A 56,165-nucleotide genomic window follows, 5' to 3' on the forward strand; every position below is an offset into this window, starting at 1 on the left:
GTCGACGGCGATCTGGGCGTCTTGTGTCTCGGCTCGCGCGATCATGCGGCGCAGGCGTTCGGGACGCATCGTGTCGTCGGAATCGAGCACTGCGATCCAGCGACCTTGAGCGGCTTCCAGACCGGCATTGCGGGCACCACCAGGGCCACGGTTCTGGTCCAGCGCGATGACCTTGACCTGTTCCGGTGGAAAAGCGCGGGCGATCTCAATCGTGCGGTCGGTGGAGCGGTCATCGACGACGATGACCTCAACCGAGACGTCTTGTTGTGCGAGCGCGCTTTCGACGGCGCGGGCGATTGAGGCCTCGGCGTTGTAGGCGGCGATGACGAAACTGACGTCAGGCTGCATGAGGGCGCCCTCCAGTCGGTTCGTTGCCGTAGAGGCGGATCTCGCGAACGCCGAGCAGCCCGCTGATGGCGCCGATATGCATGATGCCGCGAAGCGCCTGGCGGTTGCGTTTGTGCGGGATGACGCCGAGCGCCGCAGCGCCAGCAAAACAATAGGCGGCCTTGGCTGCGGCCAGCCCGATCTGCACGGGCCTTCTTGCCGATTTTTGGCTTGCGAGCAGCCTGCCATGGGTCTGGCCCGAGCGGAAGCGGCGCTTGACCAGCCATTGCAGCCGAGCCCGGTCCGCTGTCACGGGTTCAAGCACCAGCGCGTCCTCGGCATAGGCGATGCGTCCGCCGGCCGCGTGAAGCTGCGAGAAATATTCGGTGTCTTCGCCACCGGTCTTGCCGAGCGACAGGTTGAAACGTCGTCCCTCGACATGAGGCGAAGCGCGGCGCAGCAGCACATTGCCACTGTAGCCGGTGTGGATCTGACCATCGACCCAGACAGGATTGGTCGAGTGGAAATCGCCGCGTCGCATCCAGCCGGGAGCCGTCGACGCATAGACCGATCGCACCGGTCCAAGCACGGCATCGGCACCGGTGGTTTCGGCCATTTCGATCAGTGCCGCGAGCCAGCCGGTCGTCACGGTCGAATCATCGTCGACGAAGGCGAGGAAGTCACTGTCGGCGGCATCGAGGCAGGCGTTGCGTGCCAGCGAGATGTTGGACGCCGGGCAATGGATGTAGATCAGATCGAAAGGCAGGGATGGCGCCAGAGAGCCAGCGAGTTCGCGTGCGCTGGGCGCTGTATCGTTGTCGGCAACGACGACGCGCGCCAGGACGTTGTCCGGCAGCTCAAGCGAGGCGAGCGAGCGCAAGGTTTCCGCCAGGTATGGCCTGCGGTAGGTGCACACGCAGACATCGACCCGGATCTTCGGCGACGGAGAGTGGTTCCCGGTCATGATGTCGCCGCCCCGCGTTTCCATGAGCGCAGAAGCTGCAGCCAGAAACCCATCGACCAGGCGAGATGCATGATCATGGCGCAGACGCTGGCAAGCAACCCGTAAGGATTGCGCTGACCGACGGCCATCCAGGCGCCGTAGCCGAGACAGGCGATGATCCAGAGACCCGCCGGCACGAGGGCGGACAGGCTGAGAAATGCCAGCGAAGCGCCGACGACGACCGGGAAGACCAGAAGTGGAATCGCCTGCCTCAGCTTCGGCCAGGTGCGGTGTTTGAGGATGTTGCGGGCGCGGCCGCGGCCGTAGCCGAGATACTGGCGAAACAGCGCGGGTGCCGAGGCGCGCGGATAATAGGTCATGAATGTCCTGTCGGTCATCCAGATCCGGTAGCCAGCGGCGCGCAGCCGGTAATCGAGCTCGGCGTCTTCGTTGTGGCTGAAGCTCTCGTCATAGCCACCGACGGCGCGGAATGCCTCGACGCGCATCAGCGCGTGGTGGCCGTGATCGGTCCAATGGCCCGGCGCGCCCTCGCGGTGCGGCGAGCCGCCATTGCCCAGTTTCGAATTCTGCGCGACCGCGGTTGCCTTCTGGAACAGGCCGAAGCCCTGCGTCGCCATCGAGACGACGACCGAATCGGCGCCGGTGGCCGACGCCTCCTCAATCAGGCGGTCGCAATAATCTGCCGGGTAGCCACCATGGGCGTCGATGCGGATGAAGAAATCAACTTCATCGCCATATGTGGCGACCGCCTGGTTGACCGCGGCGCTCTGCAGGCGTCGCGGATTGTCCAGAAGCACGATACGCGGGTTCCGGTCGGCGATCGCGCGAACGATATCGCGCGTGTCATCGGTGCTGCCGCCATCGGCGACGACAATGCGCAGATCGTTCCGCTCGGCGGGTTCGGAAAGTTCGGTCAGCAGCGCGCCGATATGCCTGGCTTCGTTCAGGCAGGGAATCACCACCATGCAGCGGAGGCCCTTCTTGCCGAGGGCCTGGATCTCTTCGCCTGTGGGGACTGCGGTGTCGAGAGCCGTCATGCCGCGACCTCCAGCAGGACATCCTGCGGTTCCTTGCCGGCAAGCCGGCCCAGCCGCGTTACCAGCGAGCGGCAATCATCCGGCACACAGATCCAGGTGCCGAGGTCCTGTGCGGTGATCTTGCCTCGACGCTCGCGGTAAGTGTCGGGATCGATGTCGCCCAGCAATGACGAGAGGTTCTCGACGGATGGTTCGTCAAGCAGCAGGCCGATGTGGCGATCGCCAAGGAAACGTGCCGTCTCGGTTCCCTTCATCGCAATCGGAACCGCGCCGAAACGGCAGCCTTCGTAGAGCCTGTTCGGCAGAAGCCAGCTCGAATTCAGGCCTTCCTCGAAAAAGTCGATGGCCCAGCAGAAATGCACTTCGCCGTAGATAGCGGCGAGATCGTCCGGGTTGCGATAAGCGCCCAGGAACGAGAGGTAAGGTTCGGAGCGCACGAAACCGTCGAAGTCATCGAACTCGACGCGGGCGGGTCGGCCACGCAGCACGACCTCGAAACGTCCCTGCATGCGGCGTGTGAAGTCTGCCAGCAGCTTCAGCGATTTGGCGCAGCGCAATGCGCCGAACCAGCCGATCTTCCAGGGTTGGCCATCTGCCGGCGGGGCCGGCAGTTTCGCTGGCAGAGCGGGTTTGCCGCTCAGGTCGAGGATCTTGTTCTGCAGCAGCACGGCTGGCACCCGCGTCTGGCCGAAAGCCTCGAAGTAGTCGCGAACGAAAGCGGGAGAACTGGTCAGCAGCAATTGCGCGTCGCGGCTGAACAGCCGTTCGGCGCCACGCAGCGTGCGGCCGACGGCGCCGGCGTCGAGCAGGAAGCGATGGATATCCAGGCACTCGTAGACGATCGGTGCGGACCCACCGAAAATGCTGCGCGCCCGGTTGGCCAGGGCCAGCATCTCGAGGTTGCGGCCGATGATGACATCCGGCTTCACGATGCCGGCGAGCCTGGCGCCAAGCGAGAAGGCTGCCTTGGCGATTGCTGCGACGCGCTGACCGAAGGCGCGGTCGGCGGTGACGCCGAGATCGATCGGCAACAGGTCATCGAAATCGGGCACCGTCTCGGCGCGGCGGAACCCGGCGAGCGTCACGGTGGCACCGCCGACCTGCAGCATCGTCACGCGCCGGCGTACCGCCGGGTCGCAAAGATCGTGGACCAGGTAAAGAATGTTCAGCATGCCGGACCGTCAGCTCGGGCGATTTCGGAGAATTGTTGCTTCGACTTTGAACCAGCGATCGCGCGTCGCGGACGGTTGGCCACCAGATGCGACAATTCTTCGAAATCGCACTGGCTGTCGCTGCGCCTCAAGGCGCGGATGAAGGGCCGCGCTCACTGCGTGCTCTTGTTCAGTTTGCAGACGATCGATTCCGGAAACTGGCAGGCGTCGCCGAGAGCGGTATAGGCGACACGATCCACCTCCGCCGTGATCTGTTGCTGAGGGCTGGCGAACGCGCCCATCCAGGACTTCAGCGTGTCGCTACCCCAGAGGCTGAGATAGATCTTGGAAGGGTGGCTGGGCAGCTTGGCGGGATCGGTGGCTTCCTCCACCAGCTTGCCGTCGACATACCAGGCGATACGGTCCTGCTGCCAGACGAAGGCATAGTCGTGGAATTCCTTGTCGGCGCCGCCGGGCACATCGACCAGCCTGGCCGAACCGACGCTCTTGCCGTTAACGTACTGGTTGACCTGGACCTTGGAAGGATCCTTGCCGAGCACTTCGAAATCGATCTCGTCGTGCGGCTGTTTGTGGACCGGACCGATGAACGAGAAAAAGCCGGTGTTGAGGCCGGAGCCCGCTGCGGCCTTCATGCGCACTTCGAAGGTGCCGTAGCCGAATCGCTTGTTGGTCTGCACCTCGCCGCAAACATTGTTGCGGCCTTTGCTTGGTTCCGCCTGGAAGCCAAGCTTCAAGGTGCCGTCCGACACGCTGACCTGCTTGGCCGACCAAGTGCAGTTCTGATGATCACCATTCGACCAACCATCGGAAACATACCAGCGCTTCTTGTCGAGCCTGTCGAAGGTCTCGATGAAAGATTTTCCCGTGGCTTTAGGTTCTTTTTGATCTTCGGCGTGCCCGGAACCCATACCCACGATGGATATGGACAATACGGACGCTACTGCGACAAAACAATTTAAGCCGGCTCGCGCCGGTATTCTCAGACTTGCAGCCATACCGCTTGCTACTTTCGTTTTGGGTCGCTCGCCTGCGCTGCGGACCCGCGTCAATTTCGGGCGAATGTTGCAATGCACATAAATTAGATTAGCGGATCACAATGTGACGTCAGCCCACATTCCTGTCGGCTGTGCGGTAACTTTTTGTGAGCGTCGGTTAAGCCAGCTGCTCGCGGGGAGCAGGCGCTGGCGTCGCGATCTCTTCATTTTCATAGGGAAACAGCTCGGCCTGCCCACGCAGGCTGGTAACAAAATCGATCTGTTTCTCGAGAGCCGCGATACGAGCCGAATAGCGGATCATCACGTCGGTAAGGTCGCTGATGGTCGATGACATCGAGGTGTCCTGTTCATCCTCGAGAGCCTGCTGCGAGAAGGCAGCCTGAGCGGCGATGCTTTCGTAGCGATCGCGCAGGCCGTCCCGCTCGCGCTCGATCTCCTTGCGCAATCCGTCGACCAGGCCAAGCATCCGGGCAGCACGGGTCGCATCCGTCTCGCGGTCGCGCCGGAGGCTTCTGACCCGGAACTGTTTGCGTGTATTGAATCCGAATAAGGCCATGGCCGGTCCCTTCTCCTGCCGTTCGTAACCTTACCCACCCACCGGGTGATATTACTCTGCCGCGGCCAGCCCCGTCGAGGCATGCCATTGCCAGGCAGTACGGACGATGGAACCGAGGTCGTGCCTGGGGTTCCAGCCAAGCACCGACCTTGCCCTCGCATTGTCGGCAACCAGAACAGGAGCGTCACCAGGCCGGCGACCTTCGCGGCGAATCGGGAAGGATGTGCCGGCTGCCGCCGCAATCGCCGTCAGCAATTCCTGCACCGTTGTGCCGGTACCGGTGCCGAGGTTGAGGGCAACGCTTTCGCCGCCGCCGAGCAGATATTCGACGGCACGGCCATGCGCATCGGCGAGATCGGAAACGTGGATGAAATCGCGCACGCAGGTGCCGTCACGCGTGTCGTAGTCGGTGCCGAACACGTTGAAGCCGTCGCGGCGGCCGAGCGCGGCATCGATGGCAAGCGGCACCGCATGCGTTTCAGGAAAATGCCGTTCGCCGATTCGCCCTTCGGGATCCGCGCCTGCCGCATTGAAATAACGCAGGACGACCGAGCGGAAGCCCTGGTGACGGTCGAGATCGGCCAGCATCTGCTCAACGATCAGCTTGGAACGACCATAAGGGTTGATCGGGTTCTGCGGGTGCGTTTCCCGCATGGGCACGTCGACCGGCAGGCCGTAGGTGGCGCAGGTCGACGAGAAGACCAGCTTGTCGATGCCGGCCTGCTGGGCCGCGAGAATCAGCGAAAGCGTGCCGGCGACATTGTTGTCGTAGAAGGCGGCCGGCGCCTTCACCGATTCGCCGACCTCGATCAGGGCGGCGAAATGCACGATCGCAGCCGGGCGGTAGGCCTCGATCACCGCTGCAAGCCTGTCGCGGTCGCGGATATCGCCGCGCTCCAGCGGGCCCCATTTCACGAATTCTGCGTGGCCGTTGCTCAGATTGTCATAAACCACCGGCGTGAAGCCACGCCCGGCCAGGTCCAGGCAGGTGTGGGATCCGATGTATCCGGCGCCGCCGACGACGAGAATGTTGGTCACAGGGATCGATCCTTTTCGGTTGCTGCGTTGGGTCCGCAGGGCCTCGCCGAGGAGGCGACAAATTTCAGCCCGAATGTGCTGGTCTTGGAGGGCTCGCTCCGGCCGACATCTTTTGTCACGCTTTTCAGGTTACAAGCAGCCGGCATGGGACGGGCACCGTTTGTTTGAACGAGCGGGCCGTGCGTCAGCGAGCTCTGGACGGGGGGCACCGACCGGAATCATCGGAACCACTTGCGCGGGTTCCTAACCTCCTGAAGGCGCGAAAAAATGACGAAATGCACAGTCATCATTCCCTACTACCAGCGAGAGCCAGGAATCCTGGCCCGTGCGCTGCGATCCGTGTTCGCGCAGACGCATGCGGATTTCGACGTGATCGTCGTTGACGATGCCTCTCCATTGCCGGCCGAAAACGATCTCGAAAATTTCGACGCCGCTGAGCGGGCGCGAATAACCGTTGTAAAACAACCGAATGCCGGACCCGGCGGGGCGCGCAATACAGGTCTCGACCGGATCGGCGCCGACACTGCCTATGCAGCTTTCCTCGATTCCGATGACGAGTGGACCCCCGATCACCTGAAGAATGCCGTGGCGGGCCTATCACTTTTTGAGGCGGATTGTTACTGGGCCTCGATCAAGGGTGGCGATGCCTTCTATTACCACTTCGGCGTGGCCGACCTCGCCGCGGTGACACAGGTGGTCCGCCTTTCCGAGCAGCCGCCTCTCGTCGAGGTTCCCGCGCTCGGCGCGACCATGCTGAAGAACTGGAGCTTCATGCACCTGTCATGCATGGTCATCGGCGAGCCGCTGTTCCGCAAGGTTCGCTTCGATGCCTCGCTGCGGCTGGCCGCCGAGGATGTGCTGTTCTTCTATGACTGCGTCAGAAGTGCTCGCCGTACCGTGCTTTCCGAGAGTTTCGGCGCGGTGCGCGGCGAAGGCATCAACATCTTCCACGGCCTGGACAGCGATTCGCCGCAGTTCCTGAAGCAGCAATTCAACACGTGGGTGGCGCTCGACCAGCTGGAAAACCGGTTCCAGCATGTCGCCGAGGACCGGGCGTCGATCGAAAGCTACAAGCAGACGGCACGCAACCAGGCGCTTTGGGGACAGGCGCGGCTGGTGAAGGCGCGCAAGGCGCCGCAATTGAGACAGCTGGCGGCCTGGGCCTGGCGCGATCCGAAACTTCTGCGCAGCGCCGTCAATCTCGCCGTTTCCAAGATTGCGAAGTAGGACCTTGTGATGCAACCATTCTACTGGGAATCCGCACACGGCAATTTTGGCGACGATCTCAACCTGTGGCTCTGGGACTTCCTGTTGCCGGGATTTCGGGACGTTCACGCCGATGTGCTTCTGGTTGGCGTCGGCACCGTGCTCAACCAGGTGCTGCTGCCGGCCGATGTGAAGAAACTCGTCATCGGCAGCGGTTTCGGCTACGGCTCGCCGCCGGACCTTTCCAACAGGGACGAGTGGGATGTCCGCGCGGTGCGTGGACCCCTTACAGCGCAGAAGCTCGGACTGGCGCCGGAACTGGGCATCATCGATCCAGCCGTGATGGTGGCCGAGATGCCGGAATTCCGCGATTTGCCAAGAACCGGCGGCGCGATCTTCGTTCCGCATTGGGAGTCGACGGTCGGCGGCATCTGGCCTGTAGTCTGCCAGGCAGCCGGATTGGGCTATGTCGATCCTTGCGGCGAAGCCAGGTCGGTGATCCGGGCGATTGCCCAGGCTGATCTGGTGGTCGCCGAATCCATGCACGCCGCAATCCTGGCCGATGCCTTCCGAGTGCCGTGGGTCGCGGTGACGACGTCCCGCTCGATCAATTCGTTCAAGTGGCGCGATTGGGCCACGTCGCTCGGCGTCGAATACAGGCCGCGACAGATTCCGATCTCGTCACGGGCCGAAGCGGTCAGCAAGGGAGCGCGGTTCTGGGGCTTCGGTTTCGAAGCGCCGGCAGCGGCAGCGAATGACACGAGCGGGCCCGACCACGTCGAAGAGCGTTCGCACGGTTCCGATACGAACGCCCTGGTGATGACGCGCAACGACCCGCAGCCGTCGATGCTGCGTTCCGTGGCCAAGCAGGTGCTGGCGGCGCCGTCGACGCTGGCATTGTGGCAGGCGCGCAAGGCGCGGCCGCAGCTCAGCAGCGATGCGGTGCTGTCGGAAAGGAAGGACCGCTTCCGCGACGTGCTTGCCGAGGTGCGGCGCGACTATCTCTGAGCGCCACTGCGCGCCGGCAGCAGATAGCGCAGCGCTGCCGGTTCGTCGCTGACGGGCCTCTGCCGTGCCCGCCGCGCTTCGAGCTTGTCGCCGAGGATGCCGCCCATGATCGCCGGCAGCGCGACAGGCCGTAGCAAGGCATGGATGCCGGCCCGTGCCAGGCCGCGCGAAGCCTTGACGTCGAGGAAATGGCGCAGCTCGTAGCGGCCCCGGACATGGCGTTCGTGACGGCTCAGCACGGTTCGCGCCGTCGCCGGCAATGGATTGGACAGCATGGCCAGGTCTGCTTCGTAGAGCCGCTTCAGGTCGTCTGTCCGGTGTCTGCCGCTCAGCGAATCGGGGCGTACGACGGCACCGTAGCCGCAGCCGTGAACGACCTTGTAGCGCGCACCCTTCAGCAGTGCGCGCGCATAAAGATCATAGTCTTCCCCCAGCCGCAGGCGCTCGTCGTAGCGCAGGCCATGCGCGTCCAGGAAGGCGCGGCGCATGACGGGCTTGAGGAATCCGATCTCGCCGCGCGAAGCACCGCGTCGCGAGATGTTGCCCTCGACGAAACCTTCGAGGTCGAGGAAGCGCGGGGCCGGCTCGAAATGCGGCACCTCGGGTTCCGGGCCATGTGCGCCACGGCTGTCGATGAAAACGATGTTGTCGGCGACAAAGTCCCAATCCTCACCGTCGATCAAGGCATCGAACCGGCCTTCCAGGAAGAAATCGTCGGCATCCAATATGGCAATCAGAGGCGCCTTGGAGTGTTCGATGGCGCGGTTGCGGGCATAGGCCGGTCCGTGGTTGCGCTCGAGGCGGAGGATATGCAGGCGGCCGCTGGCATCGTCGGCCTCGAGGCTGGCCTGGGCGGTCGCGTCCTGCGAACCATCGTCGACGATGACGACTTCGGAAACCCGCTTCTCGCGCAGCGCCGAGACAACCGCTCGCCCGATCGTCGCTTCAGCGTTCTTGGCTGCGATGATGACGCAGACCGTGGCGGATGAAGTCATCTCCACACTCCAGTTGCGGCCGCTCGCTTGCAGCCGATGTGTCCCCATACCGATTTGTGGCGTGTTGCCACGGTCCCACGCCGTGGTCGCCTGTTCGCAGAAGCGCAAGGCGATTTGATGACAGTCGGTGCCTGGGGCTGGCTGGAGTTGCTCTACGGCAGAGGCGAGCGTCCGACGCCCGGCAGTTGCGCGGTCTCGCCTTTCGCCTGCAGATCCTTGGCGGAAACGGTGGCATTTTCACCGCGAGCGAGTGTCTCGCCGCGATTCCTGGTCTCGCCGGAGCGCCACACCATGAACAGAATGGCGATGAAATATCCAACCTGAATGATGACCGCACAAATCAGCGTCTGGATGAAAGTTGTCCAAGCGGACTGAGTAATCGCATAGCTTGCTACGGCGAATGCAACCAGCACAGCGATAAAACCACGAAGGAATAACAGAAAGGACATCTTATCCTTTCCTGTCGTTCTGATTTCGTGTCGCGTTGAAACGCTTGGGCAAAACCTGTCTCCCGCCGTGACGGGCGCTGGTCTTACACCTCAGCTGGCGAAATCAAGACTCGCCTTCTTCAAAGCTTGAAGCCCAGATTTCCCATTTGCCCGCACGTCCTCAAATATAGGAATTTCGGCAACACTACGCAACACGCCACCGGATCACTTCCTTGCTCATGGTTTACCTTGGGTTCGCTGGAGATATTATTGCAACACGTCCGCATATGCGGTTGCGCTTGCAAAAGCCGAAGTGATGCTGTCCGCGTTATTTTAGCACTATTGGTTATCTTCGTGGCGGTTGCATGGAGAAATAAACTACAATTTGATAAATACCGAAATGTGGCGTGATTTTTGTAGTTTAATATTGAAAACATAAAGGAAATCAAACACAAAAGAGAGATTTCATGCGGCGTTCGAACATAGGAAAACCCGCAATGTTTCGATTCGTTACAAAATATGACTGCCATCTCGTTTTTGCGACCGATTTTCATCATAGAGGTGACATATCCAGCCCTCTATTGTTTGCATGCTGCGATGCAGCATCGTTGACCTGACCATTTTTTGCGGAGCAACAAAATGAGAGACGCCGCCAGATTGGCCAACGGCTTGTCATGCCAGCCGGACGAGGGGACGCCTCCCGCGATCGGTGGCGCTATCAAGCGCGGATTCGACGTTTTGGGCGCGTTGGCAGGCATCGCCTTGCTGAGCCCCTTGCTGTTGATGCTGGCCACGCTCGTGAAGACCACCGACGGTGGTGGAAGCATCCTCTACGGCCACCGACGAATCGGCCGCAACGGCGCCGTGTTCCGATGTTGGAAGTTTCGGACGATGGTGGAAAACGGCGATGCGGTGCTGGCAGCTCATCTGGCCAACAATCCGCAGGATCGGGAAGAATGGGATGCCACCCGCAAGCTGCAGAACGACCCGCGTGTGACCCGCGTCGGCGCGGTGTTGCGTAAGCTTTCGCTCGATGAATTGCCGCAGATCATCAACATCCTGCGTGGCGAAATGAGCTTTGTCGGCCCACGCCCGGTGGTGAAGGACGAGCTGGAACTCTACGGCACCGCGGCGGAGTTCTACCTGAAGTCCCGCCCGGGCCTGACCGGCCTGTGGCAGGTCAGCGGCCGCAACGATGTTTCCTACGGCGCCCGCGTCGCCTTCGACCAGCACTATGTCGAGAACTGGTCGTTTGTCTTCGACATGAAGATTCTGGTGCGCACAGTCCCGGCGGTGTTCTCGTCGCGGGGCAGTTATTGATCTCCCTGCAACCACCGGACGGGTTTTCGTCGGATCTTCTTCTCGAAGGTCTATCAAGAAAGGACGGCTTTCTTTGAGATATTTTCGAGCAGCTTCATCTGCATGGCTGTTTATCCAGGCTCTTGTCTGCGCTGGTCTCGTGTTGATGGCCACATCCGTATCCATGGCCGCCGATGACTATCGGCTGGACGCGATGGACAAACTGCGTATCCGGGTTGCCGAATGGCAGAGCGCTGAGGGCGCGGTTCGCGACTGGGCTACCATCAGCGGCGACTACAGCGTCAACGCTTCCGGGGTGGTTTCGCTTCCTTTCGTCGGCGAGCTCGACGTCAAAGGCAAGACCACGACCGAAATGGCGACGGCCATCGCCGCCGGCCTGCAGCAGAAACTCGGCCTGCCCGACCGGCCTGAAGCATCGGTCGAGATCGCCGAATATCGCCCCGTCTTCCTGGCCGGCGATGTCCAGACACCCGGCAAATACCCCTATGCGCCCGGGCTGACGGTGCTGAAGGCGATGAGCCTTGCCGGTGGCCTGCGCCGTGCCGACGGCGGACAGGGTGGCGTGCGCGACTTCATCCAGGCGCAAGGCAATTACGACGTGCTCGTCGCGCAGCGGAACGGCCTGCTGGCGCGCCGTGCGCGCCTGATCGCCGAGGCGGAGAACAAGGAGCAGATCGACTTTCCGCAGGAACTCAACAAGACCGACGTTGGACGCAAGCTGATGTCGGACGAGACGGCGCTGAAGGAGGCGCGCGGGAAGCGCCTGCGCCTGCAACTCACGGCGCTGGACGATCTCAAGAAGCTGCTGCAGTCCGAAATCGAATCGCTGGCGAAGAAGATCGTCACGCAGAACCGACAGGTCGAACTGTCGAAAGACGAACTGAAGAGCATCGGCGGCCTTGCCGAAAAGGGCCTCGTGGTCAACCAGCGCATCATGAACCTCGAACGGACCAGTGCCGAACTCGAGGGCAAGGTGCTCGATCTGGAAACAGCCAGCCTGCGTGCCAAGCAGGACATCTCCAAGGCAACACAGGATGCGACCCGGCTGCAGAATGATCGCGATACCGAAGTTGCCCAGAGCCGCCAGCAAACCGAAGCCGACCTTGAGGAGTTGGGCTTCAAGATGGGCATGTATTCGGGTCTGATGACCGAGGCGATGTCACGGGCTCCGGACGCTGCGCGCACCGCCAGCAACGGTGCCGAGCCAGTCATCCGCTACGCGATCGTGCGCACGGGCGAAGATGGCAAGGCGAACGAGACCGCTGCTGATGAGAACACGCAGATCCTGCCCGGCGACGTGGTGAAGATCGAGATCGCTGGTCCTCGCGTGACATCCAACTGAGACGGTCGCAAGAGCCGAGCATGACGAAGATGGCCGCAGACGCGTCGCGCGCCCGAACGGATGGGTGGCGCACAGCGCATCGATCTGAAAATCGGGACCGGTTTTCGGAATGCATGTTGCGCCGGCTCAAAGCATCGGAGCGTCCCTGGCATGTTCGGCAGAACGCGTCAGGCTCCGAGCACACCCATAGCGGAGCGATGTCGTGAGGATCGCCAAAGCACTGCTTGTGAACCCTGAGCGCAATTTCTGGTACGGCGCCGCGGCGGTTGCGGTGTCGATCTTCGTGTTCGCCTATTCGACCCGCTTCGGGCAAGTTTCCATTCTTGCTTATTACGCCTTCTGGCTGCCGCTCGTGTTCGTCGACTACAAGCGCGCGCTGGGCGACTACCGCCGGTTTTTCTGGATCATCGCCTTCGCGGTGCTTGCCTGCCTGTCCATGTTCTGGTCGGCGGCGCCCGGGGTGACGGCGCGCGCGGGTGTGCAATTGCTGTCCCATGTCGTCTGCGCTCTGATCGCGGCGCGCACGGTTTCAGTTCGCACGCTCAACATCGGCGCGCTGGGCGGCATCCTGATGGTGGTGCTGTTCTCGATTGCCTTCGGCCAGTACAATCTGGACCCGATCGACGGCACCTACAGTTTTGTCGGCGCGTTTTCGTCGAAGAACCAGCTCGGCCTGTTTTCGTCGCTCGGCATCTATTTCGCCTTCACGGCAATCGCGGTCCAGCATGAGCACGGCCTTTGGCGCTTGCTGGCCATCTTCTGTGGTTTGCTGTGTGCCTACACCTTGCTGGCTGCGCAGTCGGCGACCTCGGTGCTTGCCATCGGCGCCACGCTTGCTTTGCTGATCTGCCTGAAGTTGGCGATGATGTTTTCACCATCTGCCCGCAAGGGCGGGCTGGTGGCCGGCATGGCGATCGGCCTGCTTGTCATCTTCGTAGGACTCAATCTGGGCGCGGCCGATGCGGTGCTTGGCGCTTTCGGCAAGGATTCGACGCTTACGGGCCGCACCTATCTCTGGCAGCAGGGCTGGGAGGCAGCGATGCAGTCGCCCTGGTTCGGGGTCGGCTACCAGGGCTATTGGGTCCAGGGATTTTCCGAGGCCGAACGGCTTTGGCAGGAGTTCTACATCGGTTCGCGCAGCGGATTCCACTTCCACAACACCTACATCGAAGTGCTGGTGGAGCTTGGACTTGCCGGCATCCTGGCCATCTCGGTGCTGATGGTGCGCGTTCCCTTCGGCCTGCTGCTGCGCCTGATCGACGCGCGGCGGGATCCGGCTTCTTTCACCTTGCTCGGCATCGCGGTGATGTTCCTGATCCGCTCCTTCGTCGAAGTGGACGTCATAAATCCGTACGTCGTCGGTTCCTTCCTCGTCTACTACGCGGCGGGACAGCTGGTGCTGCCCCAGCGCGCGCCTCATTTCGCCACGACGGCGCGCCTGCTGCAGCACCGCACGGCATGAACAAGCTCTACGGCATCCAGTATCTGCGGGCCGCGGCGGCGCTGGGGGTGGTGATCTTCCATGCCGCCGAACGCAATGGTGGACATTTCGTCATCGGCGCTGCCGGTGTCGATGTTTTCTTTGTCGTGTCCGGCTTCATCATGTGGGTGCTGGCCGAGACGCGCCAACCCTCGCCGGTCGCGTTCCTGCGGGAGCGTATCGAACGCATCGTGCCGCTTTACTGGATCGCGACGGCGGTCATGGTGGCTGGGGGGCTGGCGGGCCTCTTTCCCAAGATGAAGCTCACCGTTTTCCATGTCTTCGGCTCGTTCGCCTTCATCCCGCATGTCTCGCCCAGCGACGGCGGTACCTGGCCGGTGCTGGTGCAGGGCTGGACGCTGAATTACGAGATGTTTTTCTACGTCCTGTTCGCGGCCGCGCTGCTCCTACCGGCCGCGCGACGCTTCCCGGTGCTGGCGCTGGTGTTCATCGGGCTTGTCTGCATCGGTGTCGCCATGCAGCCGGCCGGTGCGGTGCTGCGCACCTACACGAGCCCGCTGATGGCGGAATTCCTGATCGGGGCGGCGATCGGCAAGCTGTGGCTGGCCAATCGTCTGCCGCGAGCCGAACTGGGAATTCCCCTGCTTCTGGTGTCGATAGCCGGCTTCACGCTGGTCGGCCTGGGGTATGCTCCCTACGGGCCAGCAACGCTCGCCCCTCTGTCAGGCATGCTGCTGATCGGCGTGCTGTGTCTCGAAAAGGCAGGCCGCGTGCGCCATATGCGGGCTCCGACCTATCTCGGCGACGCCTCCTATTCGATCTATCTCTGGCACACGATCGCGATTTCGATCGTCGTGAAGGCGAGCGGGACAATCGGTTTGCCGGCGTGGGGCGCCTTCGTCGTGTCGATCATTGCCGGAACGGTTGCGGGACTGCTCTGCCACGAGTTGCTCGAAAAACCGATCGCCGCCTGGTTCAAGGCGCGCCGGCATCGCGCCCCTGTTCGCTACGCGGCCTAGTAAAACCGCGCAGCGGAGTTCGTAGTTGCGGGATTTTCCGCTTTCAACGTTCGTTCTAATGGATTGAACGCTTCGCAGGGCCCGGTGCGCCGGGCCTTGCGAAGGCCTCACTCGAACGCGGATGGTTGCAGCTTCCCGGCGAGCAGGAGATGCTGCAGCGCGTAGGCGACCGACAGGGCGTCGTCGAGCGCGTAGTGACCTTGGAGCGGCGGATGATCGACGCCGTAATATTGCGCCAGCTTGTTGCTTGGCGTTCTCGCCAGATCCTCGATTGGCATGCCCGCAGCCAGCAGCAGCTTCACCGCATTGGCGAAGCGCGGAGCCGGGATTACCGGTGCGATGCCTTCGACATAACAACTGATAGCGACCATGTTCAACTCGTCCTTGCCCCAGGACCATAGCCGCGCTCCATTCGAAAACGCGTCGACATCCTGCAGCGCCTGGCTGAGTGGAACACCTCGCGCAGCGATCACGTCCGAGGTTATTCCGGTCAACGCGGTGAAGAACGGGTCGATGTCATATTGCCGACCGAAGCGGTCCATCGGACGAACGTAGGATCTGTGAGTGTCCAGGATCGGAAAAGGGTCGTCCAGGCCGAGCCTCACCGCTCCGATCTGAGCGATCACCGGATCCGGATCATGGGCGCCGCACCAGAACCGGCGCTGCGATCCCTCCGCGCATAGAAACTCGCAGTCAAAGACGATCGCGGTTTTCACGGCCGTTTCCTTGCTTCGCCGGGGAGCCAGACTTAGTGCGCCATATCGGGCACCGATGTCGAGATCGAACAGGCAAGTCTTGCGGGATTGGCGTCATCCGGGCCAAATGACCCGTCATGGTTCGCCGCTACTACAACCTTCCGTCGCTGATTGCGCTCGCAGCTTTTGAGGCGGCCGCGCGCCATCTCAGCCTCACCAAGGCGGCGGAGGAACTCAACGTCACCATCGGAGCCGTTTCCAAGCAGATCCGTATGCTGGAGGAGGAACTCGGCAATCCGCTGTTCCTGCGCCGCCATCGTGCGCTCGAACTGACGCGGGAAGGCGAGACGATGGCGGCCGCGCTCAAGGAAGGGTTCGAGCGAATCTCATCGACCTTCCGGCAGGTCAAGGCTTCGGGCGGGCAGTCCAGCGTCACCATCGGCTGCACCATGGCGATGGCGCATCTGTGGCTGATGCCGCGCATGAGCGCTTTCTGGGCGAGCCACCAGGATATCGCCGTCGATCACGTCATCTCCGACCATCCGCGCGGTCTCGACCGCCCCGACATCGATCTCAGACTCCGCTACGGCAATGGCGAGTGGCCGGACGAGCTGTCGGCCAGGCTTTATGGCGATCGCATCTTCGCGGTGGCCAGTCCGGGCTTTGCGCGCGAACATGCCGTCGAGACGCTGGACGACCTGGCAGGGCTGCAATTGCTCTCCGTCGAGGGCATGGACTGGAGCTGGACGACCTGGGCCGATTTCTTCCGCGAGCTCGGCTGTCCCAACCGCCGGCTCAATGTCAGACGGTTCAACAGCCACGTCATCGCGCTGCAGGCGGCGCGCAGCGGGCAAGGAGCGGTGCTCGGCTGGGCGAGCCTGGTGCGACCGCTGATCGAAAGCGGCGACCTGGTGCAGCTCAGCACCGCCGAAATCGCGGCGCCACATTCCTATTTCGTCACCTGGAGCGCGCGCCGTCCGCTAAGCCCGCAAGCCGGCCTGCTGCGGGATTGGCTGCTGGCGCTCCACGACTGAACAGCAGCGGGTCAGGGGCGGGCAAGGCAATCGACCAGGTCCCTTTGCTCGGCAAAGGCTGGGTGACTGCGCGCCCAGCTTATCCAGTAACCGGCTTCCATATGCAGCGTGCGATCCGTCAGGCGCTTCAGCCTGCCGGCTGCGATGGCGTTCGCGCACAATGCGAGCGAGCCCAGCAGGACGCCGGCACCAGCTTCCGCTGCCCGCAGGGATTGCACGAAGGTGTCGAAGCGCAGCAAAGGCGTCGGGCCGGGCAGCTCGGCTGCTGCATTCGACCAATCCCGCCAGCCGAGCCGCGGCCCGGAAGTGGCGATACGCGGTCGGTCCTGCCAATCCGTGCCATCTCCCAGCAGGGACGGCGAGGCCAATGGCGTCAGCTCTTCGGCAAAAAGCTGGATTGCCTCGCGGCCTGCCCAGTTGCCCGTGCCAAAGCGGATCTCGAAATCGACCTCCAGCCGATCATAGTCCGGCAGGTTCTGGATGGTTTCGAACGAAAGCTGCACATGGGGCAGGCGGCGCGCGATGTCGGCCAGACGAGGAACGATCCACAGCTCGATCACCGAATTCGAGGCCGCGATGCTGATCTTGCGCCGTGGCTGCTCGAAGAGATTGGCCGCGCTGTGCAGCAGCTCCGCCAACGCCGCCTGGACGTGAGGGAGCCAGGCCTCGCCCTGCGTTGAAAGGATGACACCCCGCGCCTTCCGGCTGAACAGCTGCGCGCCGAGATGAAGTTCCAGGTTCTTGATGCGCTGGCTGACCGCCGCCTGGGTCAGGCCCAGTTCATTGGCGGCGGCGGTAAAGCTGCCAAGCCGCGCCGACGCTTCGAAGACGCGGATCCATTCAAGCGGCGGCAGGTTCTGCGCGGTTTGAGGCATAACGAATTTGAGGTCTTGCTGCCAGATATCGTTGTTTGTGCTTATGTGAGGTGCGGTGTCAAGTATCGGTCATCCCACCATTATCCGCTGAGGAGCGACCCATGGCAGGCAACACCCAATTCGAGATCCTGGACGGTGGCGGGGCGCTTGCGCTCGACCTTCCGGGCAAGGGCAGACATCGTTTCCACGCCATCTGGCTGCGCGACAATGCCTGGGACGAAGCGACCCGCGCGCCGGGGAACGGGCAGCGCTTGATAACGCTCGGCGATATTCCCGCCGATACGACGATCGTTTCGGCGCAGATCGATGGAAAGCAGCTTCATGTGATGTTCCAGCCGGAAGGCAGGACCATTGCCTACGATCTCGAATGGCTTGCCGGCCACAGCTATGACAACGCGCCGCGCCGCGTCACAGGGTGGACCGGTCCGGACATCGAGACCTGGGATGCGACACTGGGTGAGGCCATTCCAGTTGCTGATTTTGCGGCGGTGAGCCAGGACAGGGATGCGCTCGCCGCCTGGCTTGCCGGGGTGCGGCGCTTCGGGTTTGGCAAACTTGTCGGCGGTCTGGTGGAAAGCGGTGCGCTGTTCAAGGTCGCTTCGCTGTTCGGCTATGTCCGGGAGACGAATTACGGCCGCCATTTCGAAGTGCGGACAGAGGTGAACCCCTCCAACCTTGCCTATACCGGGCTTGGCCTTCAGGCCCACACCGACAATCCCTATCGCGATCCGGTGCCGACCCTGCAGATCCTCTATTGCCTGGAGAATTCGGCCGAGGGCGGCGAAAACATGGTTGTCGACGGATTCCGCGCCTGCGAGCGTCTGCGTGCGGAAAACCCGCGCGGTTTCGATCTTCTGGCCGGCCACTGCGCCCGTTTCGAATATGCCGGCAGCGCCGGCGTGTGCCTGCGCTCGCGCAGGCCGATGATCGAGCTTGCCCCGGACGGGGAACTGGTCGGCATCCGCTTCAACAACCGCTCGGCAGCAGCCATCACCGAGGTGCCGTATGACGACATGGCCGACTATTACGCCGCCTATCGCCGACTGGGAGAGCTGATAGACGACACGTCGATGGAAGTGACTTTCAAGCTGTCGCCGGGCGAATCCTTCATCGTCGACAACACGCGCGTGCTGCATGCCCGAAAGGGCTATTCAGGCGCGGGTTCGCGCTGGCTCCAGGGCTGCTATGCCGACAAGGACGGCCTGCTGTCCACGCTTGCGGCGATCGAGCGGCAGGAGGCGGCATGATGGCGAAGCCCGCTTCCGATACGCTGACGGCGGATACGATTGTCCCCTTCCTCGCCGATATCTTCGAGCGTCGCGGCGGTGAGGAGTATCTCGGGGAGCCGGTGACGATGGCCGAACACATGCTGCAGGGCGCCTATCTGGCCGAGCAGCAGGGCGAGCCGGAAATCATCGTCGTCGCGGCCTTGCTGCACGACATCGGCCATTTCACCAGCGAGTTCGGCACGTTCTCGATGGACGACACGCACGACAAACATCATGAAGAGGCCGGCGCCGAAGTGCTGCAGCGCTTCTTTCCCGATCTGGTGATTGACTGCGTTCGTTTCCACGTCGCCGCCAAGCGCTATATCTGCGCGACCGACCCTTCCTATTTCGGGCAGTTGTCGGCGGCTTCGATCCACTCGCTTAACCTGCAGGGCGGACCGATGAGCGCGGAGGAAATCGCCGTTTTCGAGACGAATCCCAATGTCCGCGACATCGTGCGGGTTCGTCATCTCGACGATGCCGGGAAGATCGCCGGCCTTGCGACACCGAACTTCCCGCATTACGCACCGATGGTGCAGCGGGTGGTCGATGCGCACTGCAAAGCACCTGCCTGATCGTCGCGCGGAAACCATCGGATTGCGCGGCTTGTGGTTCCCCTGCTCGCTTGAGTTGAATTCAAGCGAACAGGGTTCCTTATTCGCTTGAACAAGCGGGGTGCGCTGCGTTCTCTTTCCGCAAGGGAGAACGCCAGAGATGAGTATCGCAGATCTAAGCCAGGTCACGGAAACGCCGGCCCCGCATCGTCGCGGCGGCGGACGCATCGGGCGCAAGGCGCTCAGAAGTGCCGCCGTGCCGGCCTTCCCGACGCTGGTGCGCCAGATCCCGGCCTATGAGATCGTCCCCGACGAAGCGGTCGAGTTGATCCACCAGGAATCGCTGTCGATCCTCGAAGAGGTCGGCTGCGAATTCCGCGACGACGAGGCGATCGCCTTGTGGCGGCAGGCCGGGGCCGATGTCTCCGGCACGCGGGTTCGTCTCGACCGTGCCCTGCTGATGGAACTGGTGTCGAAGGTTCCCGCCGAGTTCACGCTCAATGCGCGCAACCCGCAGCGCTCGGTGCGCGTCGGCGGCAAGAATTCCATCTTCGTGCCGATGTACGGCGCGCCCTATGTGCGCGACCTCGACAACCACCGGCGCTACGGCACGCTGGCCGACCTGCAGAACTTCCACAAGCTCGCCTACATGGCGCCGGCGCTGCATTCGTCGAGCTCGATCATCTGCGAGCCGATGGAGATTCCGGTGCCGAAGCGGCACCTGCACATCATCCATTCGGCGCTGAAACATTCCGACAAGCCGTTCATGGGCATCGTGACGTCGAAGGATCGCGCCGAAGACACGATGGCCATGGCCGGTATCGTGTTCGGCGAAGACTATGTCCGCGACAATCCGGTGCTGGTGTCGATCACCAACTGCAACTCGCCGCTGGTGTGGGATGCAACCATGCTCGACGCCATGAAGGTCTATGCGCGCAACAACCAGCCGCTGATCCTCGCCCCCTTCGCGCTTTGCGGCGCCTCGACACCGGCTTCTTCGGTGGGCGCGGTGGCGCAGGTCAATGCCGAGGCGCTGGCGGGCGTCGCCTTCACGCAGCTGCTGCGTCCGGGATCGCCGCAGATCTACGGGCAGTTCATGGTCGCCGTCGACATGAAGACGGGTGCGCCCATGGGCGGCACGCCGGAAGCGGCGCAGATGATGTATCTCATGGGCGCGCTCGCCCGGAAATACCGGCTGCCCTGGCGCACCTCCGGCTTCCATGTCGGCTCCAAGCTCAACGACGCACAAGCGGGTTATGAAGCGAACATGCTGATGCATGCGGCTATCCTGGCCGGCGCCAACTACATCTGGCATTCCGCCGGCTGGCTCGAGGCCGGACTGGCCTGCGGTTATTCGAAATTCGCCACCGACTGCGAGCAGCTTGTCGGCTGGTACAAATATGCCGGCGGGGTTCCGTTCGAGGACTTCAAGGACGCGATGGCGGCCGTGCGCGAAGTCGGGCCGGCCGGCCACTATCTCGGCACCCAGCACACGCTCGATCATTTCGAGAAGGCCTTCTTCAGCCCGAGCATCATGGATTTCAATTCCTTCGAGCAATGGAACGCCGAAGGCGCGAAGGATCATGATGCGCGCGGCCGGGAGAAGGCGCGCAACATGCTGGCCGACTACGAGGAACCGAAGCTCGACGAGGGCATCGCCGAGGCGCTGGAGGATTTCATCGCGCGGCGCGAGGAAAAGCTGCCGGATACCGTCAATTGAAACAGATAGTCTCAGAGCGTTTCCGTTTTTCATGGAAACGCGGAAACGCTCCAATTCTTCATTCTTACGCAATTCCGGACGGAATTGCCGGGGCCTCCTAAATCGGCATGATCGGGCTGCAGGTTCCATTCAGATGCAGGCAGGCAGTCGTATGACTTCGCTACCCAAAGATCCGCTCCTCCAACCCTACCGTCTGAAGCATCTGGTTTTGAAGAACCGGGTGATGTCGACGAGCCATGAGCCGGCCTACTCCGAAGACGGCATGCCGAAGCAGCGCTACCGGCTCTATCATGCCGAGAAGGCCAAGGGCGGCATGGCGCTGACGATGACGGCGGGCTCGGCCATCGTGTCGCGCGACAGCCCGGCCGCCTTCGGCAATCTGCATCTCTATGACGATGCCATCGTGCCCTGGCTGGCCGAGCTCACCGATGCCTGTCACGAGCATGACTGCAAGGTGATGATCCAGATCACCCATCTCGGTCGCCGCACCGGCTGGAACAAGGCCGACTGGCTGCCGGTGCTGTCGGCTTCGCCGGTGCGCGAGCCGGCACATCGCGCCTTTCCGAAGACGGCAGAGGACTGGGACATCGAACGCATCGTCGGGGACTACGCCGCCGCCGCCCAGCGCTGTCAGGCGGCAGGTCTCGACGGCATCGAGTTCGAGGCCTATGGCCATCTCATCGACGGTTTCTGGTCGCCGGCCACCAACCGTCGCGACGACGATTTCGGCGGTTCACTGGAGAACCGGCTGCGCTTCACCGATATGGTGCTCGACGCGGTGCGGGCAGCGGTGGGCAAGGATTTCGTCGTCGGCATCCGCATGGTGGCGGACGAGGATTTCGCCGCCGGCCTTTCGAAGGAAGAAGGCATCGAGATCGCGCGCCGGCTGGCGAACTCCGGCAAGGTCGATTTCCTCAACATCATCCGCGGCTCGATCGAAAGCGATGCAGCACTCTCCAAGGTCATCCCGGTGACGGGCATGCGTTCCTCGCCGCATCTCGACTTCGCCGGCGAGGTCAGGGCCGCGACGAAGTTCCCGACCTTCCACGCCGCGCGCATCCAGGATGTGGCGACGGCGCGCCATGCCATAACCAGCGGCAAGCTCGACATGGTCGGCATGACGCGCGCCCACATTGCCGACCCGCACATCATGCGGAAGGTGATGGAGGGCCGCGAGCACGAGATCCGCCCCTGTGTCGGCGCGACCTACTGCCTGGACCGCATCTATGAAGGCGGCGAGGCGCTGTGCATCCACAATGCGGCAACGGGCCGGGAAGCGACGATCCCGCACGTCATCGAGAGGACCACTGGAGAGCGAAAGCGCATCGTCGTGGTCGGCGCCGGTCCGGCCGGGCTGGAGGCTGCCCGCGTCGCGGGCGAGCGCGGCCACACGGTGACGGTGCTGGAGGCCGCTTCTCAGGCCGGCGGACAGATCCGGCTTGCGGCGCAGAACCCGCGCCGCAAGGAACTGATCGGCATCGTCGACTGGCGGCTTGCCGAACTCGAGCGGCTCGGTGTCGATATCCGCTACGATAGCTGGGCCGAAAGCCAGGATGTGCTCGACCTCGATCCAGATGTAGTCGTCATCGCCACCGGGGGCATTCCGCAGAACCCGCCGCTGGAAGCGGGCGATGATCTGGTCACCTCGAGCTGGGACATCCTCTCGGGCGCGGTGAAGGCGGCCGAGAACGTGCTGCTCTATGACGACAATGGCGGCCACCAGGGCATGGGCGCCGCTGAACTGATCGCCAACCAGGGTGCGAAGCTCGAACTGGTTTCGCCGGAGCGCTTCTTCGCGCCGGAAATGGGCGGGCTGAACCATGTGCCTTATATGGCTGCTTTCCACGCCAAGGGCGTGACCATCACCATCAACACCCGCCTGCGTTCGGTGAAGCGCGATGGCAATCAACTGGTGGCGACACTCGGCTCGGACTTCGCCGGAGGGTGGCAGGCGACAAGGCTGGTCGATCAGGTCGTCGTCGAGCATGGCACGGCACCGCTGGACGAGCTTTATCTGGCACTGAAGCCGCTTTCCGCCAATACGGGCGCCGTCGACTATGAACGGCTGGTCGCCGGCGGCGACATCTTTCCCGCTCGCAACCCCGCCGGGTCCTTCATCCTCTATCGCATCGGCGACGCCGTCGCTTCCAGGAACATCCATGCCGCCGTCTATGACGGCGTGCGGTTCGGGCTGCGGGCGTGAAGGAGGCTGCCGCTACAACGGAGACATGAACGCAGAAATCCAAGGGAACCGGGCAGAACACAAAAGGGAGGAGAAAATGAGGTTCTTCAGAAACAACGGCGACCGCGTCCCCGCAGCGGTCGAGGCGATGGCCAGGGATGTGCTGGCTGGCCGCTTCGACCGGCGCGAATTCCTGGCGCTGGCGAGCGCGCTTGGTGCCTCGACGGCCCTTGCCTACGGGCTGGTCGGCCTGGCCGTTCCTGCTCCTGCCTTCGCCGAAGAGGCCAGGAAGGGCGGCACGTTGCGGGTCTCGATGCCGGTCAAGGCACAGAAGGACCCGCGCACCTATGACTGGGTGGAGCTTGCCAATGTCTCGCGCAGCTGGCTCGAACCGCTGGTGCGCTACACCCGCGAATTCACCTTCGAGCCGGTGCTGCTCGAAAGCTGGGACGTCAACGACGACGCCACCGAATATGTCCTGCATGTGCGCAAGGGCGTGACCTGGAACAATGGTGACGCCTTCACCGCTGACGATGTCGCCTACAACCTGACCCGCTGGTGCGAAAAGGCAGCTGCCGGCAACTCGATGGCCGGGCGCATGGGCGCGCTGATCGACGCCAAGACCGGCAAGGCCCGCGACGGCGCCATCACCAAGGTCGATGACCACACCGTGAAGCTGAAGCTGAGCGAGCCGGACATCGCGCTGGTTCCGAACTTCACCGACTATCCGGCGCTGATCGTGCATCGCAATTTCGACGCTGACGGCGCCGATCCGGTCAAGAAGCCGATCGGCACCGGGCCGTTCGAGCTGGTGTCCTATGCGGTCGGCCAGAAGGCCGTGGTCAAGCGGCGCGAAAACGGCACATGGTGGGGCGGAGAGGCACCGCTCGACGGCGTCGAATTCGTCGACTACGGCACCGATTTCAACGCCTCGGTGAATGCGTTCGAATCGGGCGAGATCGACCTCAACCTGGAAACACCGGCGGATTTCATCGACATCCTGGACAAGATGGATCTGGTGAAGTCGGAAGTCGCGACGGCGACGACGCTGGTTGCGCGCACCAACGTCACGCACAAGCCCTATGACGACCAGAGGGTGCGCAACGCGCTGCAGATGGCGGTCGACAACAATGTCGTGCTGCAGCTCGGCTACAGCGGGCGCGGAACGGTCGGCGAAAACCATCACGTCAGCCCGATCCAGCCCGAATACTATGCGCTGCCCAAGAAAGAGCGCGATGCCGCCGGCGCCAAGAAGCTGATGGCCGAAGCGGGCCAGGCCGACTTCGAGCATGAGCTGATCACCATCGAGGACGACTGGCAGAAGAACACCGGCGACGCCATCGCGGCGCAGTTGCGCGAGGCCGGCATCAAGGTCAAGCGGACCGTGCTGCCGGGTTCGACCTTCTGGAACGACTGGACCAAGTACCCCTATTCGATGACGATCTGGTACATGCGTCCGCTTGCCGTGCAGGTGCTGGCGCTGGGCTATCGCACCGGCGAGGCCTGGAACGAATCCGGCTATTCCAATCCCGATTTCGACGCCAGGCTGAAACAGGCGCTTTCCATCAACGATGTCGAGAAGCGGCGTGAGGTGATGAAGGATCTGGAGACGATCCTGCAGGAGTCAGGCGTCATCATCCAGCCCTACTGGCAGAAGCTTTTCTGCCACATGAGCAAGAAGGTACGGAACTACGGTATCCACCAGACCTTCGAGATGGATCTGCAGAACGTCTGGCTGGAACAGGCCTGATCGGTTTCAGCGATCGGCCGGCGCAGTCGACAGATCGTGCCGGCCGGCGAGGCGCCGTGTCATCGCGTCGAGCGACGGCCATGGCGGGCCCTCGCGCAAGGTACTGATGAGCTGTTCGGCCCAGTGCCGCCCGTCTGGAAACTGATCGCCCGCGTCCCACCGCCACGCTGCGACCATGGCGAGCACGAGGGCTCGGCATTTGCTCAGCAACGCCTGATCGACGTCCGGATAATGCTCGATGACCGCATCAGGCACATGCGCCAGGTCGAACTCCACCGGCCCCCGGCAACCTGTCTCAAGGTCGATGAACAGCGGCCCGAGCCTGGTGCTCAGCACGTTGCCGGGGTGTGGTTCGCCGTGCAGCAACTGTTCCACCGCGCCGTTCGCGACAATTGTTCGTGTCAGGCTTTTCAGCAGGCTGCTGAGAAATTCCCGATCCTCATCGGCCAGTTCAGGCGTCAGCTGACGATTGGCCAGAAGTCGCTCTGCTTCCGCGACCCGATCGGTGAAGTGCGGCGTGGCAATCGCGATCTTTCCCATGCCGGTGTGCAGGTTCCGCAATGAACGCGCATAGTCGGCCGGCGCGACATCCGGCGTGACGGATGCATGGTAGGTCCAGAATGTCTGCGCGAAACCATCGCGCTCGTAGACGCGCGGCGGAACGCGAGGTTCGAGCACGGCAATAGGGCTGCCGGTCTTGGCGAGCAGGTCGGCAAGCTCGACCTCGAACGGCATAGCTGGATCCCCGAAGGGCGCGACCCGGGCCAGGACGTCACAGGGCAGAAGGCGCAAGGTGAGCTTGTTCGAATTCTGGAGAACAACCGCATCATCGGCTGTCAGGCCAAGCTCTGAGGCGGTCGACTTGGCTGCGGTCATGGCACGTGGAACGTCGGTAGATTGCAATATGCGGTTCCGTCTTCATCTAATCAAAGGAGCACTTAATTTGGCAAATTCTTCATAAATGATGTACAATGAGCCGCCAAAAAAGATCAGGCCAAATATCATAACTAGAACACCGAGTATCCTGCTTGATCGGCTCGACCGGAGGCTCTCGATCCGACCAGTTATGGGGTCGAAAAGGCCACTGGAGCGCTCGCCTAGAAAGTGAATTGGTGTGCCGGATCCAAAAGAGGACTCCCATGTTCTCCCGGCAAAGTCTCCTTCAGTTATGCGAAACACGGGACTGAACGTATTGCCGTCTCCGTCTCTATTCTCAATCAGTCTGGTAACCTCGACACTGACTCGAACTGCTGTGCTGGCGAAGTGATGTTCGCTCCATTGAATCCAAATGCCTTCAGCGAAGATTAGAACGCCTACCCCGGCAAGAAGCGTGCAAACAAAAACCCCCATCACTCTTCCAATAAGATGTGGCGACCCTTGTATGAGGGAATATACCCGAGATCTTTGGCGAGGCGAACCTGTTCAAGAGGCCGTGGTGGCCTTTCCTGGGGCGTGCAAGTTATTTCCTATTTTGGCGCGCGCTACCACAAGCCCACCGGCAGTCCAGCGGGAGCGCTTAGGTCTTGAAACCTAGGCTCTATCGAGGGTGAAAGATAGTGGCGGAGAAGGAGGGATTCGAACCCCCGATACCCTTGCGAGTATGCCGCATTTCGAGTGCGGTGCTTTCAACCACTCAGCCACTTCTCCGCAGCGTGGTCGGCCTTGCCGGCGCGGCGCACTAGATAACGGGTGCTTGGCCGGGACACAAGGCCCTAAATGGCCTGATTTCGGCCCTTTTTGGCGAAGCCGGCTGGCCTTTGCCTTGACTCACCGCAAAGCTGCGGTTATGGACGGCCCGCATTCGGCGTGGGGGATTCTCCGCGCCGCTTGTTTTTGAACCCGCAGACTGACAAAAAGACGGCCGAACCGCCCCGAAAAGGACAAGCGGTTCAAAAAGGCCGACCGAACAGCGAAAGGCAAAAAATGTTCGCAGTCATCAAAACGGGCGGCAAGCAGTATCGTGTTGCCGCCAACGATGTGCTCAAGATCGAGAAGCTCGAGGCCAATGTCGGCGACGTCGTCGAAATCGGCCAGGTTCTGGCGCATGGCGAAGGCGAGAATGTCGTGATCGGCGCTCCGTTCGTCGACGGCGCGGTGGTCACCGCCGAAGTCGTCGAGCAGGGCAAGAACCGCACCGTCATCGCTTTCAAGAAGCGCCGCCGGCAGAATTCGCGCCGCAAGATCGGCCACCGCCAGCTGCAGACCACCGTGCGCATCTCCGAAATTCTGGTCGCCGGTGCCAAGCCTGCCAAGAAGGCGGCTGCCAAGGCCGAGGTGAAGGCGGAAACCGCTGCAGAGGCCAAGGCTGAAGCCGCTCCGAAGAAGGAGAAGGCTGCGCCGAAGAAGGCCAAGGCTGAGGACGCCGCTGAGTAAGACTGACTGGGCGGCGCTGCCGCCCGAGCAGGCTTGAAACGGAACGCGATCGCGTTCATAAGGGTTTTGAGGCGCCCCCGCGGCGCAAAGGAGCAATGAAATGGCACACAAGAAAGCTGGCGGTTCGTCGCGCAACGGTCGCGATTCGGAATCCAAGCGCCTTGGCGTGAAGAAGTTCGGCAGCGAAGCCGTCATCGCAGGCAACATCATTATTCGTCAACGTGGCACCAAGTGGCATGCCGGCACCAATGTCGGCATGGGCAAGGACCATACCCTGTTTGCGCTGGAAGCCGGCGTCGTAGCCTTCAACAAAAAAGCCAATGGCCGAACCTACGTGTCGGTGAACCCGACTCTTAAGGCCGCGGAGTAGCCGGTTCCGCACCAAGACACCGGCCCCCATCTCGGGAACCGGTGTCTGGCAAAGCCAGGAAAAGGATCAGGGGAGATGGGTGACCATCTCCCCTTTTTCTCGTGCCTGGAGGACTTTCAAAATGGTTGCCGAAGCGGACTACACGGACGACGGAGGCTTCACGATCGATAACCCGGTGCTGCGCACCGAACGCCTGGTGATGCGGGCGCCGTGCGAGACGGATGTCGATCAACTGGTGGCGCTTGCCGACAACCGCCACGTCGCCGAGATGCTCGCCCGCATGCCGCATCCTTATGGCATCGAGGAAGCCCGCACTTTCCTGGCCATGGCGCGTGCACCGCGCGGCGGCATCGTCTACGCACTGACCCTTGCCGAGAACGGCGCCTTCATCGGCTGTGCCGGGTTGAACAGCACCGACCGCGGCCTGGAGCTAGGCTACTGGATCGGCGAGCCGCACTGGAAGCGCGGCTACGCCACCGAGGCAGCGCATGCCCTGGTCGATCTTGCTTTCACGCGCACGACGATCCAGGTGCTGCATGCCTCCACCCGGGTGATCAATCCTGCCTCGCGCCGGGTCATCCACAAGTGCGGTTTCCAGTATGCCGGTCAGGGCATGCTGAATTCGATGGTCGCCGGGCAGGTGCCGGTCGAGCGCTACCGGCTCGACCGCAAGACCTGGACGAGCCTGAGGAGCTGGGTGCGGCTGTAATGCGTTCGGCTGGGCGGCACCGCCAGGCAGGTGTCGCTCGCTGGCGCGTTCCTGTTTTTCCAGGACGCTCCAACCCTTTGTTTTTGCGCGATTCCAGACGGAAACCGCGACGCACTTTTCCTGAAACTGCTCTGGCCGAACGGCATAGGCAAGACGATGACCGAGACGACATCACCCGCCATCGTGCCGATGGCTGAAGCCCATATCGAGAGTTTCCATCGCGCGCTCGACACCGTGGCGCGCGAGCGCAGATATCTCGCTTTCCTGGAAGCGCCACCGCTGCCGTCCACCCGCGATTTCGTGCTTGGCATGATGGCAAAGCGCAATCCGCAGTTCGTGGCGGTGGTGCAGGATGAGGTCGTGGGCTGGTGCGATATCTCGCGCCATGAAAGGCCGATCCATGCCCATGGCGGAGCGCTCGGCATGGGGATCATCCCGGCCTATCGCGATCGCGGGCTTGGCCGTCTGCTGATCGAAACGACGCTTGAAGAAGCGCGCCGGCAAGGTTTCGTGCGCATAGAACTGTCCGCCCATGCCGACAACACGCGGGCCATCGCCCTCTACAGGAAGGTCGGTTTCGTACAGGAAGGCGTGGAACGCGATGCGATCTGCATCGACGGGCGCTACGGCGACACCATCTCCATGGCGATCATCGACAAGGCGAACCGGGATGCCTGGCGAGCAACGATCTAGCTCAGCCCAGTTCGAGCCAGACCGGCTGATGGTCGGAGCCGTCCGCCTTGCGGTCGACCCACAGGCGTTTCAGCGAACCGGCCAGCGAGGCGCTGGTGAAGATGTAGTCGATGCGCTTGTGGTGGCTTTCATCCTTCGGCCGGTCAGGGTCGACCCAGGTGACGAGATCCGGTTCGCCGACATTCAGTCGCGCGGCGGCGTCGACAGCGAGGTCCGCGCTGAGAGGCTGGCCGAATTCGTGGTTGGGCAGGCCGGCGAACTCGGCATATTCCGGCGAACCGGCCAGCATGTTGAAGTCGCCCATCACGATGAAAGCCTCGGGACACGGCGGTTCCGGCAGGCCGATCTCGTCGAGGCCGCTCAGGCCGCCGCCTTCGAGCGCGTAGCCGAGCACGCGGTCGCGCAGGAAGCGGATCTGTCGGGCACGCTCGACGGGATTGCGATGGTCGAGATGGGCGGAATAGAAACGCACGAAACCGAGCGGTGTCTCGATCAGGGCTTCAAGGGCGCCGCGCTGGAAGTTCATGGAGCCGATGGAGCGGCTTCGCGGCAGCAGCAGGTTGCGCGACAGGTGGATCGGCGTCTTCGACAACACCATGTTGCCGAGCTGGAACGTGATCGTGTGCGCCCGGCCGCCAACGACGGACGAGCCGACATTCGCTTCGAAGTTGGAGCCATAGACGGCAAAATAATCGGGCAGCGCTTCGCCGAGGGCTGCCACCATGTCGTGCCCGCCATTGCGCGGGTTGTTGCGCGAAACCTCCTGAAGGGCGATCACATCGGCACCGCGGACGGCGTCGGCAATGCGGCCGATCTCGTAGCGACCGTCGAGGCCGAGGCCGTACCGGATGTTGTAAGTGACAACGCGCATGACGAACTCTCCCGCTCCGGCCGCAAAATCGACCGTCCCCACTCTCGCTCTAGGCCTTTCCATAGTTTAGAGCAGACAGGTTCATGAAACTCCATAGCAACAGAAGTCGCGTCTACCGATGAAATTCCTCGATCAGGCCAAGGTTTATATCCGCTCCGGCGACGGCGGAGCCGGTGCCGTCTCGTTCCGGCGCGAAAAGTTCATTGAATTCGGCGGGCCGGATGGCGGCGACGGTGGTCGCGGCGGCGATGTCTGGGTCGAGGTCGTCAACGGGTTGAACACGCTGATCGACTATCGTTACCAGCAGCACTTCCGTGCCAAGACGGGTGTGCATGGCATGGGCCGCAACCGTACCGGCGCCAAGGGCGGCGATGTCACACTCAAGGTGCCCGCCGGCACCCAGATCTATGCCGAGGACAACGAGACGCTGATCTGCGACCTGACCGAGGAAGGGCAGCGCTTCCGCCTTGCAGCCGGCGGAAATGGCGGTTTCGGCAACCAGCATTTCAAGACGTCCACCAATCAGGCGCCAAGACGCGCCAATCCAGGCCTGCCGGGTGAAGAGCTGACGATCTGGCTGCGGCTCAAGCTGATCGCCGACGCCGGGCTGGTCGGCCTGCCGAATGCCGGCAAGTCGACCTTCCTGGCGGCGGTCACGGCGGCAAAGCCGAAGATCGCCGACTATCCGTTCACGACGCTGCATCCGGGTCTTGGCGTCGCGCGCATCGATGCACGCGAATTCGTGCTGGCCGATATTCCGGGCCTGATCGAGGGCGCGCATGAGGGCGTCGGCATCGGCGACCGTTTCCTTGGCCATGTCGAGCGCACGCGTGTGCTGCTGCATCTGGTTTCGGCCCAGGAGGAAAATCCCGGCAAGGCCTACAAGACCGTGCGCAAGGAGCTCGAGGCCTATGGTCACGGGCTGGAGGACAAGGTCGAGATCGTCGCGCTCTCCCAGGCCGACACGCTGGATGAGGACGAACGCAAGAAGAAGCTGGCTTCGCTGAAACGCGCTGCCGGCCGTGCGCCGTTCCTGGTCTCTGCCGTCACCGGCGAAGGTGTCGAAGCGGTGCTGCGCGCGCTGATGGCCGTTGTCGCCGAAGCGCGTGCTGCCGTTCCGGCGAAAGTCGAGACGCGCTGGGAACAGTAGGACATGTCAGTGCAGTCCCTGAAGAAATATCGCCGAATCACGGTCAAGATCGGCTCGGCGCTGCTCGTCGACCGCACCACCGGGCTGAAGCGTGAATGGCTGGCCTCGCTGGCGCAGGACATCGGCACGCTGGCCGCCGGCGGTGCGGAGGTGCTGGTCGTGTCTTCGGGCGCCATCGCGCTCGGCCGCACCATCCTCGGGCTCGGCAAACGCGCCCTGAAGCTGGAGGAGAGCCAGGCTGCCGCCGCCGTCGGACAGATCGCGCTGGCCGGTGCCTGGTCGGATGCCCTGAGCGGCCATGGCCTGAAATCCGGCCAGATCCTGCTGACGCTCGGCGACACCGAGGAGCGCCGGCGCTATCTCAACGCCCGCGCTACCATCTCGACGCTGCTCAAGATGAAGGCCGTGCCCGTCATCAATGAGAACGACACGGTGGCGACGTCCGAAATCCGCTATGGCGACAACGATCGCCTGGCGGCGCGTGTCGCGACCATGATGGGCGCGGACCTGCTGGTGCTGCTTTCCGACATTGACGGGCTCTATACCGCGCCGCCGGCGCGTGACCCGAATGCCGCGTTCATCCCGGTGGTCGAGCGTATCACGCCGGATATCGAAGCCATGGCGGGTGCCGCGGCGTCCGAACTGTCGCGCGGCGGCATGCGTACCAAGCTCGATGCCGGCAAGATCGCCAATGCGGCAGGCACGGCCATGGTGATCACGTCCGGCACGCGCCTGTCGCCGCTGATGGCGATCGAACGCGGCGAACGTGCTACGTTCTTCAAGCCGAGCCCGACACCGGTGAAGGGCTACAAGACCTGGATCGCCGGCCAGTTGGAACCAGCCGGGCGGCTGACCGTTGATGCCGGCGCCGTCGGTGCGCTGCTGTCGGGCAAGTCGCTGCTGCCGGCGGGTGTCAGGTTGGTGAGCGGCAATTTCGCGCGCGGCGACACCGTGGCGATCCTGTCGCCCGAGGGACGCGAGATCGCGCGCGGACTGGTTGCCTATGATGCGGCCGATGCCGTAAGAATCGCCGGTCTCAAGACCGCCGAGATCGAAACGGTGCTTGGCTATGAGGCGCGTTCGGCAATGATCCACCGCGACGATCTGGTGGTCAGCCATGCTGGTGTGCAAGGTGGGGCCGGCGCGCAAGGTGGAGAATGAGCATGCTGAAGCTGCATGAAGGGTCGGCTGCCGACACGGTCCAACTGATGGACGCAATCGGCCGTAAGGCGCGGGCTGCCATGCGACCGTTGGCGATCGCGTCGACCGCTGCCAAGAATGCCGCTCTCTCCGCCATGGCGGACGCCCTTCTGCGCAACGAGAAGGCGATCCTGGAAGCCAACGCCATCGATGTGGCGAATGGCGAGGAAGCAGGGTTGTCGCCGTCCTTCATGGATCGGCTGAAACTCAATCCGGCGCGCGTCCGCGCTATGAGCGACGGCATTCGCGAGATCGCGGCGCTGAAAGACCCGGTCGGCGACGTGATCACCGAGTGGGACCGGCCCAACGGCTTGCATATCGAACGCGTGCGCACGCCGCTCGGTGTCATCGGCGTCATTTATGAAAGCCGCCCCAACGTGACGGCGGATGCCGGGGCACTGTGCCTGAAGGCCGGCAATGCCGTGGTGCTGCGCGGCGGGTCTGACTCCATCAATTCATCCGCCGCCATTCATGCCTGCCTTGCCGAAGGGCTGAAGGCCGCAGGACTGCCGGAAGACGCGATCCAGCTAGTGCCGACCACCGACCGCGCCGCCGTCGGCGAGATGCTCAAGGGCTTGTCCGGCAATCTGGACGTCATCATTCCGCGCGGCGGGCGCAGCCTTGTCGAGCGCGTGCAGACCGAGGCGCGTGTTCCGGTGTTCGCGCATCTGGAGGGCATCTGCCATCTCTACATCGACAAGTCGGCCGATCTCGACATGGCGGTGAAGATCGCGGTCAACGCCAAGATGCGGCGTACCGGCATCTGCGGGGCCGCGGAGACGCTGCTGGTCGACCGCGCCGTGGCTGCCACGCATCTCGTTCCGGTGCTGGAAGCCCTGCGCAGCGCCGGCTGTGAAATCCACGCCGATGCCGACGTGCTGAAGGCCTTCTCCGCTGCGACGCCGGCAACGGATGCCGACTGGGTGACGGAATATCTCGACGCCATCATCGCGGTGAAGCTGGTCGACGGTGTCGGCAGCGCCATCGAGCATATCGAGACGTTCTCCTCGCATCACACCGAAGCGATCGTCGCCGAGGATGCCGCGGCTGTCGAACGCTTCTTCAACGAGATCGACTCCGCCATCCTGCTGCACAACGCCTCGACGCAATTCGCCGACGGTGGCGAGTTCGGCATGGGTGCCGAAATCGGCATCGCCACCGGCAAGATGCACGCGCGCGGGCCGGTCGGTGTCGAGCAGCTCACCGCGTTCAAATATCGCGTGCGCGGCAACGGGCAGGTGCGGGCTTAACCGCTTCCGTGTCCTGGAAAAGGCGGCTGGGGACCAGAATTTGACATCGGACGGACCTCCGACCGCTGCCGGCCAAGGGACCGAATCCGCGCGCAAGCCGGACGGTGTCGCCGCCCGCTATCTGCGCATGCCCTATGTCGAAAAGGGCATGCAGGTCGGGCTGTTCGGCGGCTCGTTCAATCCACCGCATGCCGGCCATTCGCTCGTCGCCGAGATCGCGCTGAGGAAGCTTGCCCTCGACCAGCTCTGGTGGATCGTCACGCCGGGAAATCCGCTGAAGAGCACGCGCGAACTGGCGCCGCTCGCCGAGCGCATCCGGCTTTCGGAAAAGATCACCACGAATCCGCGCATCAAGGTGACGGCGTTCGAGGCCAGCCATCACATACGCTACACCGCCGACACGCTGGCGCTGGTGCGCGCCAAGAACCCGGGTGTCGATTTCGTCTGGATCATGGGGGCGGATTCGCTGCGCGACTTCCACCGTTGGCAACGCTGGCGACAGATTGCCATGACCTTCCCGATCGCCGTCATCGATCGACCCGGAGCAACCCTGTCCTTCCTGTCTTCGGCAGTCGCCAAGACCTTCGACTACGCCCGGGTCGATGAAGGCGACGCCCCGATTCTGGCGCATATGCGGGCGCCGGCCTGGACCTTCATCCACGGCCCGCGCTCGCTGCTGTCGTCCACCGCGATACGGCAGGCGGCAAAGAAATAGCGCTTTTCCAAGACAGATCAGCACTTTGATGGACAGGTGTGGCTTGGCTTGTCTTGAAACTGCAATGCGACTCTGCCTATCTAATTAACGTCACCTGATTTTGTTGGTGACTTCGTTGTTCTTGTCGTGAAAGGAAAGACACTGAGAACAGCACTGCGGAAGAAGGCCGACATCGTGCCTTCGGCGGCCGGGATAGGCGGCATCGACGCCTCGGCCCGCGCCATCAAGACAGTCCTTGCCAGTCTGGAAGACTCCAAGGCCGAAAACATCGTCTCCATCGACATCCAGGGAAAATCGAGCCTCGGCGACTACATGGTTGTCGCGTCCGGCCGGTCGAACCGTCATGTCACGGCGGTTGCCGATCATCTCCTCAAAGCGCTCAAGGACGCCGGCTACGGCGATGCGCGCGTCGAGGGGCTGGCCAGCGCCGACTGGGTGCTGATCGATTCAGGCGATATCATCGTCCACGTCTTCCGACCCGAGGTGCGTGAATTCTACAATCTTGAAAAGATGTGGCAGGCACCCGATCTCGAGGAAGAGACCCTCCACTGAGCCGTGAGGCTCCTTGGAGCAATTCCAGGAAAAGTGCGCAGCGGTTTTCCGTCCGGAATTGCGTGAAAACTGAGGGTTAGAGCGTTTCCGCGTTTCCGTTAAAACGGAAACGCTCTAGAGGCAGGGATGAAGATCATCATACATGCCGTGGGCCGGATGAAAGCCGGCCCCGAAAGAGATTTGGCAGCTCGTTACTTCGATCGCTTCGCCAAAAGCGGTCCCGCGCTCGGGCTCGAATTCTCCGGTGTCACCGAAATCCCGGAGAGCCGTGGCCAGACCGCCAGCGAACGCCGGCGCGAGGAAGGCCAGAAGCTGCAGACCCTGCTGCAACCCGGCGGAGCCTTGATCCTGCTCGACGAGCGGGGACGGTCGTTTTCCTCCGAAGAGTTCGCCGGCCGCATCGGACTGTTCCGCGACGGCGGCCGCAAAGCTGTGGTCATAGCCATCGGTGGTGCTGACGGTCACGATCAGTCGCTGCGCGACCAGGCCGATCTGGTGGTGTCGCTGGGCGCCATGACCTGGCCGCATCAATTGGTACGGGTGATGCTGGGCGAACAGCTTTACCGGGCGGGAACGATCCTTGCCGGGCATCCTTACCACCGATCATGACAGAGCATTTTGTAGCCGACTGGGATCACCTGGCGTTACAAAAATGCGGCAAAAACAAAACTTGGAGCGCTTCCGCGTTTCCGTGAAAAACGGAAACGCTATATCTCTTGTTTAACGCAATTTCCGGACGCAAAACCGCTGCGCACTTTTGCTGGAATTGCTCCAGCGGCAGCCCGGCCGACCGATTTTCGCCCCATTGCGGTCCGAGAAGGCCCGCGGGCAGGGCGCGGACATTTATGGTTGATGGTTCGTTAACGAAGCCGGAAATACAGTCGGCCTCCATGTTTGAGCGTATGGAATCGAAACCCCGTTTCATGCGCGGCTGCTTGATTGCTGCCGCGCTTGTCGTGTCGTTTTCCGCGCACGCCGAAAACACGCTCGACACGACCACCGGCATGGATGAAAGCCGTGCCGAATATGAGCGGGTTTCCAAGGAAATCACGCTTTCCGCCGAACGGCTGAGCAAACTCGCCGCCGATATCGCCACTGTTAAGAAGGATTCGGCTTCGGTCACAGCGGCGCTGATCCAGTCGGCCAAGACCGAGCAGAAGCTCGGCCAGGATATCGAGGACATCGGCGGCAAGCTCGGCGGGCTGAAGGATCAGGAAAAGAAACTGCGCGAATCGCTTGCCGCTCGCCGCGATGTGTTGGCGGAAGTGCTCGGTGCGCTGCAGCGTATGGGGTTGAACCCGCCCCCCGCCATTCTGGTCAAGCCTGAGGATGCGCTGTCATCGGTGCGCAGCGCCATTCTGCTGGGAGCGGTGGTGCCCGAATTGCGGCACCGCACCGAGATCGTCGTGACCGAACTGAAGGAGCTGTCGCGCGTGACGGCTTCGATCGAGGCGGAACGGACGCGGCTGGCGGCGGCGGTGACCGATCAGCTGGCCGAGAAGCAGCGGCTCAACCTGCTGCTTCAAGCCAAGGAGAGATTGCAGAACGAGACCGAAACCGCGCTGGCGGGCGAACAGAAAAAGGCGCGCGACCTTGCGGCGAAGGCGTCGAGCCTGAAGGATCTGATCGCATCGCTGGACGCCGAAGCCGAAAAAACGCGCAAGGCGGAAGAAAAAACTCGCCGGGAGGCTGCGTCCCAGGCGGATGCCGACGCCAAGGAAGCGGCCGCCGGGGTTCCGGAAGCGAACCGCCTGGCCTCCTCCGTACCGTTTTCGGCCATGCAGGGTCAGGTGTCGCTGCCCGTGACAGGCAAGATCCGGCGCCGTTTCGGCGGCGAGGACGGCACCGGCGGCACCATGCAGGGCGACATGGTTGCGACACAATCGGGCTCCATCGTCACCGCGCCGGCGGATGGGAGTGTCCTTTATGCAGGACCATTTCGTTCCTATGGACAACTCTTGATCCTGAATGCCGGCGACGGCTATCATGTCGTTCTGGCCGGAATGAGCAAATTGAACGTAGCGGCTGGCCAGGCCGTGCTCGCGGGTGAGCCGATCGGAACCATGGGCGAGGCCCGCGTAGCGAGCACATCGGCAACGCAGAATGGAAATACCACGCTGGAGCTCTACATCGAGTTCCGCAAGGATGGAAAACCCGTCGATCCTAACCCATGGTGGGCGGAGCGATTTTCTGGAAGGACGTAAGATGATGCGGAAACTGTCGCTCTTGGTTGCTGGCGCGCTGATGGGCGCGTCTGCCATGAGCCTGGTTTATGGGGTTCCAAGCTCGGCGGCGAATGCGGCAGGCTCCGACACCTATAAGCAACTCGCCATTTTCGGCGATATCTTCGAGCGCGTGCGCGCGCAGTATGTGACGCCGCCGGATGACAAGTCTCTCGTGGAAAATGCGATCAACGGCATGCTGTCGTCACTCGATCCGCATTCGTCCTACATGAATTCCGAGCAGGCGCAGGACATGCGCGTGCAGACCAAGGGCGAGTTCGGCGGTCTCGGCATCGAGGTCACGATGGAGAACGACCTGGTCAAGGTCATCACGCCGATCGACGATACGCCCGCGGCGAAAGCCGGTGTGATGGCAGGCGACTACATCGCCAAGATCGATGGCGACGAAGTCCGCGGCCTGACGCTCAACGACGCCGTCGACAAGATGCGTGGCGCGGTCAACACGCCGATCAAGCTGACCATCCTGCGTCAGGGTGCCGACAAGCCGATCGAATTGACCGTGGTGCGCGACATCATCAAGGTCAAGGCGGTGAAGTTCCGCGTTGAGAACGACATCGGCTACATGAAGATCACCTCCTTCACTGAGAAGACCTATGACGATATGCAGAATGCTATCGCAGAGATCAGGAAGCAGGTGCCGAAGGACAAGCTGAAGGGCTATGTGCTCGACCTGCGCCTCAATCCAGGTGGCCTGCTCGATCAGGCCGTGTCGGTTTCCGACGCCTTCCTGAAGCGCGGCGAGATCGTTTCGACGCGTGGCCGCGATCCCAAGGACGTGACCCGTTTCGACGCCAAGTCCAAGACGACCGATGAGATCGACGGCAAGCCGCTGGTGGTGCTCGTCAATGGCGGCTCGGCCAGTGCCTCCGAAATCGTCGCCGGCGCGCTGCAGGATCTGAAGCGCGCGACGGTTGTCGGCACACAGTCCTTCGGCAAGGGTTCGGTGCAGACCATCATCCCGCTTGGCGAAAACGGTGCGCTCCGCCTGACCACGGCGCTCTACTACACGCCGTCCGGCAAATCGATCCAGGGCAAGGGTATCACGCCCGACATCAAGGTCGATCAGCCGGTGCCGGCGGAACTGCAGGGTCGTGATCTGACCCGCGGTGAGTCCGACCTCAAGGGTCACATCAAGGGCGCTGAAGAGAGCTCGCAGGGGTCCGGCTCCGCTGCCTATGTGCCGCCGGATCCGAAGAACGACCTGCAACTGATCTTCGCTGAACAGTTGCTGCGTGGCGAAAAGACCGATCCGGCCTTCCCGCCGAACCCCGACAAGGCGGTGATGAACCAGTAAGACTGGCGCTTCGCGGCGGTTCTTTCAAAGGATACTGGCCGCTCGAACCAAGCAATGCGATGCTGCCGGGACCGCAAGGTTCCGGCAGTTTGATTCGGGGACTTGCCTACGCAGGGGTTAGCGGCTTGGCGGATTTCACCAAGGAGATCGAACGCCCGCTCGGACAGTCGGTCCGGGCGCCCGCGCCACGTCCTGCGCGGCGGTTTGGCCGCGGACAGATGGCAGCGGCTTTGGCGGTTTTGGTGGTTGTTGGCGCTTCAGCGGTGATCGCCCTCGGCGAAAAGCCGTTCCGCAAGCCCGAAGTTGTCGCCACTTCCGTGGCGCAGGACACCAAGCCGGTTGAAACGGCGGCCCAGGCCCCGGCTGCGGCACCAAAGCCGGCGGCGCAGCCGAAGAAGAGCGACGGGCCGCAGATCATCCGCGTTCAGCCCACCGAGACGGGCGGGCAGGCCGGCATCGTCATCCAGGACGCTTCCGCCGTCGGCCAGAACCTGTCCGTCGCGCATCTGCCCGACAAGGCGCTGATCGAAGACGGGGAAGGCGGTCCCTTGCCGATCCGATCGGCCGATGGCCGGCGACCGTTCGATGTCTATGCCCGGCCATGGTCCGGTGCGCGGGGTGCCCGCGTCGCCATCGTCATTGGCGGGCTCGCCGTGTCGCAAACCGGTACGCAATCGGCGATCGCCAAGCTGCCCGGCGAAGTGACGCTCGCTTTCGCTTCGCAAGGCAACAGCATCGGCCGCTGGATGCAGGAGGCACGTCGGCGCGGCCACGAGATCGTCATGCAACTGCCATTGGAACCGTTCGATTATCCCAACGTGAATCCGGGCCGCAGCACGCTGACCGTCGACGCCGGTGAGGAAGAGAACCTGAAGAACCTGCGCTGGGTGCTGTCGCGGACGACGAACTATACGGCAGTGATGAATTACATGGGCGCGCGTTTCTCGGGGGATGCCGAGGCCTTTGCGCCGGTGATGGCGGAACTCGCCAGGCGAGGCATCGGTTATCTCGACGACGGATCGTCGGCGCGCAGCGTCGCACCCGACCTAGCGAAGAAGGACGGCGTGCCGCTGGCGATTGCCGACACTGCGATCGACGGTGTGCAGGAGCGTGGCGCCATCCTGAAAAAACTAGATGAGCTCGAAGCGACGGCCCGCGCCAAAGGATATGCCGTCGGAACGGGCTCGGCTTTCAATGTCACCGTCGATGCTGTCGTGTCCTGGGTGAACGAGGCCAAGAAACGCGGTATCGAGATCGTGCCGATCTCGGCAGTGGCGATCGATCCGGAGCGGAAATAGGCATGGCGAAGAACAGACTGGTCGATCCCGAAACCCTGCCTTATCGCCCTTGTGTCGGCGTCATGGTGCTGAACGACCGAGGGCTGGTGTGGGTCGGACACCGCATCGCCGAACCGGACAGCGAATTTTCCGGCACGACGCAGCTCTGGCAGATGCCGCAGGGCGGCATCGACAAGGGCGAGGAGCCGCTGGTCGCGGCGCGGCGGGAAATCTATGAGGAGACCGGGATGAAAAGCCTCGATCTTCTTGCCGAGGCGTCGGACTGGATCAACTACGACCTGCCGCGCGATCTGGTCGGCATCGCCTTCAAAGGACGCTATCGCGGCCAGACACAGAAATGGTTCGCATTCCGCTTCCGCGGCGATGAAAGCGAGATCAAGATCAATCCGCCCCCCGGTGGCCATGACGCGGAGTTCGACGACTGGGCTTGGAAGCCGATGGACGACCTGCCCAATCTCATCGTGCCGTTCAAACGGAAGGTCTACGAAGAGGTCGTTGCAGCCTTCCGGCATCTGGTGGCATAACCGTTGCAGGAGCCAATCGTATTGCCGCGTGGAGTCGAAGATGGTCGATGCCGCGAGGATTTGCGCAGGAAAAGGAGATAGAGCATTCCGCCGTTTCCAAGAACGGTGAAAGCTCTAGACCACCCGAATTGACTGAAAAGACGCTCCATACGCCGGTGCAGCCCGATGAGGCGGCAGCCGGTGCCATCCTCACCATCGATCTCGGTGCCATCCGCGAAAACTATCGCCGGCTAAAGGCTCGCCTCGAAGGCGTTGCCTGCGCCGGCGTCGTCAAGGCTGACGGCTACGGGCTTGGTGCCGCGCAAGTGGCGAACGTTTTGCGCAAGGAGGGATGCGACACCTTCTTCGTTGCTCATCTGTGGGAAGGCATTCTGCTGCGTGACGCCTTGGGCGCTTTGCCGGCCATTTTCGTTCTGCACGGGTTTCTGCCGGGATCAGAAGTGCAAGGGGAGGCTGCCGGACTCATCCCGGTCGTCAACAGCACCGGACAGCTCGCTGCATGGCGCAATCTTGCGCGCCGGCTGGGCAAGACACTGCCGGCGGCGATCCAGGTCGACAGCGGCATGTCGCGTATCGGCATGGCGCCGGTCGAGGTGGAAGCGCTGGCGGCCGATCCATCCGCCTTCGAAGGCGTCGAACTCAAGCTGGTGATGAGCCATCTCGCTTGCGCCGATGAGCCGGAGCATGGCGCCAACGAGGCCGAAAGACTGGAGTTCGAACGGCTGCGCAGGATGCTGCCACCGGCACCGCTTTCTTTTGCCAACTCCTCCGGCATCTTTCTCGGCAAAGCCTATCATCACGACCTGGCGCGCCCGGGAGCCGCGCTTTACGGCATCAATCCGACGCCGGGGCGCAAGAATCCGATGCAGCCGGTGATCAAGCTGGAAGCCAAGGTGATCCAGACCCGCCAGATCAGCGCCGGGGCAGGAGTCGGCTACGGCCACACTTTTCACGCCAGCGGTCCGCTCAGGACGGCGACGATCGCGCTGGGCTATGCCGACGGCTGGCATCGTCGAACTTCGGCGGCAGCCTTTTTCGATGGCGCCGAATTGCCGTTCATTGGCAGGGTATCGATGGATTCGATCATCCTCGACATCTCCGCGTTGCCCGAGGGACGGCTGAAGGAAGGCGATCTGGTCGAGCTCATTGGCCCGTCGCATCCGCTGGACACGGTGGCCGATGTCGCCGGCACGATCGGCTATGAGGTGCTGACCAGCCTTGGCCGTCGCTTCCACCGGCGCTACGTCGGCGGCTGAGCGATCCCGTCATGCTTGACAAGCCGTGTCGGGTCGGCAAGGCTCGCGACATGAGCACTCTCGCCCATATCCGGACCTGCTTCAGGATCTGCCCTATCGCGGGAGCGTAGCCCCGGCGCGGACGCCCTCGTGCGTCCGTCCGTACCGGGGCTTTTTTCAAAAACAGAATTGATTTTCGAACTGAAGGCGGTGTGAACGCGCGTCGGTTCGATTGAAGGCCGCCACGCGTGCGGCCGGCCATGCATCGTCCCGATGCATCATCAACCCGAAGGAATCCAACATGCAAAGATCAATTAAGGTCCGTCCACCCGATACCATTCTGGTGACTGCGAATGACCATGGCCGCTTGACCGGCCTGGCGCGGGCATCGCTCGACCGGCTGCCCGACACCGCCGAAGAACTGCTTTCCGAAATGGACCGCGCAATAGTAGCTGCCCCCGGGACCCTGCCGGATACCGTCGTACGCATGGGATCCACGGTCGTTGCGCGAAACAGCGGCGGCGCCGAACAGCGAATGACGCTGGTGTATCCGGCCGAAGCGGACATTGCCGCTCAACGAATTTCCGTGCTTACGCCGCTGGGAACCGCTCTAATCGGCGCCGCGGTCGGCGATTGTGTTCGCTGGACCACACGCGACGGTCGCGAGATGGCGCTCGACATTGTCGCCGTCGAGCCGCCGCATGCGGATCGATCCGCAGGTGAGGCCCGGGCATGAACAGGACCTGCCGCCTCACCACCAAGGATTTCGCCATTCTGGAAACGATGCTGGAGCGCCGGCGCGCGCTGGACGATCCGCTGGTGCCGGTTCTGGAGAAGAAGCTCGCCAATGCCATGGTGGTCCTGATCGATTCCATCGATGCCGATGTCGTGACCATCAACAGTCGCGTCACGTTTCGCATCGGCGCCAATCCGGCGGAAACGCGCACTGTGATCCAGAACGAGGTCCGCGGCGTCGTCGGCGCCAGCCTGCCGGTGACGACGCCATGGGGACTTTCGCTGCTTGGCATGTCGGAGGGCGAAACCGGCTTCGTCGAACGGCCGGGCGGCGAGAGCGATCCGATCCGCGTCGTCAAAGTGTTGTTCCAGCCGGAAGCGGCGCGTCGTGCGAGCATCGCCCGACAGGCACGGCCGGCGCTCCGACTGGTCTACAGTGCCAATAGCATTATGCCACCACTTGGCGCGGTGGAGAAAATCCGGCAGACAGGGGCCGATGACGATCCGGGCGGCCCGACAGCGGCTTGACCGGGTGATTGGAGCACCTCCCGTTCGTTTGGACACGAAGGTGTTTCCGGGTCTTGAGGTTGCGCATCGTGCCGAGGATCACTCTGATTTTCGGGCCGATGCGCCGGGGCGAATGCGATCAAGGCATTCCGCTCCATCTTTATTTGTCGCATGATTCCGTAGCTTTCGGGATCGTGCTCTAGGAGCGGGGCGTATGAGAATTCTGGTACTTGGCAGCGGCGTGATCGGGGTGACCGCCGCTTATTATCTGGCGGAAGCCGGTCATGAGGTGACGGTGGTGGACCGCCAGAATGGTCCTGCACTGGAAACCAGCTTCGCGAATGCTGGCGAAGTTTCGCCGGGTTACTCGTCGCCCTGGGCAGGACCCGGTGTTCCGGTCAAGGCGATCAAATGGCTCCTGATGCATTTCGGTCCGCTGGTGATCCGCCCCAAGGTCGATCCAGCAATGGTGTCCTGGGTGCTGAAGATGCTGCGCAACTGCACCGAGGCACGTTATGCGGTGAACAAGGCGCGCATGGTGCCGATCGCCGAATACAGCCGCGATTGCCTGAAGGCGCTGCGCGCAGAAATCGGCATCGCATATGACGACCGTGCCAAGGGCACCCTGCAGCTGTTCCGCAACCAGAAGCAGCTTGACGGCACCGCCGGCGATATCGAAGTGCTGAAGCAGTTCGGTGTGCCTTACGAGGTGCTGGATCCGGCCTGCTGCATCGGCGCGGAGCCGGCGCTGGCCAACGTCAGGGGCAAGTTCGTCGGCGGTCTTCGGCTGCCGGGCGACGAAACCGGCGATTGCAAGATGTTCACCGAAAGGCTCGCCGAACACGCGGCCAAGCGTGGCGTGAACTTCCGCTACAACACATCGATCAAGGGCATCGCCACCGAAAGTGGGCGTATCGCCGGGGTCGATACCAGCGAAGGCCTGCTGAAGGCGGACGCCTATGTCTGCGCGCTCGGCAGCTATTCCCCGATCATGCTGAAGCCGCTCGGCCTTTCGATACCGGTCTATCCGATCAAGGGATATTCGATCACGGTGCCGATCTCTGATGCCGCCGGTGCGCCGGAATCGACCGTCATGGACGAGACCTACAAGGTCGCGATCACGCGCCTCGGCGATCGCATCCGCGTCGGCGGCACCGCCGAGATTTCCGGATATGACCTTGCCCTGCGTCCGGCGCGGCGCGCGACGCTCGAACACTCGGTCACCGACCTGTTCCCACGCGGCGGCGACGTGTCGAAGGCGAGTTTCTGGTGCGGGCTCAGGCCAATGACGCCGGACGGCCCGCCGATCATCGGCAAGACGCGCTACGACAATCTTTTCCTCTCCACCGGCCACGGTACGCTGGGCTGGACCATGGCTTGCGGATCGGGGCGGGTGCTGGCCGACATCGTGTCGGGCAAGAAGCCGGATATCGACGTCGGCGAACTTGGCATGTCCCGCTACGCCTGATCCTGTTTTGGGAACACGCCGGAACTTGCGAAGTTCCGGCGTGTTGAATGCCAGCGTTGCCGGCTGTTGCTATGCCTTCAGCGAACGCGGCTGCTCTTCCGACTGATACATCGAGATCTGGTGGCCGTCCGGGTCGGCGATCTCGGCCGACCATCCCCCCGGGGCATGGCTGACCGGCGTGACGATGGTGGCGCCTTTTTCCGCCAGGCCGGCAACGACGTCGTCAATGCCGCCTTCCGCGATCTCGAAGACGATGATGGGCGAGTTGCCCGGTCGCGATTCCTGCTGGAAGAAAATCAGTTCGATGCCGTTGGCGGTCTTGGCCATCAGCCAGTCATGGCCATCGCCAGCATCGCCCATATTCTCGATCTCGAGGCCGAGAACGTCGCGATAGAAGGTTTCGGTGCGGCCGATGTCGGCGACGAAATAGCAGATGGTGCCAAGCTTTCTGTTGCGAAACACGGGTGTCTACTCCTGGTTCGAGGGTTTGCGTTGGCTCTGTTGCCGCGCCATGCCGATTTGTGAGGGGATGCTCACCAAAAAAAGATGACCATCGGGGTCATGGCTGGCGAGAAGCACGCCGTCGCGACGGGCCGGTCCGAGCAGCGCGTGGCGGATACGGCCGAAATGCAGCGTGCCGTCGAGGCCGGGAATATCCTCCAGCCGATCGCCACCGGCGTTGCGCCAGCGCCGCCGGATCTCGGCGATGCGTTGCCGCAAGGTCGGGTCGGAGAGCTGCAGCAGCCAGATGATCTCCTGGCGCGTATGGCCGGTCAATGCGAGCAGCGCGGTGGTTCGGAGCGCCGCTGGCAACGTCGCCACAAAGGCGCTGGGCATGATCTCCTGCGTGACGGACGCTGCTGGTTCAGCCTGCCAGCGGGTTTCGCGCTGGCGCCGGCGTATGGCGGTGCGGGCTTCGAATGCGGCCCGCTTGCGGATGGCGCCCTGCAACCATCGGCGATTGTCGGGACAGGAAAGATCGCAGCGGCCAGCCTCGATTGCCGAAAGCAGCACGGCCTGAAGAAGATCTTCCGCCTCGTCCGGCCGCCTCGACGCGCGTTGGGCTTGGCGCATCAGCTCGACATAGGGTCGCGACAACACAATTTTCTCCCGAGCTGAAACGCCCAGCCTCTTTGTTTTGACGAAATTGCGGACGGAAAACCGCTACACACTTTTCCTGGAATTGCTTCTAAAGAAACAGGGCGCGATCCTTTTCGACAAGTCCGGCTATGAAGGAAGCCACCACCTGGATTCGCCTGAGCTGGCGTACGCTCTCATGGTAGACCAGCCAGTAGGCGCGGCGGATGGGCGGGGCCGCTTCCACGGACACCAGTTCGGGCATCGAACGGGCGACGAAGGTGTGCAGGATGCCGACGCCGGCGCCGGAGCGTACGGCTTCCGCTTGGCCCATGGCCGAGGATATGGCGAATGTCGAATGCCAGTCGTGGCTGAATTCTGCGGCATAGTCGAGCGACTGGCTGACGATCAGGTCCGGCACGTAGCCGATCAGTGTATGGTCTTTCAGGTCTTCGCGATTCCGCGGCAGGCCATTGTTTTCCGCATAGGCGCGAGAGGCGTAGAGGCCGAGCGTATAGTCGACCAGCTTGCCGGCGACCAGCCGGCCTTCCGTCGGCCGCTCCACCGTGATGGCAATATCGGCCTCTCGTCGCGACAGTGAGAAAGACCGGGGTACCGGCACCAGCTGCACGGTAAGCTCCCGATGCAGCGCTGTCAGCGCACCGAGCCTTGGTGCGAGATAGGCAACGCCGAAACCGTCGGGCGCACCAATGCGCACCGTGCCGGAAATGTCGTCGCCTTCGCCGGCTACCGTGGAGCGGGCGGCGATCATTTCGGCTTCCATGCGTTCGGCGATGTCGAGGAAACGCTCGCCGGCCGGTGTCAGTTCCGAGCCCGTGGTGAGCCGCCGAAACAGTTTGGTGCGCAACGCCTCTTCCAGGGTGGCGATGCGTCGGGAGACGGTGGCGTGGTTCAATTCCAGCCGTTTGGCCGCTCCCAGGATCTGGCCGGTGCGGGCAACGGCAAGGAAGATGCGCACGTCGTCCCAGTTCATGATATCTCCATGGTGGTCGTGAGGTCCTGCGGTGAGGAAAAGTGAAGCATCTTTGCGTCGTTTGATGCTTGTGTCCAGATCGATCTATAATTTTTGCACAACGGCTGCGATTTCGCTCACGTTGCGTTCCCGTTCCTAAAGACGGAGAATGGTTTCAATCAAAATCCAGGGAGAGAACCATGATCGACTACGGTCATTTCGTCGGTGGCAAGCGTGTCGCCGGGACCAGCGGCCGCAAGCAGGACGTGATGCAGCCGATGGACGGCTCGGTGCGCGGCACCGTGGCGCTCGCCTCGAAGGCTGAACTGCGCGCCGCGGTGGAGAATGCAAAGGAAGCACAGGTGAAATGGGCCGCGGTCAACCCGCAGCGCCGCGTCCGCGTGCTGATGAAGTTCCTGGAACTCGCCAACCGCGAATATGACTCGCTCGCCGACATTCTGGCTCGCGAACACGGCAAGACCATCGCCGACGCCAAGGGCGATATCCAGCGTGGTCTCGAAGTCGTCGAGGTCTGCATCGGCGCGCCGCACATGATGAAGGGCGAGTTCACCGATGGCGCCGGTCCCGGCATCGATGTGTATTCGATGCGCCAGCCGCTCGGCGTCGTTGCCGGCATCACGCCGTTCAACTTCCCGGCCATGATCCCGTTGTGGAAGATCGCCCCGGCCATCGCCTGCGGCAACGCTTTCATCCTGAAGCCTTCCGAGCGTGATCCGGGCGTGCCGCTGCGCATTGCCGAACTGTTCATCGAGGCTGGCCTGCCGGAAGGCGTCCTCAACGTCGTCAACGGCGACAAGGAAGTGGTCGACGCCATCCTGGACGATCCGGACATCAAAGCCATCGGCTTTGTCGGCTCGACGCCGATCGCGCAGTACATCTATTCGCGCGGTTGCGCGGCAGGCAAGCGTGTGCAGTGCTTCGGCGGCGCCAAGAACCACATGATCATCATGCCGGACGCCGACATGGACCAGACCGTCGACGCCCTGATCGGCGCCGGCTACGGGTCGGCCGGCGAGCGCTGCATGGCTATCTCCGTTGCGGTTCCGGTCGGCAACGACACCGCCAACCGGCTGATGGAAAAGCTGATCCCGCGTGTCGAGAGCCTGAAGGTTGGCCCCTCGACCGATTCCGCCGCAGATTTCGGCCCGGTCGTGACCAGTCAGGCGCTGGAGCGCATCAAGGGTTACGTCGATCTCGGCGTCAAGGAAGGCGCCAAGCTGGTTGTCGATGGCCGCGGCTTCAAGATGCAGGGTTACGAGAACGGCTATTACATGGGTGGCTGCCTGTTCGACGAGGTGACGCCTGACATGACGATCTACAAGGAAGAGATCTTCGGGCCGGTGCTTTCGGTGGTGCGTGCACCGCGCTACGAAGATGCGATCAAGCTCGCCAACGACCACGAAATGGGCAATGGCGTCGCCATCTTCACCCGCGACGGCGACGCTGCGCGCGATTTCGCCAGCCGCGTCCAGGTCGGCATGGTCGGTGTGAACGTGCCGATCCCGGTCCCGATCGCCTACTATACCTTCGGCGGCTGGAAGGCTTCGTCTTTCGGCGATCTCAACCAGCACGGCCCGGACGCATTCCGCTTCTACACCAAGACCAAGACGGTCACCTCGCGTTGGCCGTCGGGCATCAAGGATGGTGCGGAATTCGTCATTCCGACGATGAACTAGCCCGACGTTTTCGGGTTTGCGCGTCCTCGCCGCGAAGCGGCTGCGGGCGCGCCGCTGAGCATCAAGGATGGCGCGGAGTTTGTCATTTCGACGATGAACTAAGCCGATCCATCGTGCTGAAAATAGAACGGGCGCCTCTGGCGCCCGTTTTTTTATGCCTCGTCTTCTTCCTCGACTCCCTGCTGGTATTCGAGCAGATCGCCTGGCTGGCAGTCGAGTTCGGCGCATATTCGAGACAATGTCGAAAACCGCACACCCTTCACCTTGCCGGATTTGAGCAGCGACAGGTTCTGCTCGGTGATACCGACCTTGCTGGCGAGTTCCTTCGACCGCACCTTGCGGCGTGCCAGCATGACATCGAGATTGACGACGATCGGCATCAGATGAACCGCTTGTTTTCGTTTTCGACTTCTGCGGCCACGGTCATCAAGTGCCCGAACATCACCAGCACGCCGGACACCAGCAGGGTCAGCAGTTCGGGCGTTCCAAAACCGATGGAAAGGAAGCGCTGTCCGGGCGGCATGTCGATAGACAGGATCAGGGAAACGACAGGCCGTGAGACAAGAATTGCCAGCGCGTTGACGAAAAAGGCGATGCCGGCGCGGCGCAGCCAGCGGGCGGCCTCTATGCCTATCGTTTCGTGTCGGGCGATTGCACGGAAGGCAGAGCGAAGACTGAGCAGACCGAAAACCATCGGTACCGTTTGAGCCAGGAAGGCCGCCGCCAGAAGAACGCCGGTGATATTCGAGCCCTGCGCGGGGATGGCAAAATCATATTGCTGGGCCGCGAAGGGAACGAATTTGTTCGGCTGGGCGAGCGCCCATGCCAGTCCAATTCCTGCCACAGCCAGGATCACCGCGATGATTGCGGTGACGAAAAACTCCAGCTGCCGGCTCAACCGGCGGGCACGCTCACGTTCTGTCATGATGTGGTCCTTATCTTGACGATTACATTTATTATCGTAAAACAATAATAATTGGCTGTCAAATATGGATATGATCATGCTGAAATGTATATCGCGCATCTGCGTTGTCACTGCCGCTCTTGCCATTGCAGGCTGTGCCTCCGTCACCCCTTCCGCCCTTCTCAAACTTGCCAGGATGGATCCGTTGTCGGCGGATCCGAAGATCCTCGCCGTCGCGGCTGTGATGCCGGCCGCACTCAAGCTGCGTACCGGCGATGTCGTGCTGGACTTTTCGCTGCAGGCGCCGGGGCCTTATGGTCCGGTGCAGGAGATCGCGATGCTCGAAATCGTCGAGGGCGACAAGACACCGGGCGTCGCGGCCAGCCCAAGTTTCGAGCACATCCAGCAAGCCAAGGTCGCGGCGAAGGATGTCGAGCGGCTGGCGGCGGGGTTGGCAAAGGCACGCGCCTTTCGGGAGACCGGTCGACGCGATGGAAAAGGCAATATCTCGGTGACGATCAAGGGCGGTTGCCGCAGTGGCGTCATCCATGATGGCCCGCTGACCGCGGCGATCTACATGCGTGTGAAACCGGGCGAGAAATTCTTCCCGCTCACAACGGCTATCGATCTGCGCGCCTTGTTCGGCAGTGACGCCATCGCGCGGTTCCCGGCCTGTTCGGACGGATGACGGCGCGGCGCTTGTTTTCGCGGCGACTGCCACCATATCGAATCATGAAGGTCCGCGATAAGTCGGGGCCATGCGGGTAAACACAAGGAGCGACATGATGAGGTCGCTGCGTTCCGCCTTGAGCGCATCGGTATATTGAGGCTGCCCATGTGCCTCCCTCGGCCGATGCAAGCGGGCGAAGGAGGTGCCGGATGGCACGTCATTCAGCTTTTCGATGGTTGAAGTCGCTTGCCGCTGCCGTTTTGATGACTTTTACGCCATCGCAGGCGGACGCGCAGGTCAGTTGCGGTCCGCGTGACGTCATCGTTGCCAGGCTTGGTCAACTCTTTCAGGAACATCAGGTTGGTTACGGCCTTATCGGCGAGGTCGCAGTCGTCGAGATCTATGTTTCGACGGCCGGTACCTGGACGGTTCTGATCACCGATTTAAGCGGCCGGACCTGCATCATGGGTGCCGGCGACGGATAGGAAAACACGACGACGGCCAAAGTCAGGGAGCGTGACAGCTGAGGGGGCCTATCGCATTGCCGCAGCCTGGGCGTGCAGGCGCAACAGCGCCATCAGCCTGTCGGCTTCGGCCGCGGCTGCATCCTGGTCACGTTCCAGGATGGCGCGGATCAGTGTGACGTGATTTCCAGCCGCCTCGGCGAGACCGGTGCCGCTTTGAAAACGAAACCAGAAACGACGGCTGTGTGTCTGCAGTGGTGCGACCAGCCGGGCGGCGAACTGATTGTCCGCAGCGAGCGCCATTGCCTCGTCGAGCGATTTATCCGCTTCGAGGTATCCGATGACGTCGCTGCCGACGACGGCGTCGTGCATGGCCAGCGCGGTTGCTTGCAGGCGAGCGACGATTTCCGGTGTGGCGAAACGAGCGGCCGAGCGAGCGAGAATGGTTTCGATGCCGCGACGCGCGTCGAGCACTTTCAGCCAGTCTCCCGCATGAAGGGGAGCGATTTCGAGGCCGGCGCGTGGACGCACCGCGACGAGCCCCTCCCAGGCGAGACGCTGGATCGCCTCCCGAACCGGCGTGCGACCGAGTGACAATTTTTCGATGAGGGCTCTTTCGGTGGTGACGCTGCCGGGGGCGAGCTCGAGCGTGACGATCATTTTTTCGAGTACGCGATAGGCTTTGGCGCTGACCGATTCAGCGGTTTCACCACGTTCCGTTTCAAGCTCTGCCGTGTTCAAGGTCGCTTCGTCCGCGTTGATATATTTTTTGATATATCAGCCCGTAAAGCCAATTGACAGAAGGAATTCATAAGAGATATATCAGTGATATATCAGATGGAGAGACCCTATGTGGACTGGAGTTTTCCCTGCCGTCACCACCAAGTTCACGGCTGACGATGCGCTTGACCATGCCGAGATGGAGCGCTGTTTCGCGCTGCAGATGGAGGCCGGCTGCGACGGCATCATCGTGGCGGGTTCGCTCGGCGAAGGCCCGATGCTGTCACTCGACGAGAAGATCGATGTGCTGAAGACGGCACGCAAGGTTGCCGGCAAGAAGCCGGTCCTGCTGACGATCAACGAGGCCGGCACCCGCGAAGCGGCAGCGACGGCCACGCGTGCGGCGAAGGAAGGTGCGGACGGCCTCATGGTCGTGCCAAGCCCGATCTACCATACCAACCCGCAGGAGACCGTGGCTGCGTTGAAGGCGGTCGCGACTGCCGGCGGCCTGCCGGTGATGATCTACTCGAACCGGGTCGCGTATCGTGTCGACGTCACCGTCGAGGTGATGGAAGAACTGGCTTCCGAGCCACTGTTCGTGGCCGTAAAGGAATCCTCCGACGACATCCGTCGCTCGACCGAGATCATCAACCATTTCGGAGATCGCTTCGATCTGTTTACCGGTGTCGACAATCTGGCCTTCGAGGCGCTGTCCGTTGGTGCCATCGGCTGGGTCGCTGGCCTGGTCACGGCCTTCCCGCGCGAGACGGTGGCCATCTACCAGCTGATGAAGCAGGGCCGTCGCGAAGAGGCATTGGCGATCTACCGCTGGTTCCGTCCCCTGCTGGACCTCGATGTCTCGACTTATCTGGTTCAGAACATCAAGCTGGCCGAGGTGTTCGCGCTGGGCACCAACGATCGTGTACGCATGCCGCGTCAGCCGCTTTCGGGTGAACGCCGCAAGGCGGTCGAAAAGGTGGTGAAGGACGCGCTTGCGGTGCGGCCAACCCTGCCGCAGTTCTGAAGTCAAGCGCAAGCCGGGGAGGGGTAGCGAGGTTCGCGTGGCGGAGGAGATCGACATCGCCATCATTGGTGCCGGCATCGTCGGCATCTGTGCTGCTGCGTACCTCTCGGAGGCCGGCCGCAATGTGGTGGTGTTCGACCGGACCGGCGTCTGCGAGGAAACCAGTTCCGGCAATGCAGCCGCCTTTGCCTTTTCCGACGTTCTCCCGCTCGCCCAGAAGGGCATGATCCGCAATTTGCCGAAATGGCTGGCTGACCCTCTGGGGCCGCTGTCCATTCCGCCTGCCTATCTGCCGACATTGCTGCCCTGGTTGTGGCGGTTCTGGCGCGCCGGCGCGCCCCGCCACCATGAAGCGAGCCTCGCCGCGCAGGCGGCGATGATGCGGCTGGCCGAAGCCGAATGGATGGCGCTGATGGACCGCTCCGAGACGCGATCCATGCTGCGCGAGGACGGTTCGCTCGAACTCTACGAAAGCGATGCGGAATTTCGCGCGTCCCTGTCGGGTTGGGGCGCGCGCGACCGCTTCGGCATCGGCTATCGTCATGTCGAAGGCGCAGAGCTTGCCGAACTGCAGCCCGGACTTGCTTCCCGTTTCATCAAGGGCACCTTCGTGCCGGGTTGGAAGACAGTCGCCGATCCCAAGCTGCTGGGAAAGGCAGTCTGGGCTTATGCGGAACGCGAGGGAGCGCGTTTCGAGAAGGCGCCCGTGATGCAGGTCAGCGCCGATGACCGAGGCGTCAGCCTCTCGCTGGCGGACGGTACCAGCCGGCGCGCCGGTCGCCTGCTCGTGGCAGCCGGCGCATGGTCGCGCCAACTCGTCCGCGCCTTCGGCGATACGATCCCGCTCGAGACCGAGCGCGGCTACAACACCACATTGCCGGCCACGGCCTTCGACGTGAAACGACAGCTGATCTTTTCCGGCCATGGCTTCGTCATCACCCCGCTGTCGACGGGATTGCGGGTCGGTGGCGCGGTGGAGCTAGGTGGTCTGAAGCGCGCTCCGAACTTCGCGCGTTCGCGCGCCATGCTTGAAAAGGCCCGGCAGTTCCTGCCAGGCCTCGATCCTGTCGGCGGCCGCGAATGGATGGGTTTTCGTCCGTCGCTGCCGGACTCGCTGCCCGTCATCGGCCGGGCTCATGCCGCAGCCAATGTGTTCTACGCATTCGGGCATGGTCATCTCGGGCTCACCCAGGCGGCCGGCACCGGGCGCTTGATCCGCGATCTGGTGCTGGGGCAAGCTGCGGCGATCGACCTTGCACCTTTTTCTCCAACCCGCTTCTGACTGGACAGGCAAAAATGGCGCGTCACACCTTCACCTGCATCGACGGCCATACCTGCGGCAATCCGGTGCGCCTCGTCGCGGGTGGCGGGCCCTTGCTCAAGGGTTCGACGATGATGGAGCGCCGCGCGCATTTCCTGGCCGAATATGACTGGATCCGCACCGGGCTGATGTTCGAACCGCGCGGCCATGATGTCATGTCCGGCTCGATCCTCTATCCGCCGACGCGCGAGGATTGCGACATCGCCATCCTGTTCATCGAAACATCGGGTTGCCTGCCAATGTGCGGGCACGGCACGATCGGCACGGTGACGATGGCGATCGAAAACGGCCTGGTGAAGCCGAAAACCCCTGGCGTGCTGCGTCTTGATACGCCCGCCGGCCTTGTCATCGCCGAATACAAACAGGTCGGTGAATATGTCGAAGAGGTGCGCATCACCAATGTGCCGGGCTTCCTCTATGCAGAGGGGTTGGCTGTGGAATGTCCGGTGCTCGGCGAGATCAAGGTCGATGTCGCCTATGGCGGCAACTTCTACGCCATCGTCGAGCCGCAGCAGAACTATCGGGATATGGCCGATCATTCGGCTGGCGATCTGATCGCCTGGAGCCCGGTCGTGCGCAAGCGTCTGAATGAAAAGTACAGTTTCGTGCATCCGGAGAATCCGGGGATCAACAGGCTGAGCCACATGCTCTGGACGGGCGCTCCGAGGCACCCCGAGGCGCATGCGCGCAATGCCGTGTTCTACGGCGACAAGGCGATCGATCGCTCTCCGTGCGGTACCGGAACCTCGGCCCGCATGGCGCAGCTCGCCGCGAAGGGAAGGCTGAAGGAGGGCGACGATTTCGTGCACGAATCAATCATCGGCTCGCTGTTCAGGGGCCGCGTCGAGAAGGCGGTTTCGGTAGCCGGCAAGCCTGCGATCGTGCCGTCGATCGGAGGTTGGGCGCGCATGACGGGATTGAATACGATTTTCATCGATGACCGCGACCCGTTCGCGCATGGCTTCATCGTCAACTAAGCGATCGAAAATGGGTTTGTCGGCGAATAAGGAGGAAATGTGACCGGTCGAAAAGACGCAAGAATTCGTCTTTTTAACCGATTTTGACGACCGAAGCTTCGAAAATCCATGCAAACTAATTCGGAATCGTCAAAGACATTGCTTTGTGCCAATGATACGGTCCGCCGTAGTCCACGAACCGGGCAACGATAATAAGGCAGTCGCAAGGCGCATTGAAAACACGCGCCAGACGATAGAAAAATGCCGTTGCAATCTGGGTTTGAGACCTTACGACTAGGGGAAATACGAGAGAGACGCGCCAGGGCAGGCGACGCCTCAGGGGAGCCTCGGGAATATGCAGTATTTCGTTCAGCAGCTTGTGAACGGGCTGACGCTCGGGTCCATTTATGGACTCATCGCGATCGGCTACACGATGGTCTACGGCATCATCGGTATGATCAACTTCGCCCATGGCGATATCTTCATGGTCGGGGCGTTTACCGCGTTGATCGTATTCCTGATCCTCGGCGCCATGTTCGCCTCGGTGCCGGTGGTCATTGCGCTGTTGATCATGATGATCGTCGCGATGCTGCTTACAAGCCTCTATAACTGGACGATCGAAAAGGTCGCCTATCGCCCGCTGCGTGGGTCGTTCCGCCTCGCTCCGCTGATTACGGCCATCGGCATGTCGATCGCGCTCTCCAACTTCGTGCAGGTCACGCAGGGTCCTCGCAACAAGCCGATCCCGCCGATGGTCAGCCAGGTCTATAACATTGGCGGTATCTCCGTTTCGCTGAAGCAGATCATCATCGTGGTGGTTACGGCGGTGCTGCTGGCGCTGTTCTGGTATCTGGTCAACAGGACGGCACTCGGCCGCGCACAGCGTGCATGCGAACAGGACCGCAAGATGGCAGCGCTGCTCGGCATCGATGTCGACCGCACCATCTCCATCACCTTCATCATGGGCGCTGCGCTGGCTGCCGTCGCCGGCACGCTGTTCCTGATGTATTACGGCGTCGTCTCCTTCTCCGATGGCTTCGTGCCGGGCGTAAAAGCCTTTACCGCGGCGGTTCTCGGCGGCATCGGCTCATTGCCGGGTGCCGTGCTGGGCGGCTTGCTCATCGGCTTCATCGAAAGCATGTGGTCGGCGTATTTCTCCATCGACTACAAGGACGTCGCCGCCTTCTCGATCCTGGCGATCGTGCTGATCTTCCTGCCATCCGGCATCCTCGGCCGGCCAGAAGTCGAAAAGGTCTGACCCCATGGCCGTTACCGTTTCCAACAACACGGGCGACGCGGTCGCCAACACGATGGCTCGCGCGTTCCGCGAAGCGATCTATGCCGGTCTTATCGCGCTTGGCCTCTTCGTATTGTTTATTGGCCTCAAAACCGATCAGAACATCCGCAACGAACTTGTGTTGATCCCGCGCTGGGGGACACTGGCAATCGTCGTGGCGATCACCGCCATTGGGCGGTTCCTCTATATCGCTTTCGTCATACCGGCGATCGAACGTGCCAAGGCGGAAAAAGCCAGTGCGCCAGTCGTGGTGGCTGAGCCGAGCTTCATCCGCCGCAATTTCAACCTCATAGGCATCGGCGTCTTGTTCATCTATCCGATCGTCGTTGTGATTGGACTGATACTCTATACGGGATCGGTTGCTGGCGGCTTCCAAGGCTCACTAAAGTGGGTCGACAACTTTGGCATTCAGATCCTGATTTATGTCATGTTGGCGTGGGGACTGAACATCGTCGTCGGGCTGGCTGGTTTGCTCGACCTGGGTTACGTCGCCTTCTACGCGGTAGGCGCTTATGCCTACGCGTTGCTTGCCACCCACTACGGCCTGTCTTTCTGGATATTGTTGCCATGTGCCGGCATCATGGCCGCGTTCTGGGGCGTGATGCTCGGGTTCCCGGTGCTGCGCCTGCGCGGTGACTATCTTGCTATCGTTACGCTTGCCTTCGGCGAGATCATCCGCCTCGTGTTGATCAACTGGCGAGAGGTGACCAACGGCGCCGCCGGCATTTCCGGAATTCCGAAGGTCTCGTTTTTCGGCCTGATGTCGTTCAACGTATCCGACCCTAATTACATCGCCAAGGTATTGGATATTGCCCAGTCGAGCGCTTACTATAAGATATTCCTGTACTATCTGGCGCTGGCGCTAGCGCTGTTGACTGCCTTCGTGACCATCAGGCTGCGCCGCATGCCAGTGGGGCGAGCCTGGGAGGCTTTGCGCGAAGACGAGATT

Annotated in this window: 56 protein-coding genes, 1 tRNA gene and 1 pseudogene (2 of these 58 only partly in view); 38 read left to right on the forward strand and 20 right to left on the reverse strand. The window is 62.4% G+C overall.

Annotation, left to right across the window (positions count from 1 at the left end):
• The 7 genes from AC3WTO_RS12640 to galE all read right to left on the reverse strand — a co-directional run.
• Window positions 1-348: the start of a glycosyltransferase family 2 protein gene (locus AC3WTO_RS12640; RefSeq protein ID WP_492461085.1), read on the reverse strand. The gene continues 615 nt to the left of window position 1, outside the view; only the first 348 of its 963 coding nucleotides appear in the window; it begins with the start codon at window positions 346-348; the stop codon falls past the left edge of the window.
• The gene (locus tag AC3WTO_RS12645; protein ID WP_492461086.1) at window positions 338-1,291 is read right to left on the reverse strand and encodes a glycosyltransferase family 2 protein; all 954 of its coding nucleotides are present in this window, start codon (window positions 1,289-1,291) and stop codon (window positions 338-340) included. The genes AC3WTO_RS12640 and AC3WTO_RS12645 overlap by 11 nt, the downstream gene beginning before the upstream one ends.
• A complete protein-coding gene (locus AC3WTO_RS12650) occupies window positions 1,288-2,289 on the reverse strand; it encodes a glycosyltransferase family 2 protein (RefSeq protein WP_492461532.1) in 1,002 nt (333 codons plus the stop codon). Before AC3WTO_RS12650 ends, AC3WTO_RS12645 begins: the two co-directional genes overlap by 4 nt.
• Before the next feature lie 35 nt (window positions 2,290-2,324).
• A complete protein-coding gene (locus AC3WTO_RS12655; RefSeq protein ID WP_492461087.1) occupies window positions 2,325-3,500 on the reverse strand; it encodes a glycosyltransferase family protein in 1,176 nt (391 codons plus the stop codon).
• A gap of 152 nt (window positions 3,501-3,652) precedes the next feature.
• Window positions 3,653-4,429, reverse strand: a complete 777-nt coding sequence (gene exoK, locus AC3WTO_RS12660; protein ID WP_492461088.1) for an endo-1,3-1,4-beta-glycanase ExoK — start codon at window positions 4,427-4,429, stop codon at window positions 3,653-3,655.
• A 223-nt stretch (window positions 4,430-4,652) separates the two neighbouring features.
• Window positions 4,653-5,051, reverse strand: coding sequence for a hypothetical protein (locus AC3WTO_RS12665; protein WP_492461089.1), 399 nt, complete (start codon window positions 5,049-5,051; stop codon window positions 4,653-4,655).
• A gap of 51 nt (window positions 5,052-5,102) precedes the next feature.
• Entirely contained in the window at window positions 5,103-6,095 is a 993-nt protein-coding gene (gene galE / locus AC3WTO_RS12670; RefSeq protein WP_492461533.1) for a UDP-glucose 4-epimerase GalE, read from the reverse strand.
• Between the two features lie 261 nt (window positions 6,096-6,356).
• Between galE and AC3WTO_RS12675 the strand changes: the two genes are divergently transcribed.
• Together AC3WTO_RS12675 and AC3WTO_RS12680 are read left to right on the forward strand one after the other, a co-directional pair.
• A complete protein-coding gene (locus AC3WTO_RS12675; protein WP_492461090.1) occupies window positions 6,357-7,316 on the forward strand; it encodes a glycosyltransferase family 2 protein in 960 nt (319 codons plus the stop codon).
• 9 nt (window positions 7,317-7,325) lie between these two features.
• The gene (locus AC3WTO_RS12680) at window positions 7,326-8,303 is read left to right on the forward strand and encodes a polysaccharide pyruvyl transferase family protein (RefSeq protein ID WP_492461091.1); all 978 of its coding nucleotides are present in this window, start codon (window positions 7,326-7,328) and stop codon (window positions 8,301-8,303) included.
• Here the strand turns inward: AC3WTO_RS12680 and AC3WTO_RS12685 are convergent.
• Window positions 8,294-9,298: a glycosyltransferase family 2 protein gene (locus AC3WTO_RS12685; RefSeq protein ID WP_492461092.1), complete on the reverse strand. Its 1,005-nt coding sequence runs from the start codon at window positions 9,296-9,298 to the stop codon at window positions 8,294-8,296. The two genes, AC3WTO_RS12680 and AC3WTO_RS12685, sit on opposite strands and share 10 nt — an antisense overlap.
• 152 nt (window positions 9,299-9,450) lie before the next feature.
• The gene (locus tag AC3WTO_RS12690; RefSeq protein WP_492461093.1) at window positions 9,451-9,747 is read right to left on the reverse strand and encodes an exopolysaccharide production repressor protein; all 297 of its coding nucleotides are present in this window, start codon (window positions 9,745-9,747) and stop codon (window positions 9,451-9,453) included.
• Between the two features lie 618 nt (window positions 9,748-10,365).
• Here AC3WTO_RS12690 and AC3WTO_RS12695 point away from each other — a divergent pair.
• The 4 genes from AC3WTO_RS12695 to AC3WTO_RS12710 all read left to right on the forward strand — a co-directional run bounded on the left by AC3WTO_RS12695 (window position 10,366) and on the right by AC3WTO_RS12710 (window position 14,848).
• Window positions 10,366-11,046 carry a sugar transferase gene (locus tag AC3WTO_RS12695; RefSeq protein WP_492461094.1) on the forward strand — a complete coding sequence of 227 codons (681 nt, stop codon included), beginning with the start codon at window positions 10,366-10,368 and terminating at the stop codon, window positions 11,044-11,046.
• A gap of 145 nt (window positions 11,047-11,191) precedes the next feature.
• A complete protein-coding gene (locus tag AC3WTO_RS12700) occupies window positions 11,192-12,388 on the forward strand; it encodes a polysaccharide biosynthesis/export family protein (protein WP_492461095.1) in 1,197 nt (398 codons plus the stop codon).
• 202 nt (window positions 12,389-12,590) lie between these two features.
• Entirely contained in the window at window positions 12,591-13,850 is a 1,260-nt protein-coding gene (locus tag AC3WTO_RS12705) for an O-antigen ligase family protein (protein ID WP_492461096.1), read from the forward strand.
• Window positions 13,847-14,848, forward strand: coding sequence for an acyltransferase family protein (locus tag AC3WTO_RS12710; RefSeq protein ID WP_492461097.1), 1,002 nt, complete (start codon window positions 13,847-13,849; stop codon window positions 14,846-14,848). The genes AC3WTO_RS12705 and AC3WTO_RS12710 overlap by 4 nt, the downstream gene beginning before the upstream one ends.
• A gap of 107 nt (window positions 14,849-14,955) precedes the next feature.
• On the opposite strand, the gene AC3WTO_RS12715 is transcribed toward AC3WTO_RS12710, so the two are convergent.
• Window positions 14,956-15,564, reverse strand: coding sequence for a 3'-5' exonuclease (locus tag AC3WTO_RS12715; RefSeq protein ID WP_492461098.1), 609 nt, complete (start codon window positions 15,562-15,564; stop codon window positions 14,956-14,958).
• Window positions 15,565-15,680: 116 nt separating this feature from the next.
• Between AC3WTO_RS12715 and AC3WTO_RS12720 the strand changes: the two genes are divergently transcribed.
• Window positions 15,681-16,577, forward strand: coding sequence for a LysR substrate-binding domain-containing protein (locus AC3WTO_RS12720; protein ID WP_492461099.1), 897 nt, complete (start codon window positions 15,681-15,683; stop codon window positions 16,575-16,577).
• A gap of 11 nt (window positions 16,578-16,588) precedes the next feature.
• On the opposite strand, the gene AC3WTO_RS12725 is transcribed toward AC3WTO_RS12720, so the two are convergent.
• The gene (locus AC3WTO_RS12725) at window positions 16,589-17,452 is read right to left on the reverse strand and encodes a LysR family transcriptional regulator (RefSeq protein ID WP_492461100.1); all 864 of its coding nucleotides are present in this window, start codon (window positions 17,450-17,452) and stop codon (window positions 16,589-16,591) included.
• Window positions 17,453-17,553: 101 nt separating this feature from the next.
• Here AC3WTO_RS12725 and tmpA point away from each other — a divergent pair, with 101 nt between their 5' ends.
• From tmpA to AC3WTO_RS12750, 5 genes are all read left to right on the forward strand, one after another.
• Complete coding sequence (gene tmpA / locus AC3WTO_RS12730; protein WP_492461101.1) at window positions 17,554-18,699, forward strand: 2-trimethylaminoethylphosphonate dioxygenase; 1,146 nt, start codon at window positions 17,554-17,556, stop codon at window positions 18,697-18,699.
• Window positions 18,696-19,295: a (R)-1-hydroxy-2-trimethylaminoethylphosphonate oxygenase gene (gene tmpB, locus AC3WTO_RS12735; protein ID WP_492461102.1), complete on the forward strand. Its 600-nt coding sequence runs from the start codon at window positions 18,696-18,698 to the stop codon at window positions 19,293-19,295. The genes tmpA and tmpB overlap by 4 nt, the downstream gene beginning before the upstream one ends.
• Window positions 19,296-19,434: 139 nt before the next feature.
• Entirely contained in the window at window positions 19,435-20,994 is a 1,560-nt protein-coding gene (locus AC3WTO_RS12740; protein ID WP_492461103.1) for a trimethylamine methyltransferase family protein, read from the forward strand.
• 151 nt (window positions 20,995-21,145) lie between these two features.
• Window positions 21,146-23,197, forward strand: coding sequence for an oxidoreductase (locus AC3WTO_RS12745; RefSeq protein WP_492461104.1), 2,052 nt, complete (start codon window positions 21,146-21,148; stop codon window positions 23,195-23,197).
• Window positions 23,198-23,273: 76 nt separating this feature from the next.
• Window positions 23,274-24,926 (forward strand): ABC transporter substrate-binding protein, encoded by a 1,653-nt coding sequence (locus tag AC3WTO_RS12750; protein WP_492461105.1) that lies wholly within the window; start codon window positions 23,274-23,276, stop codon window positions 24,924-24,926.
• A gap of 6 nt (window positions 24,927-24,932) precedes the next feature.
• Here the strand turns inward: AC3WTO_RS12750 and AC3WTO_RS12755 are convergent, their stop codons facing one another.
• Window positions 24,933-25,802 carry an aminoglycoside phosphotransferase family protein gene (locus tag AC3WTO_RS12755; protein WP_492461534.1) on the reverse strand — a complete coding sequence of 290 codons (870 nt, stop codon included), beginning with the start codon at window positions 25,800-25,802 and terminating at the stop codon, window positions 24,933-24,935.
• 681 nt (window positions 25,803-26,483) lie between these two features.
• A tRNA-Ser gene (locus AC3WTO_RS12760) sits at window positions 26,484-26,573 on the reverse strand.
• A gap of 276 nt (window positions 26,574-26,849) precedes the next feature.
• Here AC3WTO_RS12760 and rplU point away from each other — a divergent pair.
• From rplU to AC3WTO_RS12780, 4 genes and pseudogenes are all read left to right on the forward strand, one after another.
• A pseudogene (rplU, locus tag AC3WTO_RS12765) lies at window positions 26,850-27,293 on the forward strand (50S ribosomal protein L21); the annotation flags it as partial.
• A gap of 106 nt (window positions 27,294-27,399) precedes the next feature.
• Complete coding sequence (gene rpmA, locus AC3WTO_RS12770; protein ID WP_054309796.1) at window positions 27,400-27,669, forward strand: 50S ribosomal protein L27; 270 nt, start codon at window positions 27,400-27,402, stop codon at window positions 27,667-27,669.
• 121 nt (window positions 27,670-27,790) lie between these two features.
• The gene (locus AC3WTO_RS12775; protein ID WP_492461106.1) at window positions 27,791-28,378 is read left to right on the forward strand and encodes a GNAT family N-acetyltransferase; all 588 of its coding nucleotides are present in this window, start codon (window positions 27,791-27,793) and stop codon (window positions 28,376-28,378) included.
• A gap of 156 nt (window positions 28,379-28,534) precedes the next feature.
• Window positions 28,535-29,071, forward strand: coding sequence for a GNAT family N-acetyltransferase (locus AC3WTO_RS12780; protein ID WP_492461107.1), 537 nt, complete (start codon window positions 28,535-28,537; stop codon window positions 29,069-29,071).
• Window position 29,072: 1 nt separating this feature from the next.
• On the opposite strand, the gene AC3WTO_RS12785 is transcribed toward AC3WTO_RS12780, so the two are convergent.
• Window positions 29,073-29,942 (reverse strand): endonuclease/exonuclease/phosphatase family protein, encoded by an 870-nt coding sequence (locus tag AC3WTO_RS12785; RefSeq protein WP_492461108.1) that lies wholly within the window; start codon window positions 29,940-29,942, stop codon window positions 29,073-29,075.
• 118 nt (window positions 29,943-30,060) lie between these two features.
• On the opposite strand from AC3WTO_RS12785, the gene obgE reads away from it, so the two are divergent.
• From obgE to AC3WTO_RS12855, 14 genes are all read left to right on the forward strand, one after another.
• Complete coding sequence (gene obgE / locus AC3WTO_RS12790) at window positions 30,061-31,092, forward strand: GTPase ObgE (protein ID WP_492461109.1); 1,032 nt, start codon at window positions 30,061-30,063, stop codon at window positions 31,090-31,092.
• 9 nt (window positions 31,093-31,101) lie between these two features.
• Window positions 31,102-32,253: a glutamate 5-kinase gene (gene proB, locus AC3WTO_RS12795; RefSeq protein ID WP_492461535.1), complete on the forward strand. Its 1,152-nt coding sequence runs from the start codon at window positions 31,102-31,104 to the stop codon at window positions 32,251-32,253.
• 2 nt (window positions 32,254-32,255) lie between these two features.
• A complete protein-coding gene (locus tag AC3WTO_RS12800) occupies window positions 32,256-33,542 on the forward strand; it encodes a glutamate-5-semialdehyde dehydrogenase (RefSeq protein WP_492461110.1) in 1,287 nt (428 codons plus the stop codon).
• Between the two features lie 127 nt (window positions 33,543-33,669).
• Window positions 33,670-34,257: a nicotinate-nucleotide adenylyltransferase gene (locus AC3WTO_RS12805; protein ID WP_492461536.1), complete on the forward strand. Its 588-nt coding sequence runs from the start codon at window positions 33,670-33,672 to the stop codon at window positions 34,255-34,257.
• Window positions 34,258-34,431: 174 nt separating this feature from the next.
• The gene (rsfS, locus tag AC3WTO_RS12810) at window positions 34,432-34,809 is read left to right on the forward strand and encodes a ribosome silencing factor (RefSeq protein ID WP_492461537.1); all 378 of its coding nucleotides are present in this window, start codon (window positions 34,432-34,434) and stop codon (window positions 34,807-34,809) included.
• 126 nt (window positions 34,810-34,935) lie between these two features.
• Window positions 34,936-35,418: a 23S rRNA (pseudouridine(1915)-N(3))-methyltransferase RlmH gene (rlmH, locus tag AC3WTO_RS12815; RefSeq protein WP_492461111.1), complete on the forward strand. Its 483-nt coding sequence runs from the start codon at window positions 34,936-34,938 to the stop codon at window positions 35,416-35,418.
• 293 nt (window positions 35,419-35,711) lie between these two features.
• Window positions 35,712-37,013, forward strand: a complete 1,302-nt coding sequence (locus AC3WTO_RS12820; RefSeq protein ID WP_492558414.1) for a murein hydrolase activator EnvC family protein — start codon at window positions 35,712-35,714, stop codon at window positions 37,011-37,013.
• Window position 37,014: 1 nt separating this feature from the next.
• A complete protein-coding gene (locus tag AC3WTO_RS12825; protein ID WP_492461114.1) occupies window positions 37,015-38,346 on the forward strand; it encodes a S41 family peptidase in 1,332 nt (443 codons plus the stop codon).
• A gap of 125 nt (window positions 38,347-38,471) precedes the next feature.
• Window positions 38,472-39,644, forward strand: coding sequence for a divergent polysaccharide deacetylase family protein (locus tag AC3WTO_RS12830; protein WP_492461115.1), 1,173 nt, complete (start codon window positions 38,472-38,474; stop codon window positions 39,642-39,644).
• A gap of 2 nt (window positions 39,645-39,646) precedes the next feature.
• The gene (locus AC3WTO_RS12835) at window positions 39,647-40,168 is read left to right on the forward strand and encodes an RNA pyrophosphohydrolase (RefSeq protein ID WP_492461116.1); all 522 of its coding nucleotides are present in this window, start codon (window positions 39,647-39,649) and stop codon (window positions 40,166-40,168) included.
• 47 nt (window positions 40,169-40,215) lie between these two features.
• A complete protein-coding gene (gene alr / locus AC3WTO_RS12840) occupies window positions 40,216-41,424 on the forward strand; it encodes an alanine racemase (protein ID WP_492461117.1) in 1,209 nt (402 codons plus the stop codon).
• Between the two features lie 280 nt (window positions 41,425-41,704).
• Window positions 41,705-42,139: a nucleoside diphosphate kinase regulator gene (gene rnk, locus AC3WTO_RS12845; RefSeq protein ID WP_492461118.1), complete on the forward strand. Its 435-nt coding sequence runs from the start codon at window positions 41,705-41,707 to the stop codon at window positions 42,137-42,139.
• On the forward strand, window positions 42,136-42,666 hold the full coding sequence (locus AC3WTO_RS12850) for a GreA/GreB family elongation factor (RefSeq protein ID WP_492461119.1): 531 nt from the start codon (window positions 42,136-42,138) through the stop codon (window positions 42,664-42,666). Before rnk ends, AC3WTO_RS12850 begins: the two co-directional genes overlap by 4 nt.
• Window positions 42,667-42,859: 193 nt before the next feature.
• Entirely contained in the window at window positions 42,860-44,113 is a 1,254-nt protein-coding gene (locus AC3WTO_RS12855; RefSeq protein ID WP_492461120.1) for a D-amino acid dehydrogenase, read from the forward strand.
• A gap of 69 nt (window positions 44,114-44,182) precedes the next feature.
• Here the strand turns inward: AC3WTO_RS12855 and AC3WTO_RS12860 are convergent, their stop codons facing one another.
• From AC3WTO_RS12860 to AC3WTO_RS12870, 3 genes are all read right to left on the reverse strand, one after another.
• A complete protein-coding gene (locus AC3WTO_RS12860) occupies window positions 44,183-44,575 on the reverse strand; it encodes a VOC family protein (protein WP_492461121.1) in 393 nt (130 codons plus the stop codon).
• A 6-nt stretch (window positions 44,576-44,581) separates the two neighbouring features.
• Complete coding sequence (locus AC3WTO_RS12865; protein WP_492461122.1) at window positions 44,582-45,214, reverse strand: RNA polymerase sigma factor; 633 nt, start codon at window positions 45,212-45,214, stop codon at window positions 44,582-44,584.
• An 88-nt stretch (window positions 45,215-45,302) separates the two neighbouring features.
• Window positions 45,303-46,184: a LysR family transcriptional regulator gene (locus AC3WTO_RS12870; RefSeq protein ID WP_492461123.1), complete on the reverse strand. Its 882-nt coding sequence runs from the start codon at window positions 46,182-46,184 to the stop codon at window positions 45,303-45,305.
• Between the two features lie 179 nt (window positions 46,185-46,363).
• On the opposite strand from AC3WTO_RS12870, the gene AC3WTO_RS12875 reads away from it, so the two are divergent.
• A complete protein-coding gene (locus tag AC3WTO_RS12875) occupies window positions 46,364-47,860 on the forward strand; it encodes a CoA-acylating methylmalonate-semialdehyde dehydrogenase (RefSeq protein WP_492461124.1) in 1,497 nt (498 codons plus the stop codon).
• A gap of 152 nt (window positions 47,861-48,012) precedes the next feature.
• Here the strand turns inward: AC3WTO_RS12875 and AC3WTO_RS12880 are convergent, their stop codons facing one another.
• Both AC3WTO_RS12880 and AC3WTO_RS12885 read right to left on the reverse strand, forming a co-directional pair.
• Window positions 48,013-48,240, reverse strand: coding sequence for a helix-turn-helix domain-containing protein (locus AC3WTO_RS12880; RefSeq protein WP_492461125.1), 228 nt, complete (start codon window positions 48,238-48,240; stop codon window positions 48,013-48,015).
• Window positions 48,240-48,863 (reverse strand): hypothetical protein, encoded by a 624-nt coding sequence (locus tag AC3WTO_RS12885; RefSeq protein WP_492461126.1) that lies wholly within the window; start codon window positions 48,861-48,863, stop codon window positions 48,240-48,242. The genes AC3WTO_RS12880 and AC3WTO_RS12885 overlap by 1 nt, the downstream gene beginning before the upstream one ends.
• On the opposite strand from AC3WTO_RS12885, the gene AC3WTO_RS12890 reads away from it, so the two are divergent.
• Together AC3WTO_RS12890 and AC3WTO_RS12895 are read left to right on the forward strand one after the other, a co-directional pair.
• Entirely contained in the window at window positions 48,862-49,452 is a 591-nt protein-coding gene (locus AC3WTO_RS12890) for a hypothetical protein (RefSeq protein WP_492461127.1), read from the forward strand. The two genes, AC3WTO_RS12885 and AC3WTO_RS12890, sit on opposite strands and share 2 nt — an antisense overlap.
• A gap of 191 nt (window positions 49,453-49,643) precedes the next feature.
• Window positions 49,644-49,919 carry a hypothetical protein gene (locus AC3WTO_RS12895; RefSeq protein WP_492461128.1) on the forward strand — a complete coding sequence of 92 codons (276 nt, stop codon included), beginning with the start codon at window positions 49,644-49,646 and terminating at the stop codon, window positions 49,917-49,919.
• A gap of 48 nt (window positions 49,920-49,967) precedes the next feature.
• On the opposite strand, the gene AC3WTO_RS12900 is transcribed toward AC3WTO_RS12895, so the two are convergent.
• Window positions 49,968-50,639, reverse strand: coding sequence for a GntR family transcriptional regulator (locus AC3WTO_RS12900; protein ID WP_492461129.1), 672 nt, complete (start codon window positions 50,637-50,639; stop codon window positions 49,968-49,970).
• A gap of 109 nt (window positions 50,640-50,748) precedes the next feature.
• On the opposite strand from AC3WTO_RS12900, the gene AC3WTO_RS12905 reads away from it, so the two are divergent.
• The 5 genes from AC3WTO_RS12905 to livM all read left to right on the forward strand — a co-directional run.
• Window positions 50,749-51,642 carry a dihydrodipicolinate synthase family protein gene (locus AC3WTO_RS12905; protein ID WP_492461130.1) on the forward strand — a complete coding sequence of 298 codons (894 nt, stop codon included), beginning with the start codon at window positions 50,749-50,751 and terminating at the stop codon, window positions 51,640-51,642.
• A gap of 37 nt (window positions 51,643-51,679) precedes the next feature.
• The gene (locus AC3WTO_RS12910) at window positions 51,680-52,924 is read left to right on the forward strand and encodes an NAD(P)/FAD-dependent oxidoreductase (protein WP_492461131.1); all 1,245 of its coding nucleotides are present in this window, start codon (window positions 51,680-51,682) and stop codon (window positions 52,922-52,924) included.
• Window positions 52,925-52,938: 14 nt separating this feature from the next.
• Window positions 52,939-53,940 carry a 4-hydroxyproline epimerase gene (locus AC3WTO_RS12915; protein ID WP_492461132.1) on the forward strand — a complete coding sequence of 334 codons (1,002 nt, stop codon included), beginning with the start codon at window positions 52,939-52,941 and terminating at the stop codon, window positions 53,938-53,940.
• A 334-nt stretch (window positions 53,941-54,274) separates the two neighbouring features.
• Entirely contained in the window at window positions 54,275-55,177 is a 903-nt protein-coding gene (locus AC3WTO_RS12920) for a branched-chain amino acid ABC transporter permease (RefSeq protein ID WP_492461133.1), read from the forward strand.
• 4 nt (window positions 55,178-55,181) lie between these two features.
• Window positions 55,182-56,165, forward strand: the 5' portion of a protein-coding gene (livM, locus tag AC3WTO_RS12925; RefSeq protein ID WP_492461134.1) for a high-affinity branched-chain amino acid ABC transporter permease LivM. The gene runs 471 nt beyond the window's last position; the window shows 984 of its 1,455 coding nt (coding positions 1-984); its start codon is at window positions 55,182-55,184; its stop codon lies beyond the right edge, outside the window.

It is taken from the genome of Mesorhizobium sp. EU05-FHT14A09 (genome assembly GCF_058790995.1).

Coding starts and splice junctions, on each gene's coding strand:
- AC3WTO_RS12895 (WP_492461128.1), top strand. CDS start 49,644: ATGGCACGTCATTCAGCTTTTCGATGGTTGAAGTCGCTTGCCGCTGCC.
- AC3WTO_RS12875 (WP_492461124.1), top strand. CDS start 46,364: ATGATCGACTACGGTCATTTCGTCGGTGGCAAGCGTGTCGCCGGGACC.
- AC3WTO_RS12905 (WP_492461130.1), top strand. CDS start 50,749: ATGTGGACTGGAGTTTTCCCTGCCGTCACCACCAAGTTCACGGCTGAC.
- AC3WTO_RS12805 (WP_492461536.1), top strand. CDS start 33,670: ATGCCCTATGTCGAAAAGGGCATGCAGGTCGGGCTGTTCGGCGGCTCG.
- AC3WTO_RS12785 (WP_492461108.1), bottom strand. CDS start 29,942: ATGCGCGTTGTCACTTACAACATCCGGTACGGCCTCGGCCTCGACGGT.
- AC3WTO_RS12725 (WP_492461100.1), bottom strand. CDS start 17,452: ATGCCTCAAACCGCGCAGAACCTGCCGCCGCTTGAATGGATCCGCGTC.
- AC3WTO_RS12685 (WP_492461092.1), bottom strand. CDS start 9,298: ATGACTTCATCCGCCACGGTCTGCGTCATCATCGCAGCCAAGAACGCT.
- AC3WTO_RS12890 (WP_492461127.1), top strand. CDS start 48,862: ATGCTGAAATGTATATCGCGCATCTGCGTTGTCACTGCCGCTCTTGCC.
- AC3WTO_RS12645 (WP_492461086.1), bottom strand. CDS start 1,291: ATGACCGGGAACCACTCTCCGTCGCCGAAGATCCGGGTCGATGTCTGC.
- AC3WTO_RS12870 (WP_492461123.1), bottom strand. CDS start 46,184: ATGAACTGGGACGACGTGCGCATCTTCCTTGCCGTTGCCCGCACCGGC.
- rpmA (WP_054309796.1), top strand. CDS start 27,400: ATGGCACACAAGAAAGCTGGCGGTTCGTCGCGCAACGGTCGCGATTCG.
- rlmH (WP_492461111.1), top strand. CDS start 34,936: ATGAAGATCATCATACATGCCGTGGGCCGGATGAAAGCCGGCCCCGAA.
- AC3WTO_RS12775 (WP_492461106.1), top strand. CDS start 27,791: ATGGTTGCCGAAGCGGACTACACGGACGACGGAGGCTTCACGATCGAT.
- AC3WTO_RS12835 (WP_492461116.1), top strand. CDS start 39,647: ATGGCGAAGAACAGACTGGTCGATCCCGAAACCCTGCCTTATCGCCCT.
- AC3WTO_RS12745 (WP_492461104.1), top strand. CDS start 21,146: ATGACTTCGCTACCCAAAGATCCGCTCCTCCAACCCTACCGTCTGAAG.
- rnk (WP_492461118.1), top strand. CDS start 41,705: ATGCAAAGATCAATTAAGGTCCGTCCACCCGATACCATTCTGGTGACT.
- obgE (WP_492461109.1), top strand. CDS start 30,061: ATGAAATTCCTCGATCAGGCCAAGGTTTATATCCGCTCCGGCGACGGC.
- alr (WP_492461117.1), top strand. CDS start 40,216: ATGCCGCGAGGATTTGCGCAGGAAAAGGAGATAGAGCATTCCGCCGTT.
- tmpA (WP_492461101.1), top strand. CDS start 17,554: ATGGCAGGCAACACCCAATTCGAGATCCTGGACGGTGGCGGGGCGCTT.
- AC3WTO_RS12695 (WP_492461094.1), top strand. CDS start 10,366: ATGAGAGACGCCGCCAGATTGGCCAACGGCTTGTCATGCCAGCCGGAC.
- AC3WTO_RS12880 (WP_492461125.1), bottom strand. CDS start 48,240: ATGCCGATCGTCGTCAATCTCGATGTCATGCTGGCACGCCGCAAGGTG.
- tmpB (WP_492461102.1), top strand. CDS start 18,696: ATGATGGCGAAGCCCGCTTCCGATACGCTGACGGCGGATACGATTGTC.
- AC3WTO_RS12750 (WP_492461105.1), top strand. CDS start 23,274: ATGAGGTTCTTCAGAAACAACGGCGACCGCGTCCCCGCAGCGGTCGAG.
- AC3WTO_RS12655 (WP_492461087.1), bottom strand. CDS start 3,500: ATGCTGAACATTCTTTACCTGGTCCACGATCTTTGCGACCCGGCGGTA.
- AC3WTO_RS12820 (WP_492558414.1), top strand. CDS start 35,712: ATGGAATCGAAACCCCGTTTCATGCGCGGCTGCTTGATTGCTGCCGCG.
- AC3WTO_RS12800 (WP_492461110.1), top strand. CDS start 32,256: ATGCTGAAGCTGCATGAAGGGTCGGCTGCCGACACGGTCCAACTGATG.
- AC3WTO_RS12720 (WP_492461099.1), top strand. CDS start 15,681: ATGGTTCGCCGCTACTACAACCTTCCGTCGCTGATTGCGCTCGCAGCT.
- AC3WTO_RS12915 (WP_492461132.1), top strand. CDS start 52,939: ATGGCGCGTCACACCTTCACCTGCATCGACGGCCATACCTGCGGCAAT.
- AC3WTO_RS12850 (WP_492461119.1), top strand. CDS start 42,136: ATGAACAGGACCTGCCGCCTCACCACCAAGGATTTCGCCATTCTGGAA.
- AC3WTO_RS12855 (WP_492461120.1), top strand. CDS start 42,860: ATGAGAATTCTGGTACTTGGCAGCGGCGTGATCGGGGTGACCGCCGCT.
- AC3WTO_RS12690 (WP_492461093.1), bottom strand. CDS start 9,747: ATGTCCTTTCTGTTATTCCTTCGTGGTTTTATCGCTGTGCTGGTTGCA.
- AC3WTO_RS12740 (WP_492461103.1), top strand. CDS start 19,435: ATGAGTATCGCAGATCTAAGCCAGGTCACGGAAACGCCGGCCCCGCAT.
- AC3WTO_RS12885 (WP_492461126.1), bottom strand. CDS start 48,863: ATGATCATATCCATATTTGACAGCCAATTATTATTGTTTTACGATAAT.
- AC3WTO_RS12825 (WP_492461114.1), top strand. CDS start 37,015: ATGATGCGGAAACTGTCGCTCTTGGTTGCTGGCGCGCTGATGGGCGCG.
- AC3WTO_RS12700 (WP_492461095.1), top strand. CDS start 11,192: ATGGCCACATCCGTATCCATGGCCGCCGATGACTATCGGCTGGACGCG.
- AC3WTO_RS12710 (WP_492461097.1), top strand. CDS start 13,847: ATGAACAAGCTCTACGGCATCCAGTATCTGCGGGCCGCGGCGGCGCTG.
- AC3WTO_RS12920 (WP_492461133.1), top strand. CDS start 54,275: ATGCAGTATTTCGTTCAGCAGCTTGTGAACGGGCTGACGCTCGGGTCC.
- AC3WTO_RS12680 (WP_492461091.1), top strand. CDS start 7,326: ATGCAACCATTCTACTGGGAATCCGCACACGGCAATTTTGGCGACGAT.
- AC3WTO_RS12755 (WP_492461534.1), bottom strand. CDS start 25,802: ATGACCGCAGCCAAGTCGACCGCCTCAGAGCTTGGCCTGACAGCCGAT.
- AC3WTO_RS12675 (WP_492461090.1), top strand. CDS start 6,357: ATGACGAAATGCACAGTCATCATTCCCTACTACCAGCGAGAGCCAGGA.
- AC3WTO_RS12665 (WP_492461089.1), bottom strand. CDS start 5,051: ATGGCCTTATTCGGATTCAATACACGCAAACAGTTCCGGGTCAGAAGC.
- AC3WTO_RS12780 (WP_492461107.1), top strand. CDS start 28,535: ATGACCGAGACGACATCACCCGCCATCGTGCCGATGGCTGAAGCCCAT.